Annotated in this window: 36 protein-coding genes; 16 read left to right on the top strand and 20 right to left on the bottom strand. The window is 73.8% G+C overall.

Annotation, left to right across the window (positions count from 1 at the left end; translation table 11 throughout):
- Positions 1 to 155: 155 nt before the first annotated feature.
- Complete coding sequence (locus ACFXHB_RS34290; RefSeq protein WP_380579078.1) at positions 156 to 1,382, bottom strand: agmatine/peptidylarginine deiminase; 1,227 nt, start codon at positions 1,380 to 1,382, stop codon at positions 156 to 158.
- Between the two features lie 168 nt (positions 1,383 to 1,550).
- Between ACFXHB_RS34290 and ACFXHB_RS34285 the strand changes: the two genes are divergently transcribed.
- Entirely contained in the window at positions 1,551 to 2,201 is a 651-nt protein-coding gene (locus ACFXHB_RS34285; protein WP_380579076.1) for a TetR/AcrR family transcriptional regulator, read from the top strand.
- Between the two features lie 14 nt (positions 2,202 to 2,215).
- Here the strand turns inward: ACFXHB_RS34285 and ACFXHB_RS34280 are convergent, their stop codons facing one another.
- The 8 genes from ACFXHB_RS34280 to ACFXHB_RS34245 all read right to left on the bottom strand — a co-directional run bounded on the left by ACFXHB_RS34280 (position 2,216) and on the right by ACFXHB_RS34245 (position 11,426).
- Complete coding sequence (locus tag ACFXHB_RS34280; protein WP_380579074.1) at positions 2,216 to 3,433, bottom strand: agmatine deiminase family protein; 1,218 nt, start codon at positions 3,431 to 3,433, stop codon at positions 2,216 to 2,218.
- 274 nt (positions 3,434 to 3,707) lie between these two features.
- Positions 3,708 to 4,505, bottom strand: coding sequence for an ABC transporter ATP-binding protein (locus ACFXHB_RS34275; protein WP_380579072.1), 798 nt, complete (start codon positions 4,503 to 4,505; stop codon positions 3,708 to 3,710).
- Positions 4,506 to 4,548: 43 nt separating this feature from the next.
- Positions 4,549 to 5,526: an ABC transporter ATP-binding protein gene (locus ACFXHB_RS34270; RefSeq protein WP_380579070.1), complete on the bottom strand. Its 978-nt coding sequence runs from the start codon at positions 5,524 to 5,526 to the stop codon at positions 4,549 to 4,551.
- Positions 5,523 to 6,377: an ABC transporter permease gene (locus ACFXHB_RS34265; RefSeq protein ID WP_380579068.1), complete on the bottom strand. Its 855-nt coding sequence runs from the start codon at positions 6,375 to 6,377 to the stop codon at positions 5,523 to 5,525. Before ACFXHB_RS34265 ends, ACFXHB_RS34270 begins: the two co-directional genes overlap by 4 nt.
- Complete coding sequence (locus ACFXHB_RS34260) at positions 6,374 to 7,333, bottom strand: ABC transporter permease (protein ID WP_380579066.1); 960 nt, start codon at positions 7,331 to 7,333, stop codon at positions 6,374 to 6,376. Before ACFXHB_RS34260 ends, ACFXHB_RS34265 begins: the two co-directional genes overlap by 4 nt.
- Complete coding sequence (locus ACFXHB_RS34255; RefSeq protein ID WP_380579064.1) at positions 7,330 to 9,006, bottom strand: ABC transporter substrate-binding protein; 1,677 nt, start codon at positions 9,004 to 9,006, stop codon at positions 7,330 to 7,332. Before ACFXHB_RS34255 ends, ACFXHB_RS34260 begins: the two co-directional genes overlap by 4 nt.
- A gap of 115 nt (positions 9,007 to 9,121) precedes the next feature.
- Positions 9,122 to 10,132: an agmatine/peptidylarginine deiminase gene (locus tag ACFXHB_RS34250; protein ID WP_380579062.1), complete on the bottom strand. Its 1,011-nt coding sequence runs from the start codon at positions 10,130 to 10,132 to the stop codon at positions 9,122 to 9,124.
- Positions 10,133 to 10,262: 130 nt separating this feature from the next.
- Entirely contained in the window at positions 10,263 to 11,426 is a 1,164-nt protein-coding gene (locus ACFXHB_RS34245; RefSeq protein ID WP_380579060.1) for an agmatine deiminase family protein, read from the bottom strand.
- Between the two features lie 258 nt (positions 11,427 to 11,684).
- Here ACFXHB_RS34245 and ACFXHB_RS34240 point away from each other — a divergent pair, with 258 nt between their 5' ends.
- Positions 11,685 to 12,272, top strand: coding sequence for a TetR/AcrR family transcriptional regulator (locus tag ACFXHB_RS34240; protein WP_380579058.1), 588 nt, complete (start codon positions 11,685 to 11,687; stop codon positions 12,270 to 12,272).
- Between the two features lie 225 nt (positions 12,273 to 12,497).
- On the opposite strand, the gene ACFXHB_RS34235 is transcribed toward ACFXHB_RS34240, so the two are convergent.
- The 3 genes from ACFXHB_RS34235 to ACFXHB_RS34225 form a co-directional block, all read right to left on the bottom strand.
- Positions 12,498 to 13,730: an agmatine/peptidylarginine deiminase gene (locus tag ACFXHB_RS34235; RefSeq protein ID WP_380579056.1), complete on the bottom strand. Its 1,233-nt coding sequence runs from the start codon at positions 13,728 to 13,730 to the stop codon at positions 12,498 to 12,500.
- Positions 13,731 to 13,823: 93 nt separating this feature from the next.
- Positions 13,824 to 14,942, bottom strand: coding sequence for an agmatine/peptidylarginine deiminase (locus ACFXHB_RS34230; protein WP_380579054.1), 1,119 nt, complete (start codon positions 14,940 to 14,942; stop codon positions 13,824 to 13,826).
- 326 nt (positions 14,943 to 15,268) lie between these two features.
- Positions 15,269 to 15,823: a TetR/AcrR family transcriptional regulator gene (locus ACFXHB_RS34225; protein ID WP_380579080.1), complete on the bottom strand. Its 555-nt coding sequence runs from the start codon at positions 15,821 to 15,823 to the stop codon at positions 15,269 to 15,271.
- Between the two features lie 193 nt (positions 15,824 to 16,016).
- Here ACFXHB_RS34225 and ACFXHB_RS34220 point away from each other — a divergent pair, with 193 nt between their 5' ends.
- Positions 16,017 to 17,690: a serine/threonine-protein kinase gene (locus ACFXHB_RS34220; protein ID WP_380579052.1), complete on the top strand. Its 1,674-nt coding sequence runs from the start codon at positions 16,017 to 16,019 to the stop codon at positions 17,688 to 17,690.
- Positions 17,691 to 17,750: 60 nt separating this feature from the next.
- Here ACFXHB_RS34220 and ACFXHB_RS34215 read toward each other — a convergent pair whose 3' ends face one another.
- Positions 17,751 to 19,406: a histidine decarboxylase gene (locus tag ACFXHB_RS34215; protein ID WP_380579050.1), complete on the bottom strand. Its 1,656-nt coding sequence runs from the start codon at positions 19,404 to 19,406 to the stop codon at positions 17,751 to 17,753.
- Between the two features lie 179 nt (positions 19,407 to 19,585).
- On the opposite strand from ACFXHB_RS34215, the gene ACFXHB_RS34210 reads away from it, so the two are divergent.
- The 9 genes from ACFXHB_RS34210 (at position 19,586) to ACFXHB_RS34170 (ending at position 28,064) form a co-directional block, all read left to right on the top strand.
- A complete protein-coding gene (locus ACFXHB_RS34210) occupies positions 19,586 to 20,089 on the top strand; it encodes an Lrp/AsnC family transcriptional regulator (RefSeq protein ID WP_380579048.1) in 504 nt (167 codons plus the stop codon).
- A 22-nt stretch (positions 20,090 to 20,111) separates the two neighbouring features.
- A complete protein-coding gene (locus tag ACFXHB_RS34205; RefSeq protein ID WP_380579046.1) occupies positions 20,112 to 20,501 on the top strand; it encodes a CorA family divalent cation transporter in 390 nt (129 codons plus the stop codon).
- An 82-nt stretch (positions 20,502 to 20,583) separates the two neighbouring features.
- Positions 20,584 to 22,161, top strand: a complete 1,578-nt coding sequence (locus ACFXHB_RS34200; protein WP_380579043.1) for a phytoene desaturase family protein — start codon at positions 20,584 to 20,586, stop codon at positions 22,159 to 22,161.
- A 330-nt stretch (positions 22,162 to 22,491) separates the two neighbouring features.
- Complete coding sequence (locus tag ACFXHB_RS34195) at positions 22,492 to 22,767, top strand: hypothetical protein (RefSeq protein WP_380579041.1); 276 nt, start codon at positions 22,492 to 22,494, stop codon at positions 22,765 to 22,767.
- A 180-nt stretch (positions 22,768 to 22,947) separates the two neighbouring features.
- Positions 22,948 to 24,069, top strand: coding sequence for a methyltransferase (locus ACFXHB_RS34190; protein WP_380579039.1), 1,122 nt, complete (start codon positions 22,948 to 22,950; stop codon positions 24,067 to 24,069).
- Positions 24,070 to 24,075: 6 nt separating this feature from the next.
- On the top strand, positions 24,076 to 24,393 hold the full coding sequence (locus tag ACFXHB_RS34185) for an MFS transporter (RefSeq protein ID WP_380579036.1): 318 nt from the start codon (positions 24,076 to 24,078) through the stop codon (positions 24,391 to 24,393).
- Between the two features lie 95 nt (positions 24,394 to 24,488).
- Positions 24,489 to 25,433, top strand: coding sequence for a hypothetical protein (locus tag ACFXHB_RS34180; RefSeq protein WP_380579033.1), 945 nt, complete (start codon positions 24,489 to 24,491; stop codon positions 25,431 to 25,433).
- Positions 25,434 to 25,884: 451 nt separating this feature from the next.
- On the top strand, positions 25,885 to 26,688 hold the full coding sequence (locus ACFXHB_RS34175; RefSeq protein WP_380579031.1) for a glycerophosphodiester phosphodiesterase: 804 nt from the start codon (positions 25,885 to 25,887) through the stop codon (positions 26,686 to 26,688).
- Complete coding sequence (locus tag ACFXHB_RS34170; protein WP_380579029.1) at positions 26,685 to 28,064, top strand: MFS transporter; 1,380 nt, start codon at positions 26,685 to 26,687, stop codon at positions 28,062 to 28,064. Before ACFXHB_RS34175 ends, ACFXHB_RS34170 begins: the two co-directional genes overlap by 4 nt.
- Before the next feature lie 101 nt (positions 28,065 to 28,165).
- Here the strand turns inward: ACFXHB_RS34170 and ACFXHB_RS34165 are convergent, their stop codons facing one another.
- Positions 28,166 to 28,624, bottom strand: coding sequence for an ATP-binding protein (locus tag ACFXHB_RS34165; RefSeq protein WP_380579027.1), 459 nt, complete (start codon positions 28,622 to 28,624; stop codon positions 28,166 to 28,168).
- 273 nt (positions 28,625 to 28,897) lie between these two features.
- On the opposite strand from ACFXHB_RS34165, the gene ACFXHB_RS34160 reads away from it, so the two are divergent.
- On the top strand, positions 28,898 to 29,749 hold the full coding sequence (locus tag ACFXHB_RS34160; RefSeq protein WP_380579025.1) for a helix-turn-helix domain-containing protein: 852 nt from the start codon (positions 28,898 to 28,900) through the stop codon (positions 29,747 to 29,749).
- 11 nt (positions 29,750 to 29,760) lie between these two features.
- Complete coding sequence (locus tag ACFXHB_RS34155) at positions 29,761 to 29,952, top strand: hypothetical protein (protein WP_380579023.1); 192 nt, start codon at positions 29,761 to 29,763, stop codon at positions 29,950 to 29,952.
- Positions 29,953 to 30,000: 48 nt separating this feature from the next.
- On the opposite strand, the gene ACFXHB_RS34150 is transcribed toward ACFXHB_RS34155, so the two are convergent.
- The 4 genes from ACFXHB_RS34150 to ACFXHB_RS34135 form a co-directional block, all read right to left on the bottom strand.
- A complete protein-coding gene (locus tag ACFXHB_RS34150; protein ID WP_380579021.1) occupies positions 30,001 to 32,721 on the bottom strand; it encodes an ATP-binding protein in 2,721 nt (906 codons plus the stop codon).
- A gap of 252 nt (positions 32,722 to 32,973) precedes the next feature.
- Positions 32,974 to 33,705, bottom strand: a complete 732-nt coding sequence (locus ACFXHB_RS34145; protein ID WP_380579018.1) for a heparin lyase I family protein — start codon at positions 33,703 to 33,705, stop codon at positions 32,974 to 32,976.
- Between the two features lie 194 nt (positions 33,706 to 33,899).
- Positions 33,900 to 35,321, bottom strand: coding sequence for a uracil-xanthine permease family protein (locus tag ACFXHB_RS34140; RefSeq protein ID WP_380579016.1), 1,422 nt, complete (start codon positions 35,319 to 35,321; stop codon positions 33,900 to 33,902).
- A gap of 141 nt (positions 35,322 to 35,462) precedes the next feature.
- A complete protein-coding gene (locus tag ACFXHB_RS34135) occupies positions 35,463 to 35,978 on the bottom strand; it encodes a hypothetical protein (protein ID WP_380579014.1) in 516 nt (171 codons plus the stop codon).
- Between the two features lie 75 nt (positions 35,979 to 36,053).
- On the opposite strand from ACFXHB_RS34135, the gene ACFXHB_RS34130 reads away from it, so the two are divergent.
- On the top strand, positions 36,054 to 37,232 hold the full coding sequence (locus ACFXHB_RS34130) for an alpha-hydroxy-acid oxidizing protein (protein ID WP_380579012.1): 1,179 nt from the start codon (positions 36,054 to 36,056) through the stop codon (positions 37,230 to 37,232).
- A 122-nt stretch (positions 37,233 to 37,354) separates the two neighbouring features.
- On the opposite strand, the gene ACFXHB_RS34125 is transcribed toward ACFXHB_RS34130, so the two are convergent.
- Together ACFXHB_RS34125 and ACFXHB_RS34120 are read right to left on the bottom strand one after the other, a co-directional pair.
- The gene (locus ACFXHB_RS34125; RefSeq protein WP_380579010.1) at positions 37,355 to 38,077 is read right to left on the bottom strand and encodes a phospholipid scramblase-related protein; all 723 of its coding nucleotides are present in this window, start codon (positions 38,075 to 38,077) and stop codon (positions 37,355 to 37,357) included.
- An 888-nt stretch (positions 38,078 to 38,965) separates the two neighbouring features.
- Positions 38,966 to 40,321, bottom strand: a complete 1,356-nt coding sequence (locus tag ACFXHB_RS34120) for a macro domain-containing protein (RefSeq protein ID WP_380579008.1) — start codon at positions 40,319 to 40,321, stop codon at positions 38,966 to 38,968.
- A 107-nt stretch (positions 40,322 to 40,428) separates the two neighbouring features.
- Between ACFXHB_RS34120 and ACFXHB_RS34115 the strand changes: the two genes are divergently transcribed.
- Entirely contained in the window at positions 40,429 to 41,316 is an 888-nt protein-coding gene (locus tag ACFXHB_RS34115; RefSeq protein ID WP_380579006.1) for a macro domain-containing protein, read from the top strand.
- Positions 41,317 to 41,384: the final 68 nt, after the last annotated feature.

The raw sequence follows: 41,384 nt of genomic DNA, 5'->3' as shown, positions 1-41,384 counted from the left end.
GATCCAGCGGGACGGCGCCGCGCCGACGGCTCCCGGCGGAGCGGCGGCGGCCGGCGCCGGGCCCCGGCCGGACCGCTAGGTCCGGCCCACCGGCCCCTGCCCCTGCCCCTGCCCCGGTCACGGCGCCCGGGGCAGGGGGTCGGTGCGACCCGGCCCTACGGGACGGGTTGCGGCTGGGTGACGCAGTGGATGCCACCGCCGCCGAGGCCGATGTAGTCGATGTTCAGCTGCTCGACGACCCGGCCCGGGAAGAGCGACTGGAGCTTCGCCTTCGCCGCGGCGTCCGCCCGGGAGTCCCCGAACTGGGCGGCGATCACCGCGCCGTTGCAGACGTAGTAGTTGGCGTAGGAGCCGACGAAAGCGGGATCGCTCTGCCGGATCGTGTAGTAGTCGGGGCCGCCGAGCTTGGTGGCCTGGACCCGGACGCCGCGGGCGTCGGTCGCCGAGGACAGCACGTTGTACTGGTTGATCTCGTCCTTGGTCCAGACGTCCGACGGGTCGTCGGTGGCGTTCGGCTGCTGGACCAGACCCTTGCCCGGAGCCAGGAAGCGCGAGGTGGCGTCGACGTGGTCGCCGGTGATGTCCTGGCCGGCGACACCGGTGAACCAGATGACCTTGGAGGCTCCGTACGCGGCCTTCATCGCGTTCTCGGCCTGGGTCTGGGTCATCCCCGGGTTGCGGTTGGAGACGAGGATGCTGCTCCTGGTGGCCATCAGGGTGCCCGCGCCGTCGGTCTCGATGGCGCCGCCCTCGCCGACCAGGGCGGCGGCGGTGAACGGCACCCCGACGTAGGCGGCGACCCGGGCGGCCACCTTGCCGTCGTTGGTGTAGGTCTGGTTGCCGCCCCAGCCGTTGAAGTTGAGGCCGACCGCGTCCAGGCCGCCGAGTCCGTCGGTGCGGAAGACCGGGCCGGAGTCCCGCATCCAGCAGTCGTTGACCGGGATGGTGGTGAGCACGGTGACGTTGCCGCCCGGGCAGGCCCGCCGGGCGGCCGCGGCGGCCGCCGGGTTGGCGCACAGGTAGACCGGCTCGTACTTGGCGATGGTGTTGACGACGAGCGCGATGTTGGCCTGGATCTGGGCGAGGGAGGGCGTGGTGCCGCCCCGGCGACCGCCGCGGCGGCCGGTCCAGATGGTCGCGTCGTCCGGCCAGGCCATCCAGGTCCGGGTGTGGGTGACCGTGTCGATCGGGACGGCGAAGGTGCCGGCGGCCGCGACCCGACCGGCCGGCGCGCGTCCGGCCGGGGCGGCCGCGGCGGCGCGCCCGGTGCTCGCCAGGGCGGTGCCCGCCGTGACCAGCCCGGCCGCCGCCAGGAACTTCCTTCGCCCCAACGCGGCCGGCCCTCTGCCGGACGAGACGGGCGGTTCGCTGTGACCGTTCATCTCTCGGCCTCCTCTTCTGACTGTCCGTGGTGCTTCCACGTGATGGCCATGACGGTAAAACTGACCAAGCGCTCGGTCAAGAGTTTTGGCAGAGCCGGTCCGCCCGACCCCGCCGCCCCCGATGCCACCGACGCCTCGTCACCCGCCCGGGCTCGCTAGAGTTTCCGGATGGCTACGCGCGCTGAGGATCACCACCCCGTCGACCCGCCCCCCGGGGGACCGGCGGCCGGCGCCAAGCGCCCGCGCGCCTCGGCGAAGGGCGAGCAGACCCGGGCGCGTCTGCTCGCCGCCGCGCGCGACCTGCTCGCCGGGGACGGCTCGGTCCCGTTCACCACCCGCAACGTGGCCGCTCTCGGCGGGGTGACACACGGCATGTGCCACTACCACTTCCAGAACCGCACCGACCTGATCGTCGCGGTGGTGGAGAGCATCAGGCCGGAGTGGATCACCCCCCTGGAGGAGGCGGTCGCCGGCCCGGGGACCTTCGCCGAACGGGCCGAGCGGGTCGTCGGGATGCTGGCCCAGCCGGAGGCCGGCGACCTGTCCCGGCTGCACTCCGCCCTGCACTGGTTCGCCGCCGGCGACGAGCGGGTGCGGGAGAGCCTGGAGGCGGAGTACCGGCGGTGGCGGGCGTGCTTCGTCACGCTGTTCCAGGTCCTGGCGGACGAGCGCGGTGGCGGGTTCGATCCCGTGCCGCTGGGCGAGGCGGCGGCGGCCGGGACGGACGGGCTGGCCGCGTTCCAGTCCCTGGGCGCCCGGATCGACGCCGCGCCGGTGATGCGGGCGCTCGTCCTCGGGCTCGCCGCCGGCGCGGCGTAGCGCCCGCCGCGCTATCAGGACGCCCCCGCGGAGGAGGCCGCCGCGGCGGCCTCGGGCTGCTGCTGGGTGGAGCAGTGGATGCCCCCGCCGCCGGCGGCGATGGCGTTGATGCTCACCGGTACGATCTCGCGCCCGGGGTGGAGGTCGGCGAGGATGCCCGCCGCGCGGTCGTCGGAGGCCTGGTCGCCGAACCGGGGCATGATGACGGCGCCGTTGACCACGTAGTAGTTGAGGTAGGTGGCCAGGAAGTCCTTGCCCGGGTCGGGGACGGCGCTCAGGTCGGGCTCGGTGAGATCCACGATCCGCAGCGTCCGCCCCATCGCGTCGGTGGTCGCGTGGAGCACCTCCAGGGCCTGGTCGGAGGCGCGGGACCAGATGTCCGGCGGGGTGTCCGGGCCCGGCCGGTGGATGACGACCACACCGGGCTCGGCGAATCTGGCCAGGGCGTCGATGTGGCAGTCGGTGATGTCCTGCCCGGCCACGCCGGCGAACCAGATCACCTTCCGGACGCCGAACAGCTCCTTCATCGCGGCCTCGATCTGGTCGCGGCTCTTCCCGGGGTTGCGGTTCTCGTTGACCCAGGAGCTCTCGGTGGCCATCAGGGTGCCCTCGCCGTCCACCTCGATCCCGCCGCCCTCGCCGGTGATCGGCGCCTGGACCCGCCGGATTCCGTAGTGGTCGAGGAGTCTGCGGGCGACCTGGCTGTCCTCGGCGTGGGTCTGCTTGTTCCCCCAGCCGTTGAAGTTGAGGTCGACGCCGGCCAGGCCGGCCGACCCGGTGACGAAGGTCGGTCCGGTGTCCCGGGCCCACAGGTCGTCCACCGGGAGGTCGATCACCTCCACGGTGGAGCCGCACAGTTGCCGGGCCTGGGCGCTCTGGTCCGGGCGGGCCATCAGCACCACCGGCTCGAAGCGGGCGACGGCCTGCGCCACGTGCGCGATGTCCTGGCGGACGGCGGGCAGTTGGCCGCCCCACACCTCTTCGAGGGCGGGCCAGGCCATGAAGGTCCTGGTGTGCGGGCGCGACTCGGCCGGCATGGCGTACGAGGCCGGGGCCGCCGTGGCCGCCGCGCTCGCGCCCCCGGTCGCGGCCGTGCCCGCGCTCGCCGGGGAGGAGGGTGCGTCCCCGCCGGACGACGCGGCGTCGGAGCCGCAGCCCTCCAGCAGCGCGAGCGCGGCGGCCGCCGCCCCCGAGCGCAGCACGGCCCGACGGGACAGGAAGGGATGTGTCACAGCAGCTCCCCTGGTTCATCCGGATGCACCTGAAACGGGCGATATCCGACAGTAGAGGCGACCGGCGGGAGCACCGGTGAGCCCGCGCGCCGCCGATCGGGCGAATCGGCGCGGGCGGGAGGCGGCGGGCCCCAGGCGGCGGGCGACAGGCGACGGGCGGGAGAAGCAAGCCGAAGACACAGCGGGCCGGAGCACACCGGTGGACGAGCGGAACGGGTCCGGACCGCCGCCGTGGGGGCGTCGACGATCCGGACCCGGGTACGGGGGCCCGCCGCTACAGGGCGCGGCGGGCGGCCGCGATGGACCGCGGGTCCCAGCCGGGCCTGGGCACGGAGTCCAGCAGCAGCCGGGTGTAGGGGTGCCGGGGCCGGGCCAGGACCTCGGCGGTCCGGCCGGACTCGACGACCTTCCCGTGCCGCATCACGATGACGTCGTCGGTCACCGACCGCACGACGCCGAGGTCGTGGGTGATGAACAGGTAGCCGATGCCGGTCGCCTCCCGGATGTCCGCGAGCAGGTTGAGGATCTGGGCCTGGACGGACACGTCGAGCGCGGCCACCGCCTCGTCGAGGACCAGGACGGCCGGCTCGACCGCCAGCGCCCGGGCGATCGCGACGCGCTGGCGCTGGCCGCCGGAGAGCTGCCGGGGCAGCGCGCCGGCCTCCCGCTCGCCGAGGCCGACCTGCTCCAGGAGTTCGGCGATCCGGCCGTCGTGGTCCCGGTCGGGGAAGTGCAGCCGCAGGGTCTCCCGCAGCACGGCGCCGACGGTGGTGCGCGGGTCCAGGGACAGGTACGGGTCCTGGAAGACCATCTGGACCTCGCGGGCCCGGGCGAGCCGGTGGGCCCGGCCGCGCCGCTGCTCGGTGCGGTCCCGGCGGTGGACCAGGACCCGGCCGGAGTCGGAGCGTTCCAGCCCGACGACGATCCGGGCGGTGGTCGTCTTGCCGGAGCCGGACTCGCCGACGATGCCCAGCGAGCCGCCCTCCGGCAGGGTGAAAGAGACGTTGTCGACGGCCTGCACGCTGCCGTAGGCGCGGTGCAGGCCGACCGCCTCCAGGACGGTCCGGCGCATCGGCGGCACTCCCTTCGAACGGGCCGCGGCCCCCAGGTCCGGGCTACGCATCGGCGCTCCCCTCCCCCGTCCGGTCGCTGTGGTGGCAGGCGGTGCGGCGGGCCGGCTCGGCGCCGACCGGCAGCAGCTCGGGCACCTCGTGGGTACACAGCTCCGTCGCGAGCGGGCAGCGCGGCGCGAACGGGCAGCCGGTCAGCTCGTCGCGCAGGCTCGGTGGCCGGCCCTCGATGGCGGCGAGCCTGCCCCGGGGGGCGTCCAGGCGCGGCGTCGAGGCGAGCAGCGCGGTCGTGTAGGGGTGCCGGGGGCGGTCGAACAGGGCCTCGGCGGGGCCGGTCTCGACGATCCGGCCGGCGTACATCACGTAGACGCGGTCGCTGATGGCGGCGGCGAGCCCCAGGTCGTGGGTGACGAAGAGCAGGCCGGTGCCGAAGCGCTCCTGGAGGTCGCCCAGGAGCGCGACCACCTCGGCCTGGGAGGTGACGTCCAGGGCGGTGGTGGGCTCGTCGGCGAGGAGCAGCGCGGGATCGCCCATCAGGGCGGCCGCGATCATGACCCGTTGGAGCATGCCGCCGGACACCTGTCCCGGGTAGCGGTCCAGGACGGCGGCGGGCAGGCCGACCGCGTCCAGCATCTCGACGGCCCGTGCGGTCGCGGCCTCGGCCGGCAGCCGGCCGCTGAGGCGCACGCTCTCGGTGAGGAAGTCGCCGAGGCGGCGCAGCGGGTTGATGGCGGCCCGCGGGTCCTGGAAGATCATCGCGGCCGTGCCGGTGCGCAGCCGGCGCACCTGCTCGGGCGTCATGGTGAGGACGTCGTCACCGTTGACCCGCACCGTGCCCTCGGTGACGGCTCCGTCGGGGAGCAGGCCGAGGACGCTGCGTGAGGTGAGGCTCTTCCCGGAGCCGGACTCGCCGACCAGGGCGACCGTCTCGCGGGCGTCCACGGTGAGGTCGACGCCGGCGAGGACGGGCCGGGCGGTGCGGGGCAGGCGCAGGCGGTAGCCCCGGATGTCGAGAGTGGTCATCGGTCCCTCCTGGCGACCTGGTCGGCCCAGCGCTCACCGACGACGTTGAAGGCGACGACCGTCAGCACGATCGCGACGCAGGGCAGGATCGCCGAGAGCGGGTAGCCGTGCTGGACGGCGGACTGGCCGTCGAAGACCATCCGGCCCCAGTCGGGGGTGAGCGCGGGGACGCCGAGCCCGAGGAACGAGAGGCCGGCCAGGTCGATCAGGGCGTAGCCGAAGTTGATGGTGGACTGCGCGAGGACGACCGGGGCGATGCCGGGGATGACGTGGCGCAGGCAGATCTGCGGGCCCGAGTGGCCCTGGACCCGGTAGGCCTCCACGTAGGGGCGGGACCGCTCGGCGAGGACCAGCGAGCGGGTGAGCCGGCTGACGTAGGGCAGGTAGGCGACGGCGAGCGCGAGGACCGGGGCGATCAGTCCTTCGCCGTAGACGGAGACGATCAGGATCGCCAGCAGCATCCCCGGGAAGGCGAAGACCAGTTCGGTGCTGCGGGAGAGCACCGAGTCCAGCCAGCCTCCGCGCCAGGCGGCGGCGGTGCCGACGGCCACGCCGGCCAGGGTGGAGAAGGCGACCACGCCGAGCGGCCCGAGCAGGGAGGTCCGGGCGCCGGTGACCAGGCGGGCGAGGGTGTCCCGCCCGGAGGCGTCGACGCCGAGCAGGTGGTCGGCGGACGGTCCGGCGAGGGCGTTGCCGAGGTCGACGGCGTTCGGGTCGGCGGGGGCGATCCACGGTGCGAGGACGGCGGCCAGCACGACCAGGGCGACGAAGCCGAGGCAGAGCAGCTGGAGCGGTGCGCGGGCGGTGCGCAGCCGGCCGAGGCCGGGCCGGCGGGGCAGGGTGACGCTCATCCGGTGGCCTCTCTCGCTCCGAGGGTGACCCGGGGGTCGACCAGCGGGTGCAGCAGGTCGACGACCAGGTTCACCGCCATGAACAGCCCGACCATGATCAGGGAGATGGCCTGCACGGTGGGGAAGTCCTTGGTGGTGGTGGACAGTTCGAGGAGCTGGCCGATGCCGCCGACGCTGAACGCGGTCTCCACCAGCACGGTGCAGACCAGCAGCGTGGAGACGATCAGCCCGCCGGTGGTGAGCACGGTGCCCAGGGCGTTGCGGAAGACGTGCCGGCGGATCACGTGGTGGTCGGTGACGCCCCGGCTGCGGGCGACGGTCACGTGCTCCTGGCCGAGCACGTCGACCATCGCGGCCCGGGTGACCCGGGCCAGCATGCCGATCAGGTAGAGCGCCAGGGCGAGGGCGGGCAGCGTCAGGTGCCAGAGCATCGACCCGAGGCCGTCACCGGTTCCGCCGGTGGGGAACCAGCCCAGGTTCACCGCGAAGAGGCCCTGCAGCAGGACGGCCGCGACGAAGGACGGGGTGCCGACCGCGACGGTGGTGGTGACCAGGATCGTCGAGTCGGTGCGGCCGCCCCGGACGGCGCCGATCCAGCCGAGCAGCAGACCGAGGGCGACGACGAGGACCAGCGCCATCACGACCAGCAGCAGGGTGGCGGGCAGCCGGTCGGCGAGCAGCCGGGAGACGTCGGTGCGGTAGGTGATCGAGCGCCCGAAGTCCCCGTGCAGGATCTGCCCGGCCCAGCGCAGGTACTGCAGCAGGAACGGGTCGTCCAGGTGGTACTGGGCGTTGACGGTGGCCAGGGCCTCCGGGGAGGCCGAGCGGCCGGCGAGCAGGAAGCTCGCCGGGCTGCCCGGCGCGAGGTACATCGCCCCGAAGATCACGAATGAGGCGGCGGCCAGGGTGGCGGCCATCTCGGCCAGCCGTCTGGCGGCGAATCTCAGGAAACTCACCGGGCCGCCCCCACATCGGCCGCCCACGGGTAGTAGAGGTAGGAGATGGTGGTGGGCGCGCCGGTGATCCGCTTGTTCATGAACAGCGCGGTGGGCCACTCGGCGACGGGTATCCAGAGCAGCTTCTCTGAGGCGCTCTTCTGGAGCTGGGCCGCCAGGGTGAACCGCTCGGTGGAGTCGGTGGCGGCCGCGGCCTTCGCGACCAGGTCGTCGTAGCCGGGGTCGCTGTAGGAGGCGAAGTTCTGGTAGGCGCCGGTCCGGAAGTTGGACAGCAGGTCCAGCGGGTCGGTGATGGAGTCGTAGTACGTCTCCGGGAACAGGTCGATGCCCTCCCGGGCCTTCGGGTCGGTGAACAGCGCGGTGAAGGCGTTCGGGGCGATCGTCTTCAGCCGGATGTCGAGACCGATCTTCGCGCCCGCCGCCTGGACGGCGGTGGCGAGCAGCGAGACGTCCTGGCCGATCGGGCTGGTGGCGACGGTGAGGGTCTTCCCGGTGGCGCCGGCCTCCTTGATCAGCGCCTTGGCCTGGTCGAGGTCGGGGGTGGTCGGGGTCAGCCCCTCGAACGCCTCGGAGCGCAGGTGCTCGGGGGCGGCCGCCCAGGCGGCCCGGGTGGTCAGCGAGCCGGTGACGCTGCCGGCCCCGCCGAGGCCGGTGCGGACGAAGCCGGAGCGGTCCAGGGCGAGCGAGAGCGCCTTGCGGACCCGGACGTCGCCGAGCGCGCCCTGCATGTTGGTGACGTTGACGTTGACGGTGCTGAGGCCCTCGCCGAAGTAGAGGGTGCCGGAGCCGCCGGTGCGCAGCCGCTCGTAGCTCTCGGTGGGGATCAGGTAGCCGCCGTCGGCCTCGCCGCTGAGCATCGCGTTGACGCGGGCCGAGGGGTCGGTGAGGAAGCGGAAGACGGCCTTGGCCGACTTGGCCTTGGTCCCCCAGTAGTCGTCGAAGCGCTGGAGCTCGATCGACTGGCCCTTGGTCCAGCTGCCGAGCTTGAACGGCCCGGTGCAGGCGAGGCCGCCGCCGGTGCCGTAGTCCTTGCCCGCCGCCTCGATCCCCGCCTTCGAGGCGACCACGCCCGCGGCGGTGGCCATGTACTGGTTGAACTGCGAGTCGGGCTGGGTGAGTTTGACGGTGACCTGGAGCGGGCCGGTCTTGGTGACGGTGCTGACGTTCTGGAACTGCTGGGCCCAGGCGGCCGCGTTGTCGGGGTTCATCTGCCGGCCGAGGCTGTACACCACGTCGTCGGCGGTCATCACGTTGCCGTCGTGGAAGCGCACGTTCGGGCGCAGGTCGTAGACCCAGGTGGTGGGGTCGGGGCTGGTGGCCTTCTCCGCGAGCCCGGGGGCCAGGGTGAGCTGCGGGGTCCACCGCATCAGGCTCTCGCAGACGTTGGAGAGCACGGTGTTCTGCGGGTAGTCGAAGGCGGAGACGTAGTCCAGCGTGGGCGGCTCGGCGTAGACGGCCCAGGTGAAGGAGTCCAGACCGCCCTGGGCGGGCGGGGTGCCGGCGGACAGCCGGTAGGCCGTCGCGCTGTCGCTGCCGCCGTCCTTCGGCGGGCCCGCGCAGGCGGTGGCGAGCGTGAAGGTGGCGAAGGTGGCGGCGGCGAGGGCCGCGACCGGGAAGGCGGATCGGCGGCGCGGGGTTCTGCTGGTCCCGGGCCTGTCCTGGGGGTCTGGCATGAGGGAGCTCTCTTCCGTGCGGGACGGGGGTGGCGAGGGGGTGCCGGACCGGCGGGCCCGTGCGCGGGTGGGGTGCGGGCCCGCCGGTCCGGTGACGCGGGAACGCGCGGGCGGCTCAGCCGGCCCGGCGGGCCGCCGGCACCTGCTGGGTGATGCAGTGCACGCCGCCGCCGCCGTAGGCGATCACCCGGGAGCGCACCCCCACGACCTTGCGGCCGGGCAGGGCGGCGGCGATCACGGCGAGGACCTCCTCGTCCTGGGGGACGTCCGCGACCGGGACGACGACGCCGCCGTTGGCGATGTAGAAGTTGAGGTACCCGACCTCGGTGTCCTTGCCCTCGACGTCGACGAAGGCGCTCTGCGGCAGGTCGATGATCTCCAGCTTGCGGCCCTTGGCGTCGACGGCGGCCTCCAGGACGGCCCGGTTCGCGCGCATCCGCTCGTAGTCGGGGTGGCCGGGGTCGCTCGGGAGCTGGACGATCACCTTGCCGGGGGCCACGAAGGCGCAGACGCCGTCGACGTGGCCGTCGGTCTCGGTGTCCAGCAGACCGCCGTAGGGCAGCCAGATCACCGTGCTGACACCGAGCTTGGCCACCAGCTCGGCCTCGATCTCCGCCTTGCTCATGCCCGGGTTGCGGTTGGGGTGGAGCAGGCACTGCTCGGTGGTGATCAGGGTGCCCTCGCCGTCGACGGTGATCGCCCCGCCCTCCAGGATCATCCGGGAGTCGATCCGCTCGACGCCGAGGCGCTCCAGCAGGGCGCCGGCGATCCGGTCGTCGGTGTCGAAGGGGTGGTGCTTGCCGCCCCAGGCGTTGAAGCGGAAGTCCACGCCGGCGCGCTCGCCGCCGGGGCCGAGGACGAAGATCGGACCCGAGTCGCGGAACCAGGAGTCGTCGATCGGCAGCTCCACGACCTCGACGCCCTCGCCGCACAGGGCCCGCGCCTCCTCGCCCTGGCCGGGGCAGGCGACCATCGTCACCGGCTCGAACGCGGAGATCGCCCGGGCGACCCCGGCGTACTCCCGCCGGGCCTCGTCCAGGGCGTCGCCCCAGAGCTCGGCCCTGGTGGGCCAGGCCATCAGACAGCCCTCGTGCTCGGTCCACTCGGCGGGCATACGGAAACTCATGAGGGAACTCTTCTCTGTTCGAACGTTCGGTCGGTGGGTGGGTGCCGGGGCGGCAGCCGGGGTGGTGGCCCCCGCCGGGGCTCGGGTGGCGCCCCGGGCGCGAGGTGCGGGGTGCGGGGTGCGGGGTGCCTCAGAGGGTGTCGGGCACGGCCGGCTGGGACTGCGTGGAGCAGTGGATGCCGCCTCCGCCGCTCGCGACGGCGTCGATGTCGACCTGGACGATCCGGCGGTCGGGGTACTTGGCCTGGAGGATCGCGTAGGCGACGCCGTCGGCGTAGCCGTCGCCGAACTGCGGGACGAGGACGGCGCCGTTGACGGTGTAGTAGTTGGTGTAGCTGGACAGGAAGTCCTTGCCCCGGCCGCGGATCGCGGTGCGGTCCGGCCCGGGGAGTTCGGTGATCTGCAGGCGCCGGCCCCGGGCGTCCGTGGCGCTCCGCAGCACCCGCTTGGCCTCCTCGTAGACGGCGGCCCACCGGGGGTCGACGCCCGGGCCGGGCTGGTCCAGCAGGACCTGGCCGGGGGAGGTGAAGCGGGCCAGGCAGTCGATGTGGCAGTCGGTGATGTCCTGCCCGGCCAGGCCGGGGACCCAGATGACCTTGTCGATCCCCAGCGAGGTCCGCAGGGCCTGCTCGACGTCCTGCTGGGACATGCCCGGGTTGCGGTTGGGGTTGACCAGCGAGCTGACGGTGGCCAGCAGGGTGCCCTGGCCGTCGGTCTCCAGCGAGCCGCCCTCGCCGACGAACGGGGCCCGGATCCGGTCGACGCCGTACTCGCGCAGGAGAGTGGTGGCCGCCCGGGCGTCGTTGGCGAACGGCTGGTAGTAGTCCGTGCCGGTCTTGCCCCAGCCGTTGAAGTTGGTGTCGACACCGGCGATCGCGCCGGGGGCCACGACGAAGGTGGGCCCGAAGTCGCGGATCCACAGGTCGTCGTTGGCGACCTCCAGGACCTCGATCGGGTAGTAGGCGCCGGAGCCGCAGTAGTACCGGGCGTCGGCGGCCTGTCCGGGGCGGGCCAGCATCACGACCGGCTCGAACCGGGAGATCGCGTAGGCGACGTCGGCGATGTTCCGGCGGACGGCGGACAGCTTGTTCTGCCAGACCGAGGACAGCGCGGGCCAGGCCATGAAGGTCCGGGTGTGCCGGTCGGTCTCCGCCGGCATCCGCAGCACGGAGCCGGCCGGCGCCGCGGTGGCGGCGCGGGCGCTCGCCGGGAGCGCGACACCGAGGGCCGCCAGTGGCAGCGCCGCCGCGCCGAACTTGAGCAGGCCGCGACGGGTGGAGGAAGGGGTGTTCATGGGGCTCCCTGGAGGGATCGGGAGGTGAGGGGTGACCACATCCTGGACCGAACTGAAAGTTCAGTCAATATTTCGGTGCCAAGCACCTGCACCCAGTTCGCGGCACGCCCGAAAGTGCAGCTCCGTGCGCGGACGCACCGAATCACCGCCCGGCCCGGAGCCCACCCCGGGGACGCAGCACCGCCCGCGATCCACATCCTGAAGATACGATCAGGATTCGGCCCCGAAAACCGGTCCCTGCGAGTAGAGTGAGCCCCCGTGTCAGACCGTCGAACAGAGATCGTCAAAGCCGCCACCCGCGTCATCGCGCGGCGCGGCGTACGCGGGCTGCGGGTGGGGGAGCTGGCGACCGAGGCCGGCGTCTCGACCGCGCTGATCTACTACCACTTCACCGACCGCGCCGGAATCCTGCGCGAGACCCTGGCGTTCATCGGCGAACGGGCCGACCGCTACACCGCGGAGCCCGACCCCGACGACGCCGCCCGGGGGCCGCGGGCCGAGTTGGAGCAGGCCCTGCTGCTGGAGCTCCAGAACTCCGCCGAGGTACGCGAGAACAGCACCGCCTGGGGCGAGTTGAGAGCGAGCGCGGTCTTCGAGTCGAGCCTGCGCGACGACCTCGCCCGAGCCACCCACACCTGGGTGCACGAGATCGCCGAACTGCTCGGCCGGGTCCACCCCGCCGGCACCGCGCCCGCCCACGCCGCGTCGGCCGAGCGCCTCACGGCCCTGCTGGAGGGGCTCAGCATCCGCTGGCTGAGCGGCTCGCTGCCGCTCGACCACGCCCGCAGACTGCTCGGCGAGGCGGTCGACGCGGAGCTCGCGGACTGCCGGCCGGCCCTCCGCTGAGGCGGGCTGACCTTTCGGTCGGGCGGGGGAGCCACCCGTGCTCCTCCCCCGCCGCGCCCCCGGCCGGGCCCTGGACGCGCCGCGCGGGCCCCGGCCCCGTCGTCCGGGCGACGCCGCCGTGAAGGCCGCCTGAGCGTCGGTCCCGGCGGCTCACCGGTACGCCGAAGCCCCGAGCCGTACGGCTCGGGGCCGGCAGGGGCGACGGGCGCGCCGGACCGACGGGGATCAGCCCTCGGCGGGCTTGCCGGGCTGGTCGTGGGTGGAGCAGTGGATCCCCCCGCCGCCGGAGGCGATGTTGTCGATCTTCACCGGGACGATGTCGCGGCCGGGGAAGTGGTCCCGCAGGATCTGCTGGGCCCGGTCGTCGGCCTTGGCGTCGCCGAAGCGCGGCAGGAACAGCGACTTGTTGGCGACGTAGAAGTTGATGTACGAGGAGACGAAGGCGTCGCCGCGCCCGGTGATCCGGTCCGGGTCGGGCTGCGGCAGGTCGATCACCCGCAGCGGCTTGCCGTGGGCGTCGGTGGCGCCCTTGAGCACCTCGCGCGCCTGCGCGGCGGAGCGCGACCAGACGTCGGCGGGCGCGCCGGGGAACGGCTGGTCCAGCAGGACCACCCCGGGGGCGGCGAAGCGCACCAGGCAGTCCACGTGGGCGTCGGTGATGTCCTGGTCGCGCACGCCGGCGAACCAGATCACCTTCGTCACACCGAGGGCCTTCTTGAGCTCGGCCTCGATCTCGTCCCGGCTCTTGCCCGGGTTGCGGCGCTGGTTGACCACCGAACTCTCGGTGACCATCAGCGTCCCCTGCCCGTCGGTCTCGAAGGAACCGCCCTCCGCGACCACCGGCGTGCCGACCCGTTCCATCCCGTACTTGCCGAGCAGCGCGGCGGCCAGGGCCGTGTCGTTCGCGTGTTCCTTCTGCTTGTTGCCCCAGCCGCTGAAGTTGAAGTCGACGCCCTTCACGGTGCCGCCGTCCTCGACGAAGACCGGCACGGTGTCCCGGGCCCACAGGTCGTCGACGGGCAGCGCGACGACCTCGACGTCCTTGCCGCAGGCGTTCTGCGCCGCGTCCACCTGCCCGGGGCGGGCGAACATCACCACCGGCTCGTAGCCGCCGACGGCGCGCGCCAGGCGGGCGATGTCCGCGCGGACGTCCGGGAGTTGCTCGGCCCAGATGCCGGTGGACGCCGGCCAGGACATGAAGGTGCGGGCGTGGCTGTCCCACTCCGCGCCGAACCGGCGGCCGGGCGTCGCGCCCGTCCCGCCCGCGGCGGGCGGCGCGGACGACTCCGGCGCCGGCGGCTCGCCGCCGCCCGCGAGGTCCGACGGGTCCGCGCCGTCCGAGGGCGCGCAGGCCGCGGCGCCGAGGGTGAGCAGGCCCGCGCCGGCCGCGGCGCGCAGCATCGTGCGGCGGGACGGGGCGCTCCGGGCGGGGGTGGGCGGGAGGGAGGTCTGGGACATGGGGAACTCCGGCTGGATGAGGGTGGAGGACCGCGCGGACGGGTGGGCGGGAGGCCCCGGCGTCGCCCCGCGGGCGGGAGTCGGGAGCAGGCGCTACGGGAGCGGTTCCTGCATCGTGGAGCAGTGGATGCCGCCGCCCCCCGCCATCAGGCGGTCGACGTCGAGCTGGACGACCTCGCGGCCGGGAAAGGCCGCCGCGAGCGTGCGCCGCGCGGCGTCGTCCTTGGCCACGTCACCGAACTGGGTCGCGATCACGGCGCCGTTGACGACGTGGAAGTTGAGGTAGGAGTCGACGAACTTCGGGTCGCGCGAGCGGACCGTGTCGGGGCCGTCCACCCGGATCACCTGGAGCCGGCGGCCCCGGGCGTCGGTGGCCCGGGAGAGGATGTCGAACTGCTCGCGGGCGTCCCGGGCCCAGACGTCGTGGCGGTCCTCCGGGGGCAGCTGCACCATCACGACGCCGGGCCGGACGAACCGGGAGGTGACGTCGATGTGGTCGTCGGTGATGTCCTTGCCCTTGATCCCGGGGACCCAGATCATCCGGTCCGCGCCGTACACCTCCAGCACGGCCTCCTCGATCTCGTCCCGGCTCATGCCCCGGTTGCGGTTCTTGTTGACCAGGCTGCTCTCGGTGGCCAGCAGGGTGCCGTCGCCGTCCGTCTCGACCGAACCGCCCTCGCCGACGAACTCCGCGTAGGAGAAGGGGAGCCCGAGCACGGCGGCGATGCCGCGGGCGGCGTCCGCGTCGTCCCGGTGGGTCTGCTTGTTGCCCCAGCCGTTGAAGTTGAGCCCGACGGCGTCGAGCCGCCCGTGGCCGTCGCGCCGGAACACCGGGGCGATGTCCCGCATCCAGAGGTCGTCGGTCGGGACGGCGTCGGTCACCGTGACGGTCGGGCCGCACAGACCCTGGGCCTCCCGGACGCTGTAGTCGTCCGGGGCGCACAGCACCACCGGCTCGAAGCGGGCGATCGTCCGCGCGATCAGCGCGATGTCCTGCTGGACACCGGCCAGCTGCCGGCCCCAGACGGACTTGCGGGACGGCCAGGACATCCAGGTGCGGGCGTGCGGGACGTCATCGCGGTCCACCCACCACTGGGGCAGCCCGGCCTCGCCGTCATGGGACCACCCCGTGTCCGGAACCGGCCCGTGCGGGGGCTGGGCTCCGAAGAGCCGGCCGAACAGGGAGCGGTCATCACCTCGGGTGTCGCTCATGAGGATCTCCAGAATCAAGTATCGCCCACCAGGTGACCGGCGGCCTTGCCCATGGACGCCCCGAACCGTCCTCCCCCGGGCGCCGCGGCTCCACTCTCGCACTGACTGAAATTTCAGTCAACATCGCGCGCGTCGACCCGGGCACGTCCGCGACCGCACACCCGCACACCCCGGGGCCGAAACCGGGCCCGGCGGTCGTCGCCACCGGGGGCCGGAGCGGACCGGCGGGGGTCAGGATGCGAACGGCCCCGGGTCACGAGTGACCCGGGGCCGCAGCGGCACCGTACCGCGCCGCGGCACACCGCACCGCAGCACGGCACGGCACATCAGCGGCGCAGCCGCTCCAGCTCGATGTCGATCGCACCGGTCATCAGGGCACGCGCGTGCTCCACCGGCAGGCTGCCGCTGAGCCAGCGGACGCTCAGCCCTTCCATGAGCGCGGTCAGCCGCTCGGCGGAACTGGCCAGCGCGGCGGCCCCGTTCATCGGCCGCACCTTGCCCAGCAGCTCGGCGACCTCCTGCACCCAGACCAGGGTCGCCCGGGCCAGGTCCTCCCGCAGCTCCGGGTCGAAGACCGCGCTCGCCCGCAACTCGCCCCAGGCCGTACTGTTCTCGCGCACCTCGGGGGTGTCCTGGAGTTCCAGCAGCAGGGTCTGCTCCAGCTCGCCCCGGTCGTCCAGCGGCGGCGCGTCCGGCGCGCGCTCGGTGGTGTAGCGGCCGGCCCGGTCGTTGATGAACTCCAGGGTCGCGCGGAGGATCCCGGCGCGGTCCTTGAAGTGGTAGTAGATCAGCGCGGTGGACACACCGGCCTCGGAGGCCAGCTCCTCCACCCGCAGCCCGCGGACACCGCGCCGGGCGATGACCCGCGCGGCCGCTTCCATGATCAAGGTTCGACGGTCAGCCACGATGGATCATCCTACCGGGCCGCCTGTCCCGGTCGTCACCCCCGGGGGGGGAGACTGACTGAAACTACAGTCGGGGTTATGATCCGGTGCGATTCCGGACGCCGGCGCGCCCGTGGGCCCTCCCACCGAACCCGCGCCGCCACCCTCACTCGACCCGCTGGGAGCCAGCATGACCGCAGAGCCCTTCGGCGCCCCGTCGCCCACGGCGTTCCAGGCGCTCTCCCCGGACGACCCCCGCGAGGTCGGCGGCTACCGCCTCTGCGCCCGGCTGGGCGCGGGCGGCATGGGCCGCGTCTACCTCGCCTACACCCCCGGGGGACGCCCGGTCGCGATCAAGGTCGTCCGGCCCGAGCTCGCCGAGGACCCGGAGTTCCGGCACCGCTTCACCCAGGAGGTGGCCAGCGCCCGGCGCATCCACGGCCTCTACACCGCCCAGGTGGTCGACGCCGGCACCGACGCCGCAGCCCCCTGGCTGGCCACCACCTTCGTGCCCGGCCCCTCCCTCCAGCAGGTCGTGCACCGGCACGGTCCCCTGCCGGAGCGGACCACCGTCCTGCTCCTGGCCGGCATCGCCGAGGCCCTGCAGGTGATCCACGCCGCGGGCGTCGTCCACCGCGACCTCAAGCCCGGCAACGTCCTGATCGCCGCCGACGGCCCGCGCGTCATCGACTTCGGCATCGCCCGGGCCGCCGACGCCGGCCAGCTGACCGGCACCGGTCTGCGCATCGGCTCGCCCGGCTTCATGGCCCCCGAGCAGGTCCTCGGGCTCCCCGCCACCCCGGCCACCGACGTCTTCGCCCTGGGCGCCCTGATCGCCTACGTCGGCTCCGGCGTCCCGCCCTTCGGCGACGGCCCCGAACCGGCCTCGCTCTACCGGGCGGTGCACGAGGAGCCCGACCTCTCCGGCCTGCCCTCCGGGCTGCGCGAGGCGGTCCGACTCTGCCTGGCCAAGGAGCCGGAACAGCGGCCGGACACCGCCTGGCTGATCGAGGCCGCCCGCCACCACCCGGCCACCGGCGGCGAGCTCCGGCTCTCCGACGACTGGCTGCCCCCGCAGGTCAGCACCGAGCTCCGGCGCCACACCGACCTGCCGACCACCCCGGCGCCGGGCGCCACCGACCCCGACGACATCCGCACCGCGGTCCACCCGGCGGCCGGGGCCCCGACCGCCCGGGTCCTCCCGGCCCCGCCGCCCACCCGGCTGCAGCCGGCCCCCGCCGCTGCCCCGGCGGCCCCGACCACCGCGCGGCGCGGCGCCCGCACCGCGCTCCTGACCACCGCCGCCCTGCTGGTCGGCGCCGCCGGGGCGTTCCTCCTGCTCGACCCCGGGTACTTCGACGACCTGGACGACCAGAACGTGGCCGCCACCGGCAGCATCCCGCCGGCCTCGCCCGCCGCGACCGCGACGACGACCGCGCCGTCCGCTGCCGCCACGCCCACCGCTCCGCCGCAGCCGACCACCCTCCCCGGCTTCACCGCCGTCTACACCGGCCTCGAACTGACCTCGCCCGACCACTCCTACGAGTTCGACCTGAGGACCGGGAAGGTCGCCGCCCAGGACACCTCCACCTGGTACCTGGGCCGCCACGCCGGTGAGTTCTACATCCCGGAGGACAGCGACGCCTATGTCTCCCCGACCGGTCCGCTGACCCTCGCCGACTGCGTCAAGGGCATCGACACCCAGCCCGCCGCGGCCCTGCCCTTCGGTGCCGTGCAGGGGGAGCGCAGCTTCTGCGTCCGGGCCAAGGGCGGCCGGGACGTCGCCGTCGTCCGCCCGCTCGCCACCGGGCCGGACGACGGACCGGTCCGGGTCTCCCTCACCTACTACCGCCGCTCCGCCTGAGGCCCCGGGGCACGGGGGCACCGAGGTACGGGCACGGGGGCACGGGGCCGGGGGCGGCGGTCAGCCGGCCTGCCCGTGCAGGGCCGGGTCCCGGGCGAGATCGGCCAGCAGGGCGTCCAGCTTCGCCCGGTCGACCGAGGGCATCACGAAGACGTGCGCGTAGCTGCGGCGGCTGGACTCGTCGCCCGGGACCATCAGCACGTCCTGGGAGGACAGCGACCACTTCGCCACCAGCTCGGGACCGGGCTTGCGGAACCGCACGGTGACGGCGCCCGGGGTGCGGGCCGGCCAGAGCTCGACGCCGGTCTCCCGCTCCATCGCCCGCAGCCGCCGTTCCAGGTAGCCCGCCAGCTCCTGGGCCCGGCGGACCCGGTCCACCTGGTCCTGGTAGGAGTGCCGGGACAGGTGGTCCCAGAGGACCAGCGGGGAGAACCCGTTCCTGGAGCCCGCGAAGGTGGTGTCCGGCGCGCCGATGTACTCCGGCTGGGAGGGCGGCGAGATCTGGTACTTGACCTTCGTCATGTAGATGCCGCACGGCCACGGCGCACCGGGCCACTTGTGCCCGCTCATCGCGATCGAGGAGACCATGTCGACCTCGCCGGACTCCTCGGTGGGCAGCCTGAGGCCGAAGTCGAAGGCGGGCAGGTCCACCTCGGGGGTCCAGCCGTACGCCTGGTCCTGGGCGGCCATCCGCAGGAACGGCGCGTACCCGGCGCCGAGGGCGCCGTCCACGTGGATCCAGAAGCCCCGGCGCAGGTCGACCAGCGGCTCACCGGTCCGCGGGTCGGTCCCGTACGTCACCCGGCGCCGCACCAGACCGTGCCGTTCGAAGATCGGCAGCAGTCGCTCGCAGACCGCCCGGACGTCGTCGTGGGCGCCCTTGAAGGTGCTGCCGAGGTTGAGGTTGACGAAGACCGGGTGCCCGTTGGCGGCGAAGAACTCGACCAGGACGGCGAGCGCGTCCACGTCGATCTCACCCGGACCGTCCCAGGACCGCCCCGAGGGGCCGGGGCGGGAGGGCACCTCGGTCGGCCACTCCCGGCGTCCCGTGGCGGGGTCGACCAGCGGGCACCGGTCCGGGTACTGCTCCTGACCGACCGCGTGGAAGGTCTCCACGCCCAGCACCCGCACGGCCTTGGCGAAGGAGTAGTGGGTGTCCTCGGAGTAGAAGGCCACCGGGCGGTGGGCGTTGGGGTTGTCCCGCTCGGGCGCGGCCTTGACGTACCGCAGGGCGTCGAACGGGGCCGTCGGCGGCTGGATCAGCGCCTTGCCGCCCAGGTAGTCCCGGGCGTTCCAGAGCGCGTACATGTTGCCCTCGGTCGAGCCCATCGACAGCATGTAGCCCCAGTAGGACTCGGGATCGGCCGGGTCGTGCGGCCGCTCGGCGTTCCACAGGGCCGCGTAGTAGTCGAGCACGGCGCGCTCGACGACCTTGGTGTTCGGCTTGTAGCCGCCGCTCTGGAACGGGTCGCCGAGGTTGTTGATGTTGTTCGGCATGAACCGGGCCAGGTCCAGCGCGCAGCCCTGCATGTCCTGGGTGGCCTGGTAGCCGACCAGGTGCCGGCGCTTCCTCGACAGGTACTCGTCGACGCTGTCGAGGGCGCGCAGCCGGTGGTCGTCGTCCAGGCCGCTCGCGGTGAGCGCGAAGTCGCGGCCGTCCAGCTCCGCGCCCGGGTCGACGGCGGTCGCGGCGGCGAGGGTGACGGTCGGGCTCATGGGAACGGCGCTCCGGGGTCGGTACGGGCCGGCCCCGGGCGGGGAACGGCGCGGCGGTGTGCGCCGCCCGCCGCCAGGATGGAACTTCACCGAGCCGGGGGGAAGATCTCCCGAACAAGATTCGGTAGGACCGTTCGAGGTCTTGCGGATCGACGGAATCAGCTGGAATCCTGCCCGGCATGCCGAACAATCCGCAGGCCCGCAGGGCGCCCCTCGACGAGGTGGACCGGGCGATCGTGCGCACCCTGGCCGACGACGCCCGGCTGCCGAACAACGCGCTCGCCGAGCGGGTGGGCATCGCCCCCTCCACCTGCCTGGCCCGGGTCCGGGCGCTGCGGGAGCGCGGGATCATCCGGGGGTTCCGGGCGGACGTGGACCCCGCCGCGATCGGCCTGCCGCTGCAGGCGATGATCTCCGTCCGGCTCCGGGCCCACACCCGTGAGCAGAACGAGAGCTTCCGGGGCACCGCTCCCGACCTGCCCGGTGTCCTGGCGGTGTTCCACATGTCGGGCTCCGAGGACTACCTGCTGCACGTCGGCGTGGCCGGTCCCGAGGGCCTGCGCGACTTCGTGGTGGACCACCTCACCACCCACCCGGCGGTGGCGCAGACCCGGACCAACCTGATCTTCGAGCAGATAGCCGGCCGCCGGTACCTCGGGGACCCTCCCCCGGCGACCGGCTGAGCCGCTGCCCCACTTCCGCGACGTGCTCGACCACGTCCTGCTGGTCAACGAAGAGGTCGCCGCCCGGCGCGATCCGCCGGCCACCGTCCTGGAGGCGAACATCGCGGTGATCCCGGTGGAGCAGAACCGGATCGACCTCCGGCAGACCGCCACCATGGAGCGGCTCACGATCGTGGCGACCGTGTTCCTGCCGCCGTCCTTCGTGGTCGGCTTCTTCGGGCAGAACTTCGGGTGGCTGGTCCGGCACGTCGACGGCCTCGCCGCGTTCGTCGCCCTCAACGTCGTCGGTCTGCTGCTGCCCTGCCTGCTGCTGCACCTCTGGCTGCACCGGCGGCGGGGCCGGCCGGCCCCGGCGCTGCCCCAGTCGGGCAACGGCGTCCGGCGCGCCGCGGGGACCGGCGCGGGGCGGTGATCCCACCACGTCGAGGGCCGGCCCGTACGAACGGGTGGCGCGCGGCCTTCCCCGGCCCTGCGCCGTGGCGTAGCGTGACCGCGTGAACGCGCGAGCGCAGTCCCGGCAGGATGTCGTGATCGTCGGTGGCGGGCACAACGCCCTGGTGGCGGCGGCCTACCTGGCACGGGCGGGCCTGCGGGTGCTGCTCCTCGAACGACTGGAGCAGGTGGGCGGGGCCGCGGTGTCGGCCCGGGCGTTCCCGGGCGTGGACGCCCGGCTGTCGCGCTACTCGTACCTGGTGAGCCTGCTGCCGCGCACGGTCGTACGGGACCTCGGGCTGCGGCTGGAGCTGCGGCGGCGCCGGATCTCCTCGTACACCCCCACCGTCCGGGACGGCCGGCCCACCGGGCTGCTGGTGGACGCGGCCGACCCCGGCCGGACCCGGGAGTCGTTCCGGGCGCTGACCGGTGCGGACCGGGAGTGGGAGGCCTGGCAGCGCTTCTACGCGACGACCGGGCGGATCGCCGAGCGGGTGTTCCCCACCCTCGTCGAGCCCCTGCCCACCCGGGCCGAGCTGCGCCGCCGGGTCGCGGACGAGGCCGCCTGGGAGTCCTTCTTCGAACGGCCCCTCGGCGAGGTGGTCGAGCGGAGCTTCGGCGACGACCTGGTGCGCGGGGTGGTCCTGACGGACGCCCTGATCGGCACCTTCACCCACGCGCACGACCCCTCGCTGCTGCAGAACCGCTGCTTCCTGTACCACGTGATCGGCAACGGGACGGGTGACTGGGACGTCCCGGTCGGCGGGATGGGCGCGGTGACGGACGCGCTGGCCGAGGCCGCGCGGGCGGCCGGCGCGGAGATCCGGACCGGCTGCGAGGTCACCGCCGTGGCCACCGACGGCACCGGCGAGGCCGAGGTGTCGTACCGGCACCGGGACGGGGAGGCGACCGCGGTGGGCCGGCGGGTCCTGGTGAACGCCGCTCCGGCGGTGCTGGCCCGGCTGCTGGGCGAGGAGCCCGGTCCGGCACCGGAGGGTTCCCAGCTCAAGGTCAACATGGTGCTGCGCCGGTTGCCCCGCCTCCGGGACACCGCCGCGGACCCCCGGGACGCCTTCGCGGGGACCTTCCACATCGCCGAGGGCTACCGGCAGTTGGAGACGGCCCACGCCGAGGCGCGGGCCGGCCGGATCCCCTCGGCGCCGCCGTCGGAGATCTACTGCCACACCCTCACCGATCCGTCGATCCTGGGGCCCGAGGCGCTCCGGCAGGGGCTCCAGACGCTGACCCTGTTCGGCCTGCAGATGCCCGCGAGACTGTTCACCGACCCGGCGGCCAAGGAGCGCGCGCTCGCGGCAAGCCTGGCGCGGCTCGACGAGGTGCTGGCCGAGCCGATCGCCGACTGCCTGGCGACCGATGCCGACGGGCGGCCGTGCATCGAGGCCCGGACGCCGCTCGACCTGGAGCGGGAGGTCGGTCTGCCGGGTGGTCACATCTTCCACCGGGACCTGTCGTTCCCCTTCGCGACCGAGGCCCCCGACGGCGCCGCCGCCCGCTGGGGCGTGGCGACGGCGCACCGGAACGTGCTGCTGTGCGGCGCGGGCGCGGTCCGCGGCGGCGGGGTCAGCGGCATCCCGGGCCACAACGCGGCCCAGGCCGTCCTGGCGGACCTCGCCCGGTAGGCCCACCGGCCGGGGGCCCCACCGTCGGCAGGGACGAGCGAGCTGACGACCCCTCGGAGACGATGGCGATCGGCCACATTGCTCGCCGGTAGCAGGTCGCCGACCGGCCCTGCCCGCCCGTGCCACGATCGCGACCGGCCGCGCGTAACCCGAACGTCCCGACCACCCCCACCGGTCGGCGGGGGCCCGGCCCGCCGAGTGTCCGGAATGCGGAGCCCGATGCATGATCGTCCGACCGGATCTCCTACGCTACTGATCGGTCATCAGTTCGACGAGTGACCGAACAGCACATGAACCATCGAACAACCAGGGGGAATCATGCGTCGTCGCATGTCCGCGCTGACCGTCTCGGCCGTACTCGCGGGTGGCCTGCTCCTCGCCGCCGCGCCCGCGCAGGCCGCACCCGCCCAGGCCGCCACGGCCCGGGCCGCCGTCTCGGTCAACATCGGCGAGCTGCAGGTCCAGGCCGCCAAGCTGCGCCAGCAGGCCCAGCGCCTGCGCAGCCAGGGCCACTTCCAGGAGGCCAACGTCACGGACGCCCGCGCCGCCGCCATCGAGGCGCAGATCCGCCGCTACCTCGACTGCGAGCGCAACGTCCGCTGCTGACCGGCCCTTCGACGAACCCCCGCGGTGGCGCTCCGGCGCCCACCGCGGGGGTTCCCGGCTTTCCGGGACCCCGGCCCCACACATGATCGTGCCCGCACGAAACCGGCCCGCGACGCGCTTCGGCCCCTTCGCCCGAGGGAAGTCTTCCCCGCGCGGGGGCACCGAGGCGAGGAGGACGGCATGGGCCAGGACGAGGGAACGCACGCCGGCGGCCGGACGGCGCCCACCGGCGCGGACACCGGCCCGTCCGCACGGAGCACCCCCGGCACCGCCGACGACGGGGCGACCGACCACGAAGCCCGCTACCGCCGCTCCTCCGCCTTCCTCACCGACCAGGCCCTCGGCTTCCTCTTCCCCGCCGCCCTCCGGGCCGCCGCCGACATCGGGGTGGCCGACCACCTCGCGGACGGCCCCCGCACGCCCGCCGAACTCGCCGCCGCGACCGGCACGGACGCCGGCAGCCTGCACCGGGTCCTGCGCCTGCTCGCCACCCGGGGCGTGGTCGCGGAGGACGAGCTGGGCCGGTTCGCCCTGACCGACGCCGGACAGGCGTTGCGCGACGACGTCCCCTACTCCGCGCGGGCCGCCGTCCAGATGCTCACCGACCGCACCATGTGGCTGCCGGCCGGGGAGCTGACGAGCTGCCTCACCGACGGGACCGCGTCCTTCGAGCGCATCTTCGGCATGCCCTTCTTCGACCACTTCGCCCAGGACGCGCGGACCGCCGCCGTGTTCCACGTGGGCATGGCGGCGATGTCCGACCCGGAGAACGCGGTGATCGCGGCGGCCTACGCCTTCCCCGTGACCGGCACGGTCGTGGACGTCGGTGGCGGCCACGGCGGTCTGCTGCTGGAGGTGCTGCGCCGCAACCCGGGCCTGACGGGCGTGCTCTACGACCGCGCCCACGTCCTGGCCGGCCGGCGCCTGGCGGCCGAGCGGGAGATCGCGGACCGCTGGACGCTGACGGAGGGCGACTTCTTCGCGTCCGTACCGTCCGGCGACGTCCACCTGCTCAAGCGGATCACCCACGACTGGGACGACGCGACCTGTGTGACCCTGCTGTCCCACTGCCGCCGCGCGCTGCGGCCGGACGGAAGGGTCCTGGTCCTGGACGCGGTGGTCCCCCGGGGCAACGCCCCGCACCAGTCCAAGACCCTGGACCTGATGATGATGGCCTCCCTCACCGGCCGCGAGCGCACCGAGGCGGACTTCGCGGAACTCTTCGAGAAGTCCGGCCTGCGGCTGTCCCGCGTCATCCCCACCTCGACGGTCCTCTCGGTGGTGGAGGCGGTACCGGCCTGACGGACCGTGGCCGGGCGGCTCGTCCCGTCGCAGCGGGCCACCCGGGCCGCGACGACCGTGTTCGCCGGTGTCACGGTCGGGTTCGCCTTCGGCGTGCCGCTCACCTCCTACCTCGCCGAACACCTGTCCCTGGCCGCCGCGTTCTGGTTCGGCGCGGGCGTCAACCTGCTCGCCTTCCTCGGCACCCTGGCCCTCTTCCCGTCGATGCCCGCCGAGGAGGGCCTGTCCTACGGCAGCCGGCTGCGGATCCGGCGGCGCCGGAACCGCCGGCCGCTGACGACGGCCCGACCGCCACCGGCCCGGACCTCGCGTCCGGACCGGTAGCGGTACGGCCCCGTACGGTCACCGGAACGTCCCCTGAACAACATTATCCGGCCAAGGTCTGTCCGAAATTCGACCCGGGACCTAGGCTGCGGCGCGTGTCGATACTTCGCAAGCTCCGTGCCTCCGGCCCCCGTCTGCTGCCGGAGCTCGACGACGTCAAGCTGGGCCGGGTGCGCCGGCAGCTGAGCTCCACCGGGCTGCCCGGCCAGAGCAGCATCCAGATCGACCAGATCGAGCGGCTGCTCCAGGAAAGCGGCACGGACTGGGACCGCCGTGCCCACCGCCTCGCGGTGCTGGCCGAGGCCGCCGCCCCCTCCGGGCTCGCCCGCACCTGGCGGATGCGCCGGCCGCAGAGCGGTGACGCGATGGTCTTCGAGGCGTGGGTCGAGCTGGTCCGCGGCCGGCACGACGGACGGATGGAGCAGGCCCGGACCGTCGCCGACGACTGCCGGCGCGCGGCCGAGGCCCTCCCCGAGGACCCCGCCCCCTGGGTGGTGCTGCTCGGGATCCTGCGCCTGATCCGCGCGGAGTCGCGCGAACTGTTCGCCGTCTGGCACGAAGTGACCTCGCGCGACCCGTGGAACCGCGAGGCCCATCTCCAGATGCTGCGCTACCTGTCGCCGGAGGAGTGCGGCTCGCGCAGCGGCCAGCTGGAGTTCCTGGACGCCGTCCGGGGCGGGGTGCCGTCGAACGCGCCCGCCGTGGGCGTGGAACTGACCGCCCTGGTGGACGAGCACGCCCGCACCGTCGCCCGCGGCGGCGTCGAGGCCCTGCTGGTTCGCCGTCAGTGGACCAACCACCGGGCCACCAGGGCGCTGGACACCGCGCTGGCGACCTGGCCCCGCACCGGGCACCTGCGGTACGCGGCCGCCCTGGCCGACCTCAACCTGCTCGCCTTCGCCCTGGTCCAGGCCGGCCGGCCGCGCGAGGGCGCCGGCCTCCTCGACCTGGTCGGCGACACCGTCACGCCCTGGCCGTGGTCGCTCGACGGCGAGCCGCTCCGGCAGTTCGCCTACTGGCAGGCCAAGGCACTGGGCTGACCGCCGGGCAGCGGCGGCACACCCGCGCGGCACCCGCGGGAGCGCTGCCGCGCCGCGCGGGTGCCGCGCCCGGGAGCGCACCGTCCGGGACGCCGGCATCGGCCACGGGCGCCTGCGCCCCGGTCAGCACGCCGCGCAGCAGCGGGTCGCCCGGCTCGCGGCTCCCGCCTCGCGGGTGCCGACCGCACCCCGATCCGGGACGCGCATCTGCCGGACGTCGGCGAGCGGGCGGGACCGCACCGGCGGTCCGACGCGCGGCCCCACTCGCGGCGGCGACGGCCGCCACAACCCCGAGCCCCCGAAGCAGCGCACACAGTCCCCCAAGCACCGTTACTGCTTGACAGCGTGCGTAATACTGTAACGCGCACGCCCAGGGCGTCGTCGGCGCGGGCCGCGCCGCCCCGGCCTCGCGGGCCCGGCCGGTCCTTCTCCCAGCAGCTCGGAGCACGACATGCACCCCTTCCTCGACCAGCCGGGGCCGCTCGCCTTCGCCCACCGGGGCGGCGACCTCGGCCACCCCGAGAACTCCCTCGCCGCCTTCGAGGCAGCCGTGGCCCTCGGGTACCGGTACCTGGAAACGGATGTGCACGCCACCCGCGACGGCGTGCTGGTGGCCTTCCACGACTCCCGCCTCGACCGCGTCACCGATCGCGCCGGGGTGGTGGCCGAGCTGCCCTGGGCCACCGTCCGGCAGGCGCGGATCGGCGGTACCGAGCCGGTGCCGCTGCTGGAGGACCTGCTCGGCGCGTTCCCCGGGGCCCGCTTCAACATCGACGTCAAGGCGGCGCCGGCCGTCGGCCCGTTGGTCGCCGCGATCCGCCGGACCAACGCCTGGGACCGGGTCTGTGTCGGCGGCTTCTCGGACAGCCGCCTCGCCGCCGTCCGCGCCGCCGCCGGCCCGCGGCTGGCCACCTCGCTCGGCCCGCGCGAGGTGGCCCGGCTGCGACTGCGCTCACTGGCCGGACCGCTCCCGCTCGGACGCGGGAGGCCGTTCGCCGGGGTGTGCGCGCAGGTTCCGGAGCGCCACCGGGGCGTCCGGGTCGTCGACCGGGCCTTCGTCCGCGTCGCCCACCGCCTCGGCCTGCCGGTGCACGTCTGGACCGTGGACGATCCCACCCGGATCCGGGCTCTCCTCGACCTCGGCGTGGATGGCATCATGGCCGATCGCATCGACGTCCTGCGGGACGTCCTCGGCGAGCGCGGCTGCTGGACCGACAGCAGCACCGGCTCCGACAGCGTGGCAGGAGCCTCATGACCACCACCGCCCACCCGCCGGACCACCTGGCGGGCACCACCGACGACCGTGCCCTGCGCCGGATGCAGGTCGGCTGGTACCTCAACGACTGGGCCAACGCCGCCTTCTCGGCCACCGTCCTGACCGTGTTCCTCGGGCCGTACCTGACCTCGATCGCCAAGAACGCCGCCGACCCGGCCGGCGACGTGCACCCGCTCGGCCTCTCGGTCCGCGCGGGGTCGTTCTTCCCGTACACGGTCTCCTTCTCCGTGCTGCTCTCGGTCGCGGTGATGCTGGTGACCGGGACGATCGCGGACCGCACCGGGCGGCACAAGGAGCTGATGTGCGGCTTCGCCTACGTCGGCGCGGCCGCCACGATGGGGATGTTCTTCCTCGACGGCGACCGCTACCTGCTGGGCGGTGCGCTGCTGGTGGTCGCCAACATCGCCTACGCGGTGTCGGTCGCGCTCTCCTACGCCTACCTGCCGGGCCTGGCCGCCCCCGACGAGCGCGACGCCGTCTCGTCCAAGGGCTGGGCGTACGGGTACGCGGGCGGCGGCCTGCTGCTGATAGCCAACCTGGCGCTGTTCGAGGGCCACGACGCGCTCGGTCTCTCCTCCGGGACGGCCGTACGGATCTGCCTGGCCTCGGCCGGTTTCTGGTGGGCGCTGTTCACGATCGCCCCGCTGCTGCGACTGCCCTCCCGGGCCGGGGTCGCCCCCGAACGCGTCGCGGCCGAGCCGGACCGCCCCACCACCGGCAGCCTGCGCGAACTCGCCCGCACCCTGCGCGGCATGCGCCGACACCCACTCACACTGCTCTACCTGGGCGCCTTCCTCTGCTACAACGACGGCATCCAGACCGTCGTCTCGCAGGCCTCGCTCTACGGCAGCGAGGAGCTCGGCATGGACCAGACCTCGCTGGTCGTCGCCGTGCTCCTGGTCCAGATCGTAGCGATCGGCGGCGCGCTGCTCCTCGGCCGGATCGCCCGCCGGTACGGCGCCAAACGGACCGTCCTCGGCTCACTGGTCGGCTGGGTGGTCACCCTCGCCCTCGGGTACTTCATGCCCGCCCACCGGCCTGCCTGGTTCTTCGCCCTGGCCTGCATGATCGGCCTGGTGCTGGGCGGCAGCCAGGCACTCTCCCGCTCGCTGTTCTCCCACCTGATCCCGGCCGGCCGGGAGGCCGAGTACTTCAGCCTCTACAAGGTCAGCGACCGCGGCACCAGTTGGATGGGCCCGCTGGTCTTCGGCCTCGCCTACCAGATCACCGGCAGCTACCGCTCGGCGATCATCTCCCTGCTGGTGTTCTTCGTGATCGGCTTCGCCCTGCTGACGAAGGTGCCGCTGCGCCGCGCCATCGAGGCGGTCGGCAACCCCGTCCCCGAACGCCTGTAGCGCCCTTCGACCTTCACCCTTCACCCTTCCCGCGACAGCACGCACCACGAGCGGCTGCGCCGTCCCCTCCGGCGGTGCAGCCGCTCACGATTGATGATGCGTCAGTCCGCGTGCAGTCTGACTCCCGCCACCACGGACTTGCCGCAGGTCCGCCGGGGCACGACGGCCCAGACGTCGCAGAGTGCGTCGACCAGCAACAGGCCCCGCCCGCCGCACTCCTGCGGGTGCGGCGCGACGAGGACGGGCCGGCCGGCCCCCGGGTCGGAGACGGCCAGCCAGCAGTGGCCGTCGGCGATCCAGAGGACGAGCTCGATCAGCTCGTCCTCGTCGGCACGGGCGCCGTGGCGGATCGCATTGGTGACCAGCTCCGAGGTCACCAAGCGCAGCAGGTCGGAGAGTTGGGGCTCGTGGGGCTCCGGGATCGCTCCGACCACGGCCCGGCGGGCCCGCCGAACGGAGGCCAGCTCAGCGGGAAAGCGCCAGTGCGACGGCACCTCGGGGACGCCGGGCGGCGTCGGCGCGAGCACGACGGGGGTGGACGGAAGCGGGATTCCAGGCATGGCTGACTCCTCGCGGATGTGCAGTGGTTGAGCGAGCACTGATGCGACTCCGACGCCGGTGGCACGCCTCCCTGGGCGCGGGCACACCCGCCCCAGGGAAGGCGGGCATGCTCGCACGGTGCACTTCCGGACATTGCCGAGTGTGATCCTTGCAACACCGAGAGTACCGCATCACGGGGTAAATTTGCCGGGCTTCCTGGCAATCTGACCCCGGGTAGTGGGTTGGTCCCTGCGGGCGGCAGACTGCATCCCACGTCGCACGGAAGGAACGGCATGACTCCCAGGATGTCTCTCACTGAACGTCAGAAGCGGTTGGGGAGCGAGCTGCGGAAGATCCGGACCTCGGCCGGCATGAGTGCCGAGTACGCGGCGGGGCTGCTCGGCGTCGATCGCGGCAAGATCTCCAACATGGAGTCGGGTCTGCGACCGATCACCACCGAGCGCCTACGCACCCTGGCCCACAACTGCCACTGCACGGACCAGAAGTACATCGATGCGCTGGTCGACATGGCACAGCCCGGGGACAAGGGCTGGTGGGAGCGGTATCGCGGCAGTCTTCCCCAGGGGCTGCTGGACATCGCCGAGCTCGAAGCACGCGCGAAGCGACTCCGCACCACCGACACCGTCCACGTTCCAGGGCTGTTGCAGACCTCGGACCACGCCCTCGCCGTGTTCCGGGCAGTGTTCCCGCCGCTGCCCGAGCATGAGGTCGGCCTGCGACTCGCTCATCGGACGGAGCGCCGGCACGTGCTCACTGGTGACGATCCGCCCAACTACGTCGCCGTTGTGCACGAAGCAGCTCTGCGGATGCAGTTCGGCGGCCGCAAGGGCATGCGCGCCCAACTGGACCACCTTCTCGACGCCTCCGAACAGGACACCGTCACGCTTCGCATCGTTCCGTTCGAGCACGGGGCCTTTCCGGGCGCCGGGCACACCGTCCTCTACGCGGAGGGGCCTGTGCCGCAGCTCGACACGGTCCAGGTGGACAGGGCACACGGCCCCGAGTTCCTGGAGGCCGAAGGCCAGCTCACGAAATACCGCGCCCAACTTGATCGGTTGGAAGATCTGGCGCTGACCCCGCAACGATCCCGTGACTTCATCCGCGAGATCGCCGACCAACTGTGAGGAGACGTTCGATGCCCACCATCACCTGGGAAGACCCCTTCTGCGGCGAGGGCAACTCGTGCTTCCGCCTCGGCACCGACGCCGACGGCAACGCCTACATCGCCGTCAAGGGCCAGGAGGACCGGGCCGTCACCGACTCCAGGGCCGCCCTGCGCACCCTCATCCTGGACATCAAGGCGGGCAAGGCCGACCACCTGCTCTAGCCGCTCAGGGCCGCCGCCACTGCGGCGGCGGCCCGAACAGAGACCGCCTCAGCCCGCCGCGCCCGTCCGCAGGAGCTCCCCGGCCCGGGTGGCCAGGGCCTCCGCGCCGCAGTGGGTGGCCAGCTCCAGTCCCCGGGTCAGGGTCGCGCGGGCGGTGGGCGCGGTGCCCAGCACCGTCCCCAGGTCCACCAGGGCGAGCGCGTGCTCGTAGCGAGCTGGTGACCGCTCCAGGTACTGGACCGCCTCCGTGAGCAGTTCGGCGGCGCGCGGCCGCTCGTGCACCGCCGCGCAGAGCCGCAGGGCGCTGCCGACGGCCGAGTCCGTCCCGGACTCCCGGGCCCGGCGGACGGCCTCCCCGGCCAGGTCCCTGGCCCGGTCCGGCTGGTCGGGGGCGACAGCGCGCGCAAGGTGCCCGAGCCACGGCGCCCACACCGTGTTGCGCCAGCCGCGCGCGTCCAGGGCCGCGCCGGCGGCGGTCAGCGTCTCGGCCGCGCCGGGCGCGTCGCCCCGGGCCAGCAGCAGGCGGCCGTACAGCGTCGGCGCGTCCGGCAGCACCATCACCGTCGGGTACGGCGGGCCGAAGGTGTGCGTCCGGGTCAGCTCCAGGGCCTCGGCGAGTTGCCCGCGCGCGGCGAGGGTCTCGGCCAGCGCTCCGACCGCGTCCCAGTGCAACGGCACGTCCGGGCCGATCCGTTCGGCGATCCGCAGGGCCCTGCGCAGGTGGTCCTCCGCCTCCGCCAGGGCGCCGCAGCGGAACCGGAGCATGCCGGTCAGCAGGTGGGCGAAGCCGAGGTGGCCACCGCTCCACCCGGCCACCTCGTACGCCCGGACGGCCTCGGTGAAGAGCTCCTCGGCGCGGTCGACCCGGTCCGCGTAGAGGTAGCTGATGCCGAGGATCCCGGGCAGCTCGAAGCCCCAGGTGGTGTTGGTCCAGCCGAGGCCGCGGGGCAGCCGGCCGCCCGGCAGCGCGGACTCGGCCAGTGCGATCGCCTCCGCCCGGTCGGCACCGCGCAGCGTGAGGTCCCAGCAGCGCAGCACGGCCACCGCGTGGGCCAGGCCGTCGCGTTCGAACAGGACCTCGTCCGGGGTCGGCCCGCCGCCCGTCCCCCGGCCCGCGGCGACACCGGCGTCGGCGTCGGTGAAGGCCAGCCCGATCATGTCGAGCATCCGGGCGAACTCCGCGAGCCGCCGCGAGCGGCCCGGCCCGTCCGCGTCCTCGGACTGGAACGCGGCGAACATGAAGTGGGCCACCTCCAGGCGCAGCCGCCCCGGGCCGCGCTCGGTGCGCGCGGCCTCCTCGGCGCACACCGCGGCGGCCTCGCCGACCCGGTTGCTGTGGGCGAGGGCCTGGGCGAGCCGGAAGGTCGCGTCCACCCGGAGCTCGGGGCCCGGCCCGTACGGGTCCGCGAGTGCCAGGCGCAGCTGGTTGACGGTGGTCGCCGGGTCGGTGAGCAGCGCGGAGCAGCCGAGTTCGTAGAGCACCGCGGCCCGGTCCTCGTCGGCGGGCGGTTCGCTGATGGCGCGGCGCAGGCAGCGCTGGGCCGCCTCGGGCGCCCCGATCGCCAGGTGTTCGCGGGCGGCCCGGCGCAACTTGCCGACGGTCTCGCCGCTGCCCTCGGGCAGGGTCTCCAGCAGGTGCCGGGACGCTGTCAGCAGGCCGAGGCCGGCGTTCTCGGTCTCGACGGCGGCGACGCCGTGCATCCCGGTCCGGATGCCGGGCGGCATCGACTGGTAGACGGAGGTGGCGATCAGCGGGTGGACGAACTCCAGCCGGCCTCCCGACGTCCTGGTCAGCACCCCGTGCCGGCGCAGCTCCCTGATCGACTGGGCGGCCGCTTCCGGGCCCTGGGCGCAGATGACGGCGGCGAGGTCCGGGCGGATGTCGGTGCCGAGCATGGACGCGGACCAGGCGAACCGCAGGGTCGTCGGGCCGAGCTTGCCCAGCCAGTGACGGAGCGTCATGCCACGTGCGTCGGTGGCGAGTTCGCGTAGCTGTCCGGCATTCTCCTCGACCGGGTCGAGCCGCTGGTCGAGCACCTCCCGCAACAGGGCGGTGGTCTCGTACGGGTTCCCGCCGGTGACCGCCCAGACGTGCCGGCAGAAGGCGTCCTCCGCCCGCGTGCCCAGCGCCGCGCGGACCAGGTGCGCGACCGAGGCCGGCTGGAGCGGGCGCAGGTCGTGCCGCCGGTCGGCCCGGCCGACGAGGCCGTGCTGGAGCGCCAGGGCGTCGTCGGGGAACTCGTCGCGGCAGGCGAGCACCAGCAGGACCGGCAGCTCTCGTGCGCGCACCGCGAAGCCCGCCAGCCAGCCGAGCGACTCCGGATCGGCCCAGTGCAGGTCGTCGACGATCACGGCCACCGGTGAGTGCCGCCGCACGAGGTGGGTGAGCACGAAGTCCAGCCCGTCCCGGACGCCCTGCGGGTCGAGCTGCCCGCCGGGCGGCAGCAGCCCGACGGCCGGGCCGACGATGTCCTCCCAGGGGCCGAAGGCCTGCACCCGCTCCTCCGGGGACAGGGCCGCCAGCACCGGCTGCACCAGTTGGCGCACCACGCGGAACGGCTCGTGGCGCTGCCGCTCCCCGCCACGGGCGAACAGCACCGTGCACCCCGCGCGTTTCGCCTCCCGCCGCACCTCGGCCAGCACCGCGGTCTTGCCCAGGCCGGCCGCGCCGGTGTAGAGCAGCAGTTCCCCGGTTCCGGCTCCGGCGGGCCGGGTCAGTGCCTCGACCGCCCGTCCGGCCGACCGGATCTCGGCCTCGCGTTCGTGCAACGGACAGCCGTCCCGGCCGGATCCGCCGTCACCCCCGTCCCCGGTCCCCCCATCGGTCACCTTCGCCCCCAATGCGCCGTCGTACGAACGTCGTTGCCGACGCCGAGGCTACTGCGGAACGAAGGGCTCCGGTGCGGGCTTGACAATCCCCCCGGCCGGCGGCCGGGTGGGGGTGCGCCGCGGCCACCGGTGGTGGTGCCGCCCGCCCGCTCGGGCGGGCGGGCCGGGACCGGCCCCGCCGCTGCCGGACCGCTACGAACCGGCGGTGGCCGCCGCCAGGGTGGTCGCCATGACCGGGCTGGTGAAGGTGTTCGTCGCGTCGCCCGTGGAGGGGTGGTAGGAGCCCCACTTGAGGTAGTCGCGGTCGCCGTCCCAGGTGGTGCCCATGAAGGTGCCCGAGCCGGTGGTGAAGGACTGCTTCACGCCGTCGAACCAGAAGTCGATGGTGCCGTCGGTGCGGCCCAGGCGGATCTTCAGCGCGTAGGAGTGCCACTGGTTGTTGGCGGTCGGCGCGGTCCACAGCTGGTGCGCGACGTGCTCGGTGTCCCACTCCTGGAGGCGGATGCGCCCGGTCGTCGCGTCGATCTCGATCGGGTGGTTCGCCGTGTCGGTGCTCGGCGAGCACTTGAGCTGGAAGACGTAGCGGCTGTTCGTGTCCTCGATGTCCACCTTGGACGACCAGCCGAGGTAGAAGGTGTCGCCCTCCTTCAGGTCGGGGCCGAGCGTCTCGCAGCGCTCCTCGCCCGCGGCCTGGAACGCCCGCCACACACTGCCCTTGGCGGAGTCCTTGACTACCCCGAAGTCACCCGCCGCGCACTGGACGGCGGCGAACGAGGACGGCCCCTTGGCGGTGCTCGGGGTCCACAGGACCTTGCCCGCCGCGGCGGCGGAGCTGCCGGTGGCGGCCGAACCCCAGGAGATCGCGAGCGCGGTGAGCGCCACCACACCGACGGCGGTCCTGCGGTGCTGGGACAGAAGGGACATGCCTCTCCCGAGGGGTTCGTGGCCGGCACGGACGCCGTCCCGGCGGATCGGCCCGGACGGATCCAGCGATTCGACCACCTGACGGCCCGTGGACCAAGCGGACCGACCGACAGTGGCCCTTTCGGGCAGACTGTCGGTCGGTCGCGGGCACCGGAGCGGCCCTGCGGGGCGGTGACGACGCCCCCGGGCGACCGCTACCGGACGCCCTCCGCGTCCCCGGTGCCCGCCTCCCCCGAGTCCCCGGCACCGGCGTCGTAGGAGGAGGTGCCCTCGTCCAGCAGCGGTTCCTGGGTCTTGAGGTGCGCGGGGGCCAGCGCCCGCAGCACGTGGTACCCGGTGATGACGACCAGGGTGCCCAGCGCGATGCCGCTGAGGCTGAAGGTGTCGGTGAACTTCATCGTCACGTTGCCGATGCCGATGATGATGCCCGCGGCGGCCGGCACCAGGTTCAGCGGATTGCGCAGGTCCACCCGGGCCGTGGTCCAGATCTGCGCGCCGAGCAGGCCGATCATGCCGTACAGGATGACGGTGATGCCGCCCAGCACCCCGCCGGGGATCGCGGCCACCACCGCGCCGAACTTCGGGCAGATGCCGAACAGCAGCGCGAAGCAGGCCGCGGCCCAGTAGGCGGCGGTGGAGTACACCCGGGTGGCGGCCATGACGCCGATGTTCTCCGAGTACGTGGTGTTCGGCGGGCCGCCGAGCGCGGTCGAGAGCATCGAGCCGACGCCGTCCGCGGAGATCGCGGTGCCGAGCTTGTCGTCGAGCGTCTGACCGGTCATCTCCCCCACGGCCTTGACGTGCCCGGCGTTCTCCGCGACCAGCGCGATCACCACGGGCAGGGCCACCAGGATCGCGGACCACTGGAAGGACGGGCCGTGGAAGGCGGGCAGGCCGACCCAGTCCGCCTGCCCGACGCCCGACAGGTCCAGCCGCCAGTGGTCGGTGAGGTGTCCGGCGGCGTCCATCGAGTGGATCTTCCCGAAGACCCGGTCGAACAGCCAGGAGATCCCGTAGCCGAAGAGCAGCCCGAGGAAGATCGCCACACGGGACCAGAAGCCGCGCAGACACACCACGGCCAGCCCGGTGAACAGCATCACCAGCAGTGCCGTCCACTGGTCCTGCGGCCAGTAGGTCGAGGCGGTGACGGGCGCGAGGTTGAAGCCGATCAGCATCACGACGGCGCCGGTGACGATCGGCGGCATCGCGGCGTGGATGATCCGCGCCCCGAACCGCTGGACCGCCAGCCCCACCAGGAACAGGGCCACGCCCACCACGAACACGGCGCCGGTGACCGTCGCGCTGGTGCCGCCCTGGGCCCGGATCACCGCGGCCACGCCGACGAACGACAGCGAGCAGCCGAGGTAGCTGGGCACCCTGCCGCGGGTCGCCAGCAGGAAGATGACGGTCGCGACGCCGGACATCATGATCGCCAGGTTGGGGTCGAGCCCCATCAGCACGGGCGCCACGAAGCTCGCACCGAACATGGCCACCACGTGCTGGGCACCGAGCCCCGCCGTCCGGGGCCAGGAGAGTCGTTCGTCGGGGCGGACGACCGCTCCCGGTGCGGGCGTACGCCCGTCACCGTGCAGCTTCCAGCGCACGCCGAGATCCATGTGGGGGTTCGCTTTCTCTGTACTTCCGGGGGACTGTCCGCACCATTCTCGTGGTCACCAGGTCCGCCGCTCGCCACCGCCCCGCCCCTGACCTGCGCCTGCGCCCCCGGCCCGGTCGGCGGCCCCGTCCCGACGACCGGGTCAGCCGGCCCGGAGCGCCCCCAGTACCCCGAGCACCCCGGGCACCCCGAGCAGCCGGGCCGCCTCGGCGGCGGGCGCGGCCCGGCCGACGACGGCCGTCCTCGCGTCCGGTGGCGCGCTCAGCGCCGGGCGGCGGCCCAGACCGCGCGGCGGGCGGCGAACGGGTCGGTGACCACACGGGTCGGGGCGCCGAACAGCAGGGTGTCCCGCCGTGTCCCGCCGCGCCTCGACGTAGGCGGGCCGGCGGCCGACGCCGGGGACGTCGGGCTCGCCGTCGCGGCGGAACGTGATCCAGACCATGCTCGCGGCCCGCGCCGGCGCGGCGTCGGCCGAGTTGCGGGAGACCGGCGCCGCGTGGCGCAGGTCGCCGAAGAGGCGGCGTGCTCGGCGGGTCCCACCAGGTCCGGCCGTGGCCGGTGGCGAACGCGTCCGGCGCGGCGAAGGAGGTGCCGAGGTTCTCCTCGTCGGACCGTGGACGCCGTACGGGCGGTCGGGACCGTTGACCATCCGGGGCATCTGGTCAACGGTGGCGATCCCGGCACCCGGGGGCCACCCCCGGGCCGGCCGCCGGCAGACGAACGGAGACGTGTGATGAACGTGAACTCCCAGGGGCAGTTCGGGGACTTCCAGAACGAGATCTACTTCCACGGACTGTCGGGCGTGGTGCCGACGATGCCGATGACCTTCACCGAGCTGGAGGCCCGCGCCCAGGCCGCGCTGCCGCCGTCGGTGCTGTCCTACGTGGCCGGCGGGGCCGGGGACGAATCCACTCAGCGGGCGAACGTCACCGCCTTCGAACGCTATGGCCTGATGCCGCGGATGATGGTCGGCGCCGCCCGACGGGACCTGTCGGTCGACCTGTTCGGGCTGAGGCTGCCGTCGCCCCTGTTCATGGCCCCGGTCGGGGTGATCGGGCTGTGCGCGCAGGACGGCCACGGCGATCTGGCCACCGCCCGCGCCGCCGCACGCAGCGGAGTGCCGATGATCGCCTCCACCCTGACCGTCGACCCGATGGAGCAGGTCGCCGCCGAATTCGGCGCCACCCCCGGCTTCTTCCAGCTCTACACCCCGACCGACCGGGCGCTCGCGGAGAGCCTGGTGCACCGCGCGGAGGCCGCCGGCTTCCACGGCATCGTGATCACCCTGGACACCTGGCTCACCGGCTGGCGCCCGCGCGACCTCAGCACGGGCAACTTCCCGCAGCTGCGCGGCCACGCGCTGGCCAACTACACCTCCGACCCGGTCTTCCGCGCCCGCCTCGCGAAGGCCCCCGAGGAGGACCTCGCGGCCGTCGTCCGTGAATGGATCGGCATCTTCGGAAACCCGCTGACCTGGGACGACCTGCCCTGGCTGCGGTCGATCACCGACCTCCCGATCATCCTCAAGGGCATCTGCGCCCCGGAGGACGTCCGCCGGGCCAAGGACGGCGGCGTGGACGGCGTCTACTGCTCCAACCACGGCGGCCGCCAGGCCAACGGCGGGCTGCCCGCCCTCGACGCCCTGCCCGGCGTGGTCGAGGCCGCCGACGGCCTGCCGGTCCTGTTCGACTCCGGCATCCGCACCGGCGCCGACGTGGTCAAGGCGCTCGCCCTCGGCGCCGACGCGGTCGGGGTCGGCCGCCCGTACGCCTACGGCCTGGCGGTCGGCGGCACCGACGGCATCGTGCACGTGCTGCGCTCGCTGCTCGCCGAGGCCGACCTGATCATGGCCGTCGACGGCTACCCCACCCTCGCCGACCTGCGCGCCGAAGGTGCGCTCCGCCGGCTCTGAACCGCATGACCGCGGCCCGGCGCCCCACCGAGGAGGAGCCGGGCCGCGGCTGTTCGTCAGACCGTCACACGGTGGAGCCGGTACGGCAGTTCGGCCCCGGAGCCCGTCCGGTCGCCCCATCGCTAGCCGAGGCCGCGAGCGTCCTGCTTCAGCGCGGTGTCCACGGTCAGCGCGGTCGCCACGACGAGGCTGAGCAGCGGGTCGGCGAGCGGGCGGTGGATCTGGAGCACGTAGTTGTCGGCCGTGGTGAACATGGTCTTCGCCAGGCCCTCCCAGGTCTTGGTGATCCGGGCGACCTCGGTGTCCGTCTCGTCGACGATGGAGAAGTTCCAGGCCCGCCAGTTCTCGGCCTTGACGGCGCCGATCTTCTTCCCGCCGACCTCCATCGCGAAATTGATCTTCCCGATGGCGTTCTGCTGAACGATCTGACCGACCTCCTGACCGTCCGGACGCTGCACGACCACCCGCGACTTGATGAACTTCGCCGGCCGGGTCAGCAGCAGCACCGGAACGCCCTGCGCGTCACGGATCTCCAGCTTGTGGGTCAGGTACTGGTCGAGCGAGGTGAGCAGCCGGATCACCTTGCGCAGCGCGCTCTGACCGACCTGGACCACCGAGCCCAGCGCGGCCCCCTGCTGGTCGAAGACCGCGTACTCGTTGGTCAGCTCGATCAGCTTGGCCTTCTGGTTCACCACCAGGACGGGCTCGGAGAAGAGGGTGCCGCCGCCACCGGAGACCGGTCCGACGCCCGCCTGCCGCTGCACCTGACGCTGCACCTTGGCGGAGTCGCCGGCCGGAGCGGCCGGCTGCCCGGGGAAACCGGGGGTGTTCGTGTTCTGGGACATGGCGGGCAGGCTAGGCTCTCCGCTCCCCCGGTCGCCAAGTCATTCGACCGGCCCCGGCTCGCCGAGGACCGCGCATCGCGCCGATGAGCTGGGGATTCGCCCCATGCGGGCGCCAGTTGGCCACGGCCCGGCGGGGGCCGATGTGGCCGATGTCACACCCGGGGCGCTCTCCGGGTGGCCCGTCCTCACCCCCGCCCGGGCCTGTCACGGCACCAGCTCCCGCGCCGCCACCGGTGCTCTCCGGTCACTGCCCCAGCTCTCCGGGGCAACGACCGCTCTGCGCGCGCCGGACGGACCGGGCGTCGGTTCGCCGGTCTGAAGCCGCCCCGGCGGAGCGGCGATCTCGGCCACCGCCGCTTTCGAGACGGCGGTGTCCGGCCCCGCTCGGGCGCCGGCCACCACCTCGCGACGCAGGGCGAAGTGCTGCTCGGGGCCAGGGCGTTCGTGGGGCGGTGGGGGTGACGGGCGACCCGCCGGCGGTGGGCACGGGATGCCCTCGGCGTTCGGTCGGCCGGGGCGGTCGACCGGGGGCGGTCGACCCTGCCGCCCCTCCCGGGCCGAACCCCCGAGTCGAGCCGCGCCGGTCGCGGGCTGGGGCTCAGACCGTGCGGATGCGCGATGCACGGTGGGCGAGGCCGACGGCGCCGGGGATCCTGCGGCAGGTGTGGGCGGCGAGGGTGGAGCGCATGACGGCTGCGGGGCCCGGTCGCTCCGCTCGGCCCGGTCGGAAGCGGGCCGGAAGGAGCGGTGCCTTTCACCGGAAGCGCCCGGACTGGTGTGCTGTCCAGCGGAGGTGGGCGGACCGCGCGGACCGCGCGCGCCCACCACGGCGGGAGGAGAACCATGCGGAGGTGCCGGGCTCGGGCCGTCGTCGTAGCGGCCCGGCCGTCAGCCCCTCCGGTGCGGGGCCTCCTGGAGGAAGCGCTCCAGCTCCAGCAGGTCCGTGCGGCGCAGATCGTCCGGGTGCACCACGAGCCGCAGTTCGGGCGCGACCGGGGTGCCGTCCAGGCAGGCCCGGACGAAGGACTCCACGATCAGCCTGGCGAGCCGCCCACGGTCGAGGTCCACGATCCGGGCGAGGCCGGATCCGAGCATCGGCACCGCGACCGGACGGTAGCGCCCCTGCCGGGCCACCGCCGCCCAGAGCCGGTCCAGGGCCACCGCGAGGTACTCCGGGCACGACCGGGCCACCATGTCGTTGTCCAGCCGGCTGTAGGCGGTGGCGAAGACCTGCCGCCGTCCGATCGGAACCGCCACCGTCGTGCCGATCGGATAGCGCAGCCGGCGCCCGCGGGGCTTGTCCCGGCTCCGCTCCCGGTCGACCACCGGCACCGGGCGCAGCGCCCGTTCCAGCTCGGCGTCCAACAGGTCGCAGCGGCCGTCGAACAGTCGCTCCACCAGCTGCCCCTGAACGCTCGAACAGCTGATCACCAGGTCCTGGTCGATCTCGGTGTCGAAGGTGTCGGTGAAGCCCGCCACGAGGTTGGCGTCCTCCTGGTCGAACAGGTCGCCGCAGACCACCACGATCTCGATCGCCCGGTCGGGCAGCGCGGTGCGCAGCAGCTCGTTGTCCCAGCGGCCGCGCAACCCGGCGCGCAGCCGCCCGAGTTCGGAGGCCCAGGAGGGGTCGTCCGGGCGTTCCCGGACCGCCGCCTCGGCGACCGGCAGCGCGAGCTCCGGTCTGCCGAGCCGGACCCGACAGGAGATCAGCTCCCGGCGGGCGGTGTCCTGGAGGCCGGTCAGCCGGCGGATCAGCGGTTCGGCGAACGCCTCGCCGACGGCCTCCGCCAGCGGCCTGCCCCGGACCATCCCCAGTGCCTCCTCCAGACGCCATGCCGCCATCACCGGCCCGACCTGGAAGGACTCGTTGACCAGCTCGGCGAAGCGGGCACAGTCGAGCTCCGCCGGCGCGAGGTTGAGCCGGTAGGCGGTCTCCGGACCCCGGGCCGTGGGCAGCTGCTCGGTGTGGAGGACCCGCGCGCCGGACGCCAGGTCGCCGCCGCCGATCGCGCGTCTGAGCTCGACCACACGCTTCTGCACCTCGTTGCGCCCCCGCGCGCCCTGGCCCGGGAAGTCGGCCTCCCGGCCCCAGACGTCCCGGCGCAGCTGCCGGACCGGCACCGCCTCACCGTCCGCCGCCACCAGTCGGACCAGCAGCCGCCTGGTCAGTGGGGTGAGCGGGACCGGAATCCCGTCGGCCTCCACCCTCACCGGCCCCAGCACGCTCACGCGGACACCCGCCATCGGACCCCCCACCTGCCCCGGCCCCGGCCGGGAACCGCCTCGCTCGAAGCACCGAGCAGGATAGCAACCACCCTACCGGCCAGGCTGGTTGATGACTGGCATGTCGCATGATCGGCCGACTGCCGGGCACGTCCCGGGTGTCCCGGCGTACCGCGGCGGCGTTCCTGCGCAGCACCGCGACCGCCTTCGGCGGGGTGGCGGTGGCCGGCCAGCTCGCCGGACCGCTCTTCCCCCACGGGCTGCCCGCGCCCGGCTGGGTCACCGTCGGCTCCGCCGGGATCTGCGTGCTCTGGGGGGCGTACCGGTCGCGCCCGGTCCCGGTGGTGCGCCAGGAGTTCCGGCGGCCCGACCTGACCGTGGTGGTGGAGGCGGGCGACCTCTTCACCGCCCCGGGCCACCTCGTGGTCGGTTTCTGCGACACCTTCGACACCGCCCCGGAGGACGGCCGGCTGATCAACGAGGGCAGTGTGCAGGCCCAGTTGCTGCGGCGACGCTACGACGGGGACGTACGCCGGCTGGATGCCGAACTCTGCGCCGCCCTGGCCCCGGTCGCGCCGCGGTCGCGCGAAGTCCGGGCGGACAAACCGCTCGGCAAACTCGACCGCTACCCTCTCGGCACCGTGGCCGTCCTCGGCGCCCCGCCCCGGCTGGTCTTCGCCACCGCCTACAGCCGCCTCGGCCTCGACCTGGTGGCGTCCTCCGGCGTGGAGGACCTCTGGTTCTGCCTCAACCGGCTCTGGGACGCGGTCGACCGGCGGGCCCGGACCGACTCCGTGGCGATGCCGCTGGTGGGGTCGGGGCTCGCCCGGATGGACCACTTGGACCAGGACAGCCTGCTGCGGCTGATCCTGATGTCCTTCGTCGCGCGGTCCCGGGAGGGCGCGGTCTGCCGGGAGCTGCGGGTCGTCCTGCGGCCGGCGGACCTGGCGAGCGTCTCCGTGCCGGAGGTGCGGGCGTTCCTGCGGAGCATGGCCGAGGGCCTGGCCGATCGGTGACCGCGCGAGCACGAGCCCGGCGCCGTGCTCGCCGGTCACCCGGGTGACCGGCGAGCACGGCGCCGGGC

This window comes from Kitasatospora sp. NPDC059327 (assembly GCF_042752535.1).
GTDB lineage: Bacteria > Actinomycetota > Actinomycetes > Streptomycetales > Streptomycetaceae > Kitasatospora.
Note: the sequence above shows the minus strand (reverse complement) of the source record. Positions and strands in the feature narration are given on the sequence as shown.

Coding starts and splice junctions, on each gene's coding strand:
- ACFXHB_RS34135 (WP_380579014.1), bottom strand. CDS start 35,978: ATGCCCCGGATGGTCAACGGTCCCGACCGCCCGTACGGCGTCCACGGT.
- ACFXHB_RS34275 (WP_380579072.1), bottom strand. CDS start 4,505: ATGCGCCGGACCGTCCTGGAGGCGGTCGGCCTGCACCGCGCCTACGGC.
- ACFXHB_RS34245 (WP_380579060.1), bottom strand. CDS start 11,426: ATGAACACCCCTTCCTCCACCCGTCGCGGCCTGCTCAAGTTCGGCGCG.
- ACFXHB_RS34165 (WP_380579027.1), bottom strand. CDS start 28,624: ATGCCTGGAATCCCGCTTCCGTCCACCCCCGTCGTGCTCGCGCCGACG.
- ACFXHB_RS34255 (WP_380579064.1), bottom strand. CDS start 9,006: ATGCCAGACCCCCAGGACAGGCCCGGGACCAGCAGAACCCCGCGCCGC.
- ACFXHB_RS34265 (WP_380579068.1), bottom strand. CDS start 6,377: ATGAGCGTCACCCTGCCCCGCCGGCCCGGCCTCGGCCGGCTGCGCACC.
- ACFXHB_RS34115 (WP_380579006.1), top strand. CDS start 40,429: ATGATCGGCCGACTGCCGGGCACGTCCCGGGTGTCCCGGCGTACCGCG.
- ACFXHB_RS34215 (WP_380579050.1), bottom strand. CDS start 19,406: ATGAGCCCGACCGTCACCCTCGCCGCCGCGACCGCCGTCGACCCGGGC.
- ACFXHB_RS34160 (WP_380579025.1), top strand. CDS start 28,898: ATGACTCCCAGGATGTCTCTCACTGAACGTCAGAAGCGGTTGGGGAGC.
- ACFXHB_RS34125 (WP_380579010.1), bottom strand. CDS start 38,077: ATGTCCCAGAACACGAACACCCCCGGTTTCCCCGGGCAGCCGGCCGCT.
- ACFXHB_RS34220 (WP_380579052.1), top strand. CDS start 16,017: ATGACCGCAGAGCCCTTCGGCGCCCCGTCGCCCACGGCGTTCCAGGCG.
- ACFXHB_RS34140 (WP_380579016.1), bottom strand. CDS start 35,321: ATGGATCTCGGCGTGCGCTGGAAGCTGCACGGTGACGGGCGTACGCCC.
- ACFXHB_RS34230 (WP_380579054.1), bottom strand. CDS start 14,942: ATGAGCGACACCCGAGGTGATGACCGCTCCCTGTTCGGCCGGCTCTTC.
- ACFXHB_RS34170 (WP_380579029.1), top strand. CDS start 26,685: ATGACCACCACCGCCCACCCGCCGGACCACCTGGCGGGCACCACCGAC.
- ACFXHB_RS34250 (WP_380579062.1), bottom strand. CDS start 10,132: ATGAGTTTCCGTATGCCCGCCGAGTGGACCGAGCACGAGGGCTGTCTG.
- ACFXHB_RS34195 (WP_380579041.1), top strand. CDS start 22,492: ATGTCCGCGCTGACCGTCTCGGCCGTACTCGCGGGTGGCCTGCTCCTC.
- ACFXHB_RS34290 (WP_380579078.1), bottom strand. CDS start 1,382: ATGAACGGTCACAGCGAACCGCCCGTCTCGTCCGGCAGAGGGCCGGCC.
- ACFXHB_RS34225 (WP_380579080.1), bottom strand. CDS start 15,823: ATGGAAGCGGCCGCGCGGGTCATCGCCCGGCGCGGTGTCCGCGGGCTG.
- ACFXHB_RS34145 (WP_380579018.1), bottom strand. CDS start 33,705: ATGTCCCTTCTGTCCCAGCACCGCAGGACCGCCGTCGGTGTGGTGGCG.
- ACFXHB_RS34175 (WP_380579031.1), top strand. CDS start 25,885: ATGCACCCCTTCCTCGACCAGCCGGGGCCGCTCGCCTTCGCCCACCGG.
- ACFXHB_RS34285 (WP_380579076.1), top strand. CDS start 1,551: ATGGCTACGCGCGCTGAGGATCACCACCCCGTCGACCCGCCCCCCGGG.
- ACFXHB_RS34210 (WP_380579048.1), top strand. CDS start 19,586: ATGCCGAACAATCCGCAGGCCCGCAGGGCGCCCCTCGACGAGGTGGAC.
- ACFXHB_RS34235 (WP_380579056.1), bottom strand. CDS start 13,730: ATGTCCCAGACCTCCCTCCCGCCCACCCCCGCCCGGAGCGCCCCGTCC.
- ACFXHB_RS34155 (WP_380579023.1), top strand. CDS start 29,761: ATGCCCACCATCACCTGGGAAGACCCCTTCTGCGGCGAGGGCAACTCG.
- ACFXHB_RS34270 (WP_380579070.1), bottom strand. CDS start 5,526: ATGACCACTCTCGACATCCGGGGCTACCGCCTGCGCCTGCCCCGCACC.
- ACFXHB_RS34130 (WP_380579012.1), top strand. CDS start 36,054: ATGAACGTGAACTCCCAGGGGCAGTTCGGGGACTTCCAGAACGAGATC.
- ACFXHB_RS34190 (WP_380579039.1), top strand. CDS start 22,948: ATGGGCCAGGACGAGGGAACGCACGCCGGCGGCCGGACGGCGCCCACC.
- ACFXHB_RS34120 (WP_380579008.1), bottom strand. CDS start 40,321: ATGGCGGGTGTCCGCGTGAGCGTGCTGGGGCCGGTGAGGGTGGAGGCC.